Below are 55,671 nucleotides of genomic sequence, written 5' to 3'. Positions count from 1 at the left end.
CCTATGGCTACACCGTCTGGCTGCGCCCGCTGGACGCCTACCTGGGCGGCGGCGTGGCCGCCAGCGGTTCGGTGGCGACACGGCTGGGCCTGTCCGGCGTGCCGGTCAGCGCCGAGACGGTGGCGCTGCACACCATCTTCGAGCTGGTCCGCGCCACCGGTGCGCGCGTGCACATCTGCCGCCTCAGCAGCGCCGCCGGCGTCGAGCTGGTGCGCGCCGCCAAGCGCGAGGGCCTGCCCGTCACGGCCGATGTGTCCATCAACTCGCTGCACCTGAGCGATGTGGACATCGGCTACTTCGACTCCGCCATGCGCCTGACGCCGCCGCTGCGCCAGGGCCGCGACCGCGACGCGCTGCGCGCCGGCCTGGCCGACGGCAGCATCGACGCGCTGGTGTCCGACCACATGCCCGTGACGACTGACGAGAAGGCCGTGCCTTTCGCCGAGGCGACGCCGGGTGCGACGGGGCTGGAGCTGCTGCTGTCCCTGAGCCTGCGTTGGGCCCAGGACTCGGGCCTGCCGCTGCAACGCGCGCTGGCCGTCGTCACGAATGAGCCGGTGCGCGTGCTGGGCAGCGCCTTGGGTTCGCTGGCCGCCAGCGCCGGTCGCCTGGTGGAAGGCGGCGTCGCCGACGTCTGCGTCTTCGACGCCGGCGCCAGCTGGGCCGTCACGCCGGAGCTGCTGGCCAGCCAGGGCAAGCACACGCCGTTCGCGTTCGCATCCAGCGGCTTCGAGCTGCCGGCGCGCGTGCGCACCACGCTGGTGGCGGGCCACATCGCCTACAACGCGGAATGAGAGCCGAAATGAGGGGCATTGGGCGCCTGGCGCGCCTGACGCCGCATGTGCTGCACGGCCTGTGGATCGTGCGCACCGCCTTCGACCGCATGACGCCCGCGCAGCGCCAGGAGCGCATCCAGTGGTGGTCGCGCAAGACGCTGCGCATCCTCGGCATTGAGTTGAAGTCGTCGGGAGCAACGCTGTCGGCGGGTCATCTCGTGGTGGCCAACCACGTCTCCTGGCTGGACATCGCCGGCGTGCACGCCGTGCTGCCGCAGGCTCGCTTCGTGTCCAAGGCCGACGTGAAGCACTGGCCGGTCGTCGGCGCCCTGGTCACGGGCGCCGGCACGCTCTACATCGAACGCACCAGCAAGCGTGACGCGCTGCGCGTCGTGCACCAGACGGCCGAGGCGCTGCAGGCGGGCGACTGCGTCGCTGTCTTCCCCGAAGGCACGACCGGCGCCGGTCCCGAGCTCTTGCCCTTCCACGCCAACCTGCTGCAGGCGGCCGTTGCCACGCAGTCGCCGGTGCTGCCCGTCGTGCTGCGCTGGTACGAGCCGGGCGAGCGTTTCAGCACTTCGGCGCGTTTCATTGGCGACATGACGCTGGTGCAGAGCCTGTGGGCCATCGCGTCGGCGCGCGGGTTGGGCATCGATGTGCAGATCCTGCCGCCCGTGCCGACGGCCGGGCTGGACCGGCGCGGGCTGGGCGAGACGCTGCGCGAGCTGATCAGCGCGAGGCTGTAAGCCAGCGCAACCCGGCCGAGGTCTCGCCACGCGGCCGGTATTCGAGGCCGATGGCGCCCGGCCAGCCACGCGCTTTCAGCAGCGCGAAATCGGCGGCATATTCATCGGCTTCGGGTTCCTGGCGGCCGGCCACGCCTGCTACCTGCACATGGCCGACAACGCCGAGGTCCAGCGCCCGTGCCAGATGCGTCAGCGATTCGCCCTCGGCGATGCGACAGTGGTAGAGGTCCAGCTGCAGCTGCACGCGCGGCGAGTTCAGCGCCGCCAGCAGTTCCAGCGCCTGCGCCTGACGGTGCAGGAAATAGCCGGGCATGTCGCGCCGGTTGATGGGCTCGACGACCAGCGGCAGCGGCGATTGCTCTGCGGCCCAGCCGAGATTGGCAAGCCATGTCGCCCGCGTCTGGGGCGTGTCCGCCGTGAGTCCGGACAGCAGGTGCATGCGCTCGGCGCCCAGGCGGGTGGCCAGTTCCAGGCCACGCAGCGTCGCATCGCGGAACTCGGCCTCGCGGCCGGGCAGGGCCGCAAAGCCGCGCTCGCCGGCCGCCCAGTCGCCGGCCGGCGCGTTGATGAGCACGACGCGCAAGCCGCCCAGGCTGGCAGCAAGCGCGTCGATGTCGTGCAGATGCGGCTGTTGCAGTTCGACGGCGGCGAAACCATCGGCCCGCGCGGCGGCCATGCGGTCGAGGTAGGCGTGCTCCGCGTACAGCCAATCGAGGTTGGCGGCGAAGCCCGCAGGGATCACTTGGACTCCGCCACCAGGGCCGGGTTCAGCCGCGGGTCGTTGTACATCTTGAACTGCCGGTAGACCTTGAAGTAGGCTCGGCCGGCGCGCGAGTCGGCCAGCAGTTCGTCGAAGCATTGGCCGAGGTCGGCGCGTTGCTGGATGAGCCGCTGCAGACGCTCGCCACAGGCCTGGCGATGGGCGTCATCCACGTCGGCGCGCACGGTCTGCTCGCGCATCGCGGCGATCTTCAGGCCCAGGATGGAGATGCGGTCCAGCATGGAGCCGGCCGTCTCGCTGTTCAGCCGCGCGCCTGCTGCTACGGTGGAGCGGGGCAGGGCGCTGGCCAGCGTCGCGGGGTCGACGAGGCCCAGCGCACTCAGCAGGAACTCGTCGACGCGCTCGATGGCGTCGTTGCGGGCCTGGTTGTGGCGGTCGATGGCGCGCTTGTTGGCGACGATCTCGGCGTCCGGCGCCTGGGTGCGGCGGGCCAGGTCTTCCTGGGCCCACAGGCTGCGGTTGTGGAAGTGGTTGACGGCGATCCAGCCGCGCACATCGTTGGCGTCGACAGGCGAAGGTGCCACAGCCAATGCCGCATCGTGCGCAGCGATCACTTCGGTCGAGGAGGGCAGGGCGGCGGTCATAGGCTGGGGCGGGGCGCTGTCAGAATTCCGCGCCACTGTGATTGAACTGCAAATGATAGAAGCCCGTCCCACACCGAAGCCGCTGATCGTGCGCCTGCGCAACTTTGTCGGCGACACGGTGCTGAGCTTGCCGGCGCTGCGCCTGCTGGAGCAGCATGGCTACCGGCTGGAACTGGTGGGCAAGGGCTGGGCGCGCGGGCTGCTTGAGGCCGAGGGCTGGGCGGTGCATGTGCGGCCCAACGATCTGCGCGACCGCATCGTGCAACTGCGCGAGCTGAGGCGGCGCTTCAGGGCCGAGGATCCAGGCTTTGACCAGCGCGCCAACACGCTGCTCTTTCCGTACGCCTTCTCGGCCGCACTGGACGCGCGCCTGGCCGGGCTCAAGGCCGAGGGCCATGCCGGCGACGGCCGCACCTGGCTGATGCGTCGCGGCCACCCTAAGCGCGAGGGGCGGCACACGCTGGTCGAGTACTGGGAGCTGGCCTGCGACTTCCTGGGCATCCAGGCCGAGCCGCCGGCCGACATCCACATGAAGGTCTCCGACGCGCAGCGCGATCAGGCGCGGGCGCTGCTGGCGTCGCACGGCCTGGAGGCAGGCCGCCTGGTGCTGATCTGCCCGTTTGCCAACGGGCGCGTGGAGTTCCTGGACCGCAGCTGGCCGGCCTTCCCGGACTTCGTGCGGCGKCTGCACGCGGCGGGCCGGCAAGTGGTGATCGTGCCGGGGCCGGCCGAGGTGGAGGGCGCGAAGGCGCTGTACCCGGACGCGACCCGCCTCGACGGCGTCGCGCTGGGTGTCTACAACGCGCTGCTACAGCTGGCCGGCGTCGTCGTCGCCAACGACACGGGCCCGGCCCACATGGCCGCCGGCGTGGGCGCGAGGCTGCTCAGCATCTGGGGGCCTGTGGACGCCGCGCGTTGGGCGCCCTGGGGCTCGACGGTGACCTTGATGCGACGCGGACCGGGTGAGTGGTCCAGCGTCGATGAGGTCATCTCAAAGGTCGATCAAGCTTTACCTTGATTGGCCACGGCCGCCGCCGCCTTGGCCGCCGCTTCCGCGTCGCCGAGGTAGTAGCTCTTGATGGGCTTGAGGTTCTCGTCCAGCTCGTAGACCAGCGGGATGCCGTTGGGGATGTTGACGCCCACGATGGCGTCGTCCGCGATGTTGTCGAGGTACTTCACCAGCGCGCGAATGCTGTTGCCGTGGGCGGCAATCAGAATGCGCTCACCGCCCTTGATGGCCGGCGCGATGGTCTCGTTCCAGAACGGCAGCACGCGGGCGACCGTGTCCTTCAGGCATTCGGTCAGCGGAATGTCCTCGGCGTCCAGGCCGCGGTAGCGCTTGTCGCTGCGTTCGCTGCGCGGGTCGGTCGCTTCCAGCGCCGGCGGCGGCGTGTCGTAGCTGCGGCGCCAGACCAGCACCTGCTCGTCGCCGTACTGCTTGGCCGTCTCGGCCTTGTTCAGGCCCTGCAGGCTGCCGTAGTGGCGCTCGTTTAGGCGCCAGGCGTGGCGCACGGGCAGCCAGGTGCGGTCCATCTGGTCCAGCGCGTGCCACAGCGTCCACACGGCGCGCTTGAGCACCGAGGTGTAGGCGATGTCGAAGTCGTAGCCGGCTTCCTTCAGCAGGCGGCCGGCGCTCTTGGCCTGCTCCACGCCCGTCGGCGTCAGGTCCACGTCGGTCCAGCCGGTGAAGCGGTTTTCCAGGTTCCAGGTCGATTCGCCGTGGCGGATGAGGACGAGCTTGTACATGGGCAGAAGACGCACAGGGGTGGTGGAAGCGGCGGATTATCGGACGCGGCGATAATCGCCGGCTTCGTTGAATCTCACGGGATGCTTGCTTGAACTTCCTGCTCCAGAACTGGTACTTGATCGTCGTCGCCCTCGTCTCGGGTGGCCTGCTGCTGTGGCCCCTGGTGGTGTCCAGCTCACAGGGCGCCGCCGTCAGCCCCGCCCAGGCGGTGCAGCTGATCAACCGCGAGAAGGGCGTCCTCATCGACGTCAGCGAGCCCGAGGAGTTCGCCAAGGGCCACGCGGTGGGTGCGCGCAACGTGCCCCTAGCCCAACTCGAAGGCCACAAGGCCCTGCCGTCCAACAAGGCCCTGCCGCTGGTGCTGGTGTGCGCGACCGGCGCACGCGCCGGCCGCGCCGCGGGCATGCTGCGCAAGCTGGGCTACGAGAAGGCCCAGGTGCTGGCCGGCGGCCTGAAGGGCTGGCGGGAGGCGAATTTGCCGGTAGAGAAGACCGCGTAAACAGGAGTCCGGTCATGGCCCAAGTGAAGATGTACACGACGCTGATCTGCCCCTTCTGCATCCGCGCCAAGATGCTGCTGAAGCGGCGCGGCGTGGAGGAGATCCAGGAGATCCGCGTCGATCTCAACCCCGCTGAGCGAGACGCGATGATCCAGATGACCGGCCGCCGCACGGTGCCGCAGATCTTCATTGGCGACACCCATGTCGGGGGGTGCGACGACCTCGTCGCGCTGGATCAGCAGGGCCGGCTCGAGCCCTTGCTCCAGGCTGCCTGATTTCAAGCCCGGGCAAGCCCCCACATCCCCGTGTAAGGCCTGTCATAAGGCCTCACCCATAATTGAGTCACCGCCCGCAGCATGCCGCTTGCGGGCTTTTGTTTGACGTTCCGCTCGAAAGAAGAGTTCCATGGCCGACGAGATCCAAGCTGCCGCCGAAGGCACCCCCGTGTTCCAGATCCAGCGCATGTATCTGAAGGATCTGTCGCTTGAGCAACCCAACGCGCCGCACATCCTGCTGGAGCAATCGCAGCCCCAGGTCGACATCAACCTGACGTTGTCGGCCGAGAACGTCACCGACGGCATCTTCGAAGTCACCGTGACGGCCACCGTCAACACCAAGGTTGGCGACAAGACGCTGTTCCTGGTGGAAGCCAAGCAGGCCGGCATCTTCGAGATCCGCAACGTGCCGCAGGACCAGGTCGAAGGCATCCTGGGCATCGTCTGCCCACAGATGGTCTACCCCTATCTGCGCGCCATCGTCTCGGACGTCTGTACCCGCGCCGGCTTCCCGCCCGTGCTGCTGACGGAAGTGAACTTCCAGGCCATGTTCGAAGCCCAGCAGGCGCAACGCGCCGCGCAAGGCGGCCAAGCGGTCAACTGATCAGGCCTCTTCGCTGATAGCGCCCCGCCGAGTGCGGGGCGTTTTACTTGGTGGACACTTCCGCGCATGACGACGATGAAGATCAGCGTTCTCGGTGCCGGCGCCTGGGGCACGGCCCTGGCCATCCAGGCCGCGCGGGCCGGCCATGACGTCAGCCTGTGGGGCCGCGACGCTGGCGCCATAGCGCAGATGAGTGCCAGTCGCCGCAACGCCGCCTACCTGCCGGACAGCGAACTGCCCACCGCGCTCGGGCTGACGGCCGACCGGGGCGGGGCAATAGCTCACGCAGCCCAGGGCCTGACCATCGTCGCGACGCCCATGTCCGGCCTGCGCGAGACGCTGGCGGCGTTGCCGTCCACCCAGCGCGTGCTGTGGCTGTGCAAGGGCTTCGAGGCAGGCACCGGGCGGCTGGGCCACGAGATCGCCCGCGAACTGCAACCGGCCATGCGCGTGGGTGTGCTGTCCGGCCCCAGCTTTGCGCAGGAGGTGGCTGCCGGCCGGCCGACGGCGCTGGTGGCGGCCAGCGAGAACGCCGAACTGGCGCAGGCCGCCGTCGATGCCTTCCACGGCGAGCGGTTGCGTGTCTACACCTCCAGCGACCCGGTGGGTGTGGAAGTGGGCGGCGCGGTCAAGAACGTCATGGCGATCGCCGTGGGCATCTGCGACGGGCTGTCCGCCTCGGCGCCCGACGGCCCCGGCTTGAATGCGCGCGCCGCGCTGATCACGCGCGGGCTTGCCGAGATGCTCCGGCTGGGCGTGGCGCTGGGCGCCAGGGTCGAGACCTTCATGGGCCTCTCGGGTCTGGGCGACCTGGTGCTGACGGCGACGGGCGACCTGTCGCGCAACCGGCGCGTCGGCCTGATGCTGGCCGAGGGCCTGGCGCTGCCGGAGATCCTGGCCCGGCTGGGCCATGTTGCCGAGGGCGTCTACAGCGCGCCGACGGTGCTGGCGCGGGCGCGCGAGGCGGGCGTCGAGATGCCGATTACCGAAGGTATGGTGGCGCTGCTGGAAGGCCGGCTGCACGTGGGCGAAGCGGTCGAGCGCCTGATGGGCCGCGAGGCCCGGCCCGAGTAGGTTCAGCCGCCGCCTGCGTAGCCGTTCTGCCGCCAGGCTTCAAACACAGCGACCGCGACGCTGTTGCTCAGGTTCAAGCTGCGCTGCCCCTCGCGCATCGGCAGCCGAATGCGCTGTTCGAGCGCAAAGCCGTCGCGCAGCTCGGGCGGCAGGCCGGCCGTCTCGCTGCCGAACACAAGCCAGTCGCCCGGCTGCCAGGCCACTTCGCTGAAGGGTCGACTGCCCCGCGTCGTGAAAGCGAACATGCGCGCCGGTTCGGGTGACTCGGCGGCCAGGAAGGCGGCCCAGTCGGCGTGGCGCTGCACGCGGGCGTACTCGTGATAGTCCAGGCCGGCGCGCTGCAGCAGCTTGTCTTCCATCGAAAAGCCCAGCGGCTCGATGAGGTGCAGCGTGCAACCGGTGTTGGCCGCAAGCCGGATCACGTTGCCGGTATTGGGCGGGATTTCCGGGTGGACGAGGACGATGTGGAACATCGCCGCAGTATCCCTGCGGTGCTACTCGTCCCCAGGCTCCGGGGTGCGCGAAATGACCCAGGCCTGCACGCTCATCGCGCCCGCCTGCAGCAGCACGCGGGCCAGCTCGAACAGCGTGGCGCCGCTGGTCATCACGTCGTCCAGCACGGCGATGCTGGCACCTTGCAGCCGGATCGCCTTCAGCGGCTCGACGGCGAAGACGCCGCGCACATTGGCCGCGCGGGCCTCCAGCTTGAGGCTGGCCTGGGCGGCGTTGTGGCGTACCCGTAGCAGCATGTCGGGCTCGCAGCGCAGGCCGCGCCGCCGCGCGAGCGCCTTGGCCAGTTCGTGCGCCTGGTTGTAGCCGCGCTCGCGCAGGCGCTCGACGGACAGTGGTACCGGCAGCAGCCAGTCCGGCGTGGCGACCTCGGCAGCGCTGAGTGCGGAGTTGAGGCGCTCCAGCAGGCTCTCGCGCAGCTCCAGCGCCTGGTGGTACTTGAAATGCTGCAGCAGGCCGTCCCAGGGGAAGCGGTAGTCCAGCGCGGCCACCGTGCGGTCCAGCGGCGGGGCGTCGACGAGGCAGCGCCCGCATTGCGGCTGCGGCCTGCCCGTCAGTTCCAGTGGCAGCTTGGCCGCGCAAGTCCAGCAGCGCGGCTGGGGGCGGGCGTAGAGGGCCAGGCAGTGCTCGCAGATGGTCTGGTGGCTCCAGGCGCGGCAGACGGCGCACTGGCCAGCGCAGCGCATCAGGACCTTCTCGACGAGTGCCGGTTTGGGCGCTGGCAGCATCGGCTCAATATACTGACCGGCCCATGAGTGATTCAGTCCCGGCCCCTACTTCAAACAAGGGGCCGCGCCCTCAGGATCTCGATGTGGCCGCGCTGTGCCATCAGGCCCGCCGCTTGGGCGTTGCCGCCGAGCCGCCCTGGCTGCATGCCGAGGCCGCACGCCGCATGGCCGAGCGCCTGCCCTTCATCAAGCTGCGGCCCGCACGCCTGCTGGATGCTTCGCCCGCGCTGGGTGCGAGCGCCGAGTTGCTGCGGCTGGCTTATCCCAAGGCCGAGATGCTCTGGCACGAGGCCGAGCCGGCGTTGGCCGAGCGCGCGGCTGGTGCGCGATCCCTGAGCTGGTGGCAGAAGCTGCGTGGCACGGGCTCCGGCCAGGTTGACGCAATGCCGGTGAAGCCCGAGGTCGAGCTGCTGTGGTCCAACATGGCCTTGCATGCCAGTGCCGACCTACCCGGTTTGTTGAGCGCATGGCAGGCCAGCCTGGCGGTCGGTGGCTTCGTCATGTTCTCGTGCCTGGGGCCGGACAGCTTCGTCGAACTGCGCCCTCTCTACACCCGCGCCGGCTGGGGCCGCCCGGCGCCGGACTGGTGGGACATGCACGACATCGGCGACCTGGTGCTGAAGGCCGGTTTTGCCGACCCGGTGATGGACCAGGAGCGGCTGCGCCTGACCTGGGCCAGCCCCGAAGCCCTGCTGGCCGACCTGCGTGCGCTGGGCGGCAACCTTGCCCCGGCGCGTTTTCAGGGTCTGCGTGGCCGCAAGTGGCGGGCCGAACTGGTCGCGCAACTGGAAAGTCTGCGTGGCACCGATGGGCGGCTGGGGCTGACGCTGGAGCTGGTGTTCGGCCACGCCTTCAAGGCGGCGCCGAGGCTGACGATGGCGGCCGAAACCCATGTCTCGGTCGACGCCATGCGCGCCACGCTGCGCAAAGGGCGCTCCGAGGGCTGATTGGCAGGTTCGCTAGGTGATTCCCAGGGGCCGGCCTGCGGCGGGCACCCAAGGAGCTCGGGCTAAAATCCCGGGCCGCTAAGAGGGTCAAGGGCAAAGCCCGACCCAATCCGCGGATCTTGCAGTGCCAAGTCCGGCCCATTCCTCCGTATGGGGCGGACCAGCAAGTCCTGCTCTTCAAAGAACCAAGTGACAACCATGACGATGATGAACGCACGAGTGCATAGCGCCTCACGCGGCTGGGCCTACCGGGCCGCTGCGGCGGCGACGGCCGCCCTGGCCACGGGTTCGGCCCTCGCGGTGAATGACCTCAAAGGCGGCCCGGGCGTCAATCAGCTCAACCTGCACGAACCGGTCACGCGCATCGCGCATGACCAGATGTGGCTGCACAACTTCGTGCTGATCGTCTGCGTGGTCATCTTTGTTGCCGTGTTCGGCGTGATGTTCTATTCGATCTTCAAGCACCGCAAATCCAAGGGTGCGGTGTCGGCCAACTTCCACGAAAGCGTGGCCGTCGAGATCGCCTGGACCGTGGTGCCCCTGCTGATCGTCATCGGCATGGCCCTGCCGGCCACCAAGGTCGTCGTCGCCATGAAGGACACCACCAACGCCGACGTGACCATCAAGGCCACGGGCTACCAGTGGAAGTGGGGCTATGACTACCTGAAGGGCGAGGGCGAGGGCATTGGCTTCCTGGCCACGCTCGACACCGCCCAGCGCGAGCAGTCCGACTCCGGTAAGCCCGCGCCGGTCGATGACTACCTGCTCAAGGTCGACAACCCGCTGGTCGTGCCGGTGGACAAGAAGATCCGCATCATCACGACGGCCAACGACGTCATCCACGCCTGGATGGTGCCGGCCTTCGGCGTCAAGCAGGATGCCATCCCCGGCTTCGTGCGCGACACCTGGTTCAAGGCCGAGAAGACCGGTGACTTCTACGGCCAGTGTGCCGAGCTGTGCGGCAAGGAACACGCCTACATGCCCATCCATGTGAAGGTCGTGTCCGCCGAGGACTACACCGCCTGGGTTGCTGCCAAGCAGAAGGAAATCGCCGCCAAGGCCGACGACCCGAGCAAGGTCTGGGAGCAGGCAGCGTTGATCGCCCGCGGCGAGAAGGTGTACGCCGCCAATTGCGCGGCCTGCCACAAGGCGGACGGCAGCGGCGCCGGCCCCATCAAGCCGCTGGACCACTCGCCGGTCGTGCTGGATGCCGACAAGCTCAAGCAGGTCGAGGTCGTGCTGAACGGCCGCCTGGACAAGGGCATGCCGTCCTGGAAACAGCTCAGCGACACCGACATCGCTGCGGTCATCACGTACACGAAGAACAGCTGGTCCAACAAGACGGGCCAGACCGTGCAGCCGTCCGAAATCGTGGCCGCCCGCAAGTAATTCCGAACGCCGAATCAGAGGAAATCACATGAGTGCAGTGCTCCCCCCCCACGGCGCAGTCGGAGGCCATGACGGCCACGCCCACGACCACGACCATCACGACGACCACCATGCACCCCACGGCTGGCGCCGCTGGGTGTTCGCGACCAACCACAAGGACATCGGCACGCTCTACCTGCTGTTCTCGTTCACGATGCTGATGGTCGGCGGCATCCTTGCGCTGTGCATCCGCGCAGAACTCTTCCAGCCGGGCCTGCAGTTCTTCAACCCCGAGCTCTTCAACCAGTTCACGACCATGCACGGTCTGATCATGGTGTTCGGCGCCATCATGCCGGCCTTCGTCGGCTTCGCGAACTGGATGATTCCGCTGCAGATCGGCGCGGCCGACATGGCCTTTGCGCGGATGAACAACTTCAGCTTCTGGCTGCTGATCCCTGCGGCCATCATGCTGGTGGGCAGCTTCTTCATGCCTGGCGGCGCACCCGCCGCCGGCTGGACGCTGTATGCACCGCTGACGCTGCAGATGGGCCCGTCCATGGACGCCGGCATCTTCGCGATGCACATCATGGGCGCCTCGTCCATCATGGGCTCCATCAACATCATCGTCACCATCCTCAACATGCGCGCCCCCGGCATGACGCTGATGAAGATGCCGATGTTTTGCTGGACCTGGCTGATCACCGCCTACCTGTTGATCGCCGTCATGCCTGTGCTGGCTGGCGCCATCACGATGACGCTGACCGACCGCCACTTCGGCACCGCCTTCTTCAACCCCGCTGGCGGCGGCGACCCGGTCATGTACCAGCACATCTTCTGGTTCTTCGGCCACCCCGAGGTCTACATCATGATCTTGCCGGCCTTCGGTATCGTCAGCCAGATCGTGCCGGCCTTCGCCCGCAAGCGCCTGTTCGGCTATGCGTCCATGGTGTATGCCACGGCGTCGATTGCCATCCTGTCCTTCATCGTCTGGGCCCACCACATGTTCTCCACCGGCATGCCGGTGACGGGCCAGTTGTTCTTCATGTACGCGACCATGCTGATCGCGGTGCCCACSGGCGTGAAGATCTTCAACTGGCTGGCGACGATGTGGCGCGGCTCGATGACCTTCGAGACGCCGATGCTGTTCGCCGTCGGCTTCATCTTCGTGTTCACGATGGGCGGCTTTACCGGCCTCATCCTCGCGATGGCGCCAGTCGACATCCAGCTGCAGGACACCTACTACGTCGTGGCCCACTTCCACTACGTGCTGGTGGCCGGCTCGCTGTACGCGCTGTTCGCCGGCGTCTACTACTGGGGCCCGAAGTGGACCGGTGTCATGTACTCCGAGACCCGCGGCAAGATCCACTTCTGGGGCTCGCTGATCGCGTTCAACGTGACCTTCTTCCCGATGCACTTCCTGGGTCTGGCCGGCATGCCGCGTCGCTATGCCGACTACCCCATGCAGTTCACCGACTTCAACGCCATCGCATCGGTCGGCGCCTTCTGGTTCGGCCTGATGCAGGTCTACTTCTTCCTGTTCGTCGTCGTGCCGATGATGCGCGGCAAGGGTGAGAAGGCGTCGCAGAAGCCTTGGGAAGCCGCTGAAGGCCTGGAGTGGGAAGTGCCGTCGCCGGCGCCCTTCCACACCTTCGAAGAGCCGCCCAAGCTGGACGCCTCGGCGACCCGGATCATTGGCTGATGAGCATGACGCCTGAACAGCGCAAGGCCAATCGCCGGCTAGGGTTGATCCTGCTGACGATTGCGCTGACCTTCGGCATCGGCTTCGTCACGAAGATGGTGCTGCTGGCGCACTGACATGAAGTTTCTGGCCGCCCTGCATCGCGACAACCGCCAGCTTCTGAAGAAGCTGACGGTCATCGTTGTGTTGATGTTCGGCTTCAGCTACTCGCTCGTGTATTTCTACGACGCGATCTGCAAGGCGCTGGGCATCAACGTGCTGTCGCTGGCCGAACGCCAGACGCAACTGGGCGACAAGGGCCTCGCCAACGGCAACGGCCAGGTCGACTACAGCCGCGAGATCACGGTCGAGTTCGACACCAATGCGCGCGGCCCCTGGGATTTCAAGCCGGCAGTGCGGCACATGACGGTGCACCCGGGCGAGCTGAGCCAGGTCATGTACGAGTTCCGCAACAAGCAGGAACGCACCATGGCCGCGCAGGCAATCCCGAGCTATGCGCCCAAGCAGGCGATGGCGCATTTCAACAAGCTGGAATGCTTCTGCTTCAATGAGTACACGTTGAAGCCGGGCGAGAGCAAGCAGTGGCCGGTCGTGTTCGTCATCGACCCCAAGCTGCCCAAGGATGTGAAGACCATCACCCTGTCCTATACCTTCTTCGAGGTGGCGGGCAAGGGCGGGGTCAAGCTCGGTGAGGCGCCCAAGGGTGCCGGAGCTGCGCTGTGAAAAAGCCGGGCCAGGATTTCAAGGACGCCGTGGGCCGCAAGGCCTCGCTGCGCCAGACGATCTCGGCCGTGGCCTGGAGTTTTTTCGGCGTGCGCCGGGGCAGGGACCATGAGCAAGACATGGCCAAGCTGAATCCGGTGCATGTGGTGATTGCGGGCGTGCTGGGCGCGGCCCTGTTTGTATTGGTGCTGGTGCTGCTGGTCCGTTGGGTCATCAGCAGTGGCGTGGCTGGCGCCTGACGGGCCCGGTCGCAACAGAGTTCAGAACGAGCGAGTACTAGGAGAACAACATGTCGGCAGCGACTACCCCGGGCAAGACCCCGTACTACTTCGTCCCGGCGCCTTCACGGCACCCGGTGATGGCCGCCATCGGCCTGTTCTTCGTCATCCTGGGCGCCGGCCAATGGGTCAACGGCCACGAGTGGGGCATGTACTCGCTGTACGGCGGCTTGGCGCTGTGGGCCTTCGTGCTGCAGCAGTGGTTCCGCCAGGCCATCAGCGAGAGCGAGGGCGGCCTGTACAGCGACCGCATCGACATCTCCTTCCGCTGGAGCATGGGCTGGTTCATCTTCTCGGAGGTGATGTTCTTCGCCGCCTTCTTCGGCGCGCTGTTCTGGATCCGCGTCTACTCCGTGCCGACGCTGGGCAGCCTGGAGAACGGCCTGCTGTGGCCAGATTTCAAGGCCATCTGGCCGACTGCTGCTGCCGGCTTCACCGCCGCACCGGGCGGCATGGTCGAAGCTTTCAGCACGATGGGCCCTTGGCCCATCCCGACGATCAACACCGCGCTGCTGCTGACCTCGGGTGTCACGCTGACCATCGCCCACCACGCGCTGATCGCTGGCAACCGCGGCAAGACCATCCTGTGGATGTGGATCACCGTGCTGCTGGGTGCGACCTTCCTCGGCTTCCAGGCCTATGAATACCACCACGCCTACGCCGAGCTGAACCTCAAGTTGACCTCGGGCGTGTTTGGTTCCACCTTCTTCCTGTTGACCGGTTTTCACGGCTTCCACGTCTGCGTAGGCGCGCTGATGCTGCTGTTCATCACCATCCGCCTGATGAAGGGCCACTTCACCCCTGAGCGCCACTTCGGCTTCGAGGGCGCGGCCTGGTACTGGCACTTTGTCGACGTCGTCTGGCTGGGCCTGTACGTCGTCGTCTACTGGATGTAGGGCGCCCCGGCGCTGAAAGACAAAGCGCCGCGAATGCGGCGCTTTTTCATTGAACTTCAACGACTCAAGGGCACGCCCGTCGGCTGTATCCAGCCCATCCACCAGCAGAACAGGATGATGAGGAAGAGCGTCACCGACACCGCAACGCGAACCGCCAGAGCGCGCGCCATGTTGGGACCACGCTTGTCGCGGCGTCCATTGCGCAGCATGAAGAAGCCGGCTGCGGCCAGCGCACCGAGGATGCCGATGAAGGCGATCAGGAACACGAATTTCATGGCTGCGGATTATCCGCCCGGGGCCCTGCCATGCTGACGCGGCGCGGCTGGCTGGTGCTGGTTGCAGCGCTGCTCGGTGCCGCGCTGACGGCTCGCCTGGGCGTCTGGCAGCTTGACCGGGCTGCGCAGAAGGTCAGCATCCAGAGGGCCCTCGACGCCGAAACGCAGCGGCCCGCCCTCGGCAATGCCGAACTGGCCGGCACCGATCAGCTGCATCGCCGCGTGGTGCTGCGTGGCAACTGGGTGGCCGAGCGCACCGTCTGGCTGGACAACCGCCCCATGGACGGCCGTGTCGGTTTTTTCGTCGTGACGCCGCTGCGCCTGGCCGGTCGCGCCGACGCCGTCCTGGTGCAGCGCGGCTGGGCGCCGCGCCACTCGGCCGAGCGAAACCGGCTGCCACCGCTGGCGACGCCGGCAGGCGAGGTCGAGGTGGTCGGCCGTCTGGCCGCCTCGCCCTCGCGGCTTTATGAGCTGGGCGAAGGTTCGGCCGGGGCGATCCGGCAGAATCTGGACCCTGCGGCCTTCGGCATCGAAGCGGGCCTGACGCTGCTGCCGCTGACCGTGGTCCAGACTGACGGCGCCGCCGGAACCGACGATGGCCTGCTGCGTCACTGGCCGGCACCGGAACTCGGCCTTCACAAACACTACGGCTACGCCTTTCAATGGTTCTCGCTCTGCGCGCTGATCCTCGTCCTCTATGTCTGGTTCCAACTTGTCCGCCCCCGGCTCCGCCGCCAGCCCGCCTGAACCCGTGAGCTTTGCGGTGCACAGCCTGCCCGATCCGCGGGCCGTTCCGCAGCAGCGTGCCGGGCGCTGGAAGATGCTGCTGGTGCTGGCCATGTGCGCGGCACCGGTCGTGGCGTCCTACTTCACCTTCTACGTCGTCCAGCCCAGCGGCTCTGCCTATGGCGAGCTGATTGCGCCGGCCGTCGACATGCCCACCGACCTGCCGCTGACCGACCTGCAAGGCCAGCCGGTCTCGCCGGCCGCGTTGCGCGGCCAGTGGCTGCTGGCCGTCGTGCACGGCTCGGACTGCCCGGCCGCCTGCGAGCGCCAGCTCTTCGTGCAGCGCCAGCTGCGCGAGATGCTGGGCAAGGAGCGCCCGCGCGTCGACAAGCTCTGGCTGATCCCCGACACGGGCATGCCCCGCCCCGAGGTGCTGGCCGCCGTGAAGCAGAAGGGCGCCGAGGTCACCGTGCTGCGAGTGCCGGCCGACCGCCTGGCCGCCTGGCTGAAGCCGGCTGCCGGTCGCAGCCTCGCCGATCACTTCTTCATCATCGACCCGATGAACCGCTGGATGGAGCGCGCCCCCGCCGAGCCCGAACCCAAGAAGCTGCAGGCCGACCTCAACAAGCTGCTGAAGGCCAGCGCCAGCTGGGACACCGCAGGCCGATGAACGAACTTCTGCTCCCACTCGGCCAGGTCGCCGCCATCGGCGGTGCCGTGGCGCTCGGCCCGCTGTTGTGGTGGCGGCAGCGCTCGCGCTCCAGCACGCCGGCCGGCCGCCTGCGCGCGTTGACGGCGCTGACGCTGTTCCTGACCTTCGACCTCATCGTCTTCGGCGCCTTCACGCGCCTAACCGACTCCGGCCTGGGCTGCCCCGACTGGCCTGGCTGCTACAGCTCGGCCAGCCCGGTCGGTGCGCGCGAACACATCGAGGCCGCGCAGACGGCCATGCCCACCGGCCCGGTGACGCATGGCAAGGCCTGGATCGAGATGACGCACCGCTACCTCGCCAGCGGTGTGGGCCTGCTCATCCTGGTCATGGCCGCACTCAGTTGGCGCCTCAAGCGCCACGGGGGCGAGCGCGCGCCGTCGCCCTGGCTGCCCACGCTGACGCTGGTCTGGGTCTGCGTGCAGGGTGCCTTCGGCGCGTTGACCGTGACGATGAAGCTCTTCCCGGCCATCGTCACGCTCCACCTGCTGTTCGGCATCGGCCTGTTGATGCTGCTCGCCTGGCAGCACGAAGCCTACGAGCCGCGACCGCTCGCCGTGCCCGCGGCGCTGCGGCGTGCCGTGTTGGCCGTGCTGGTGCTGGCGATCGTTCAGGTCGGGCTGGGCGGCTGGGTCAGCACCAACTACGCCGTGCTCGCCTGCAACGAATTCCCCACATGCCACAGCGGCCAATGGTGGCCGGCGCTGGACTTCGCCCAGGGCTTCCAGCTTTGGCGCGAGCTCGGCCTGCGTGCCGGCGGCGGCTTCCTCAGCTTTGAAGCGCTGGCAGCCATCCACATGGCCCACCGCATCGGCGCGGCCGTCGTCTTCGCGGCCATCCTCGGCCTGGCCTGGCTGCTGCGCCGGCACGCGCCGAACTGGTCGCGCTGGCTGCTTGCCGCCGCCGGCTGGCAGCTCGCTTCGGGCCTGTCCAACGTCGTGCTCGACTGGCCCATCGTTGCGGCCCTCGCCCACACCGCCGGCGCCGCCGTGCTGCTGGCCCTGCTCACTACCTTGCTCGCGCGCCTGAAGGCGCAAACTTGACCATGGCTTCCACGTCCACCGCCAGTGCCCTCATGCACAGCCCGCGCTGGCAGCAGTTCTATCAGCTGACCAAGCCGCGCGTCGTCCAGCTCATCGTCTTCTGCGCCGCCATCGGCATGGCCCTGGCCGTGCCCGGCCTGCCCGACCTGTCTCAGGCGCTGACGATGCTGGCCGCCGTCGCCGGCATCTGGCTCGTGGCCGGTGCCGCCGCCGCGTTCAACTGCCTCATCGAGGACGGCATCGACGCGCGTATGAAGCGCACCGCCTGGCGCGCCACCGCCAAGGGTGAGCTGAGCCGCACGCAGACGCTGGCGTTTTCGGGCCTGCTGTGCGCCGCAGGCATGGTCTTGTTAGGCGTGTACGTCAACGTGCTGACGATGTGGCTSACSTTCGCSACCTTCRTCGGCTACGCSGTSATCTACACCGTSRTSCTSAAGCCGMTGACGCCGCAGAACATCGTSATCGGCGGCGCCTCGGGCGCCATGCCGCCGGTGCTGGGCTGGGCCGCATTGCGCGGCGACCTGGGCCCCGAGCCTTGGCTGCTCTGCCTCATCATCTTCCTGTGGACGCCGCCGCACTTCTGGGCGCTGGCCCTCTACCGCGCCGAGGACTACGCCCGCGCCGGCCTGCCGATGCTGCCCGTCACGCATGGCAACGACTACACCCGCCTGCAGATCCTGCTCTACACCTGGGTGCTGTTCGCTGCCACGCTGCTGCCCTTCCTGACCGGCATGAGCGGCTGGTTCTACCTCGTCAGCGCGGTGCTGCTGGGCCTGGGCTTCTGCGGCTATGCCTTCCGGCTCTGGCGCTCGTATTCGGAGATGCTCGCGCGGCGGACCTTCTGGTTCTCCATCTGGCATCTGTCGCTGCTGTTTGCGGCCCTCTTGATCGACCACTACATCGCATGAGCACCCGCCGCCTCGCCCTTTCCCTGCTGGTCGCCCTGACCCTGGCCGGCTGCCAGAAGGCTGCCTCCGACCAACCCGCCTTCAAAGGTATCGACCTGACCGGCGCCGAGTACGCCAGGCAGCTCAACCTGACCGACCAGGACGGCCGCGCCCGCTCGCTGGCCGACTTCAAGGGCAAGGTGCTGGTGATCTTCTTTGGCTACACGCAATGCCCCGACGTCTGCCCGACGACGATGATGGAAGTCGCCGAGGTCAAGAAGTCCCTGGGTGCCGACGGCGACAAGGTGCAGGGCATCTTCGTCACCGTCGATCCGGAGCGCGACACGGCGGCGCTGCTGAAGGCCTACCTCGGCAGTTTCGATCCCAGCTTCGTTGGCCTGCGCGGCAGCGAGGAGCAGACCAAGGCGGCCGCCAAGGAGTTCAAGGTCTTCTACGCCAAGGTGCCGGGCAAGACGCCGGAGACCTACACGATGGACCACACTGCGGCGAGCTTCATCCTCGACACCGAGGGCCGCGTGCGCGTCTATGTCCGCTACGGTGCCGGCGCCCAGCCGCTGGCTGACGACATCAAGCTGCTGCTGGCCGAAGCCCAGGCCAGGAAATGACTAAGGCCCCGAAAGGGGCCTTTGCTTGTCAGGCGCAGAAGAAGCTCAGGCCGCTTCGGTCAGCGCCTTCTTCATCTTCTTCATCGCCGCCACCTCGATCTGGCGGATGCGCTCGGCGGACACGCCGTATTCGGCGGCCAGCTCGTGCAGCGTCATGCCGCCGGACGAATCGTCGTTCACCTTCAGCCAGCGCTCCTCGACGATGCGACGGCTGCGCGGGTCCAGCACGTCCAGCGCGCGGTGGATGCCGTTGCCGGCCAGCTCGTCACGCGAGCGGGCCTCGATGACGCGGGTGGGCTCATGGCTGTCGTCGGCCAGGTAGGCGATGGGCGCGAAGCTCTCGCCTTCGTCGTCGGTCAGCGGCTCCAGCGCCACGTCGCCGCCGGACATGCGCGTCTGCATCTCCAGCACTTCCTCGCGCTTGACGTTCAGCGTGCTGGCGACGTGCGCAATCTCGGCCTCGCTCAGCGTGTTGCGGTGGGTCTGGCCATCGGCCTGATCCGCCTTCATCGAGTGCTTCATCGAGCGCAGGTTGAAGAACAGCTTGCGCTGGGCCTTGGTCGTGGCGACCTTGACCATGCGCCAGTTCTTCAGGATGTACTCATGCATCTCGGCCTTGATCCAGTGCATGGCGTAGCTCACCAGGCGCACGCCCTGGTCGGGGTCAAAGCGCTTGACGGCCTTCATCAGGCCGACGTTGCCTTCCTGGATCAGGTCGCCCTGGGGCAGGCCGTAGCCGACGTACTGGCGCGAGATGGACACGACCAGGCGCAGATGCGACAGCACCATGCGGCCGGCGGCTTCCACATCGCCCTTGTCGCGCAGGCTGCGCGCGGCGGAGGATTCTTCCTCCGCGGTCAGCAGCGGCAGGCGGTTGACGGCGGAGATGTACGCGTCCAGATTGCCCAGCGAGGGCACCATGGCCCAGGGGCTGCGAACGGCAATGGCGGAAGAAGCAGACATCGTCTTGATTCCTAGCTAAACCGCCGCGTGGGATGCGGCGGTGAAGTGGATATTAGCACTCCACCTTGGAGAGTGCTAAGACCGGCGCACCTGGTTATGCAACGCAGTATTTCTGCGGATGAAACAGTTGGCGAACGCTAACTTGCCGGCGGCTGAATTCAATCCACCAGGCCCAGATCCGGGCTTTTGATCATGGCGTCGATGTCCAGCAGGATGAGCATGCGCTCGCCGAGCTTGCCCAGGCCGGTGATGAAACGGGCGTCCAGCGCGGCTGGCACCTCGGGGCGGGGCTTGATCTCGTCGGCGGTCAGCGCCAGCACGTCCGAGACCGAGTCGACGACGATGCCGACGACGCGGCCGCCCACGTTCAGCACGATGACGACGGTGAAGGCGTTGTATTCGCTGGCTTGGCCGAGGCGGATGCGCAGGTCCAGGATGGGCACGATGACGCCGCGCAGGTTGACGACGCCCTTGATGAAGGCCGGCGCGTTGGCCACGCGAGTGGGCGCTTCATAGGAGCGGATCTCCTGCACGCGCAGGATGTCGATGCCGTATTYCTCCTCGCTGATGCGGAAGGTCAGGAACTGGCGGCCGTCGCTGCGGGACTGAGCCTGCAAGGCCTGAGCGCCGGTACTGGGGACGAGGTCGGTGGAGCTCATTGTTGACTGCGCGTAGGGAGTGACCAGCGCCTCATTCTGCACGCTCCGGGGGAGTGACCGGTGCCAACAATTCATCGACGAGGGCCAGCAGCTCGCGCACGTCCAGCGGCTTGGTGAGGTAGTGCCCGGCGCCGGCGGCCTGCGCCAGCGCGATCTGCTCGGGCTGGGCATTGGCCGACACGACGACGACGGGCGGCGGCGTGCTGCCCAGCTCGCGCAGCCGCTTCAGCAGCGTCAGGCCGTCGCCGTCGGGGAGCTGCCAGTCCAGCAGCAGCAGGGCCGGCGGGCGCTCGTGCAGGGCGCGCAGGCCGGCCTCAACCGTCGGCGCCACCTCCAGTTCCAGGCCAGGGCGCTGCTCCAGGATGCCGCGCATGACCTCGGCGTTCAGCGGGTTGTCCTCGACGTAGAGCACACGCCGGTGCGGGCCGGCCTGGGGGGGCGCGGGTTCGGCCTGAGTGGCTTCCGCGATGGCCGGCGTCTGCGCGCTCGCGGCGGGCAGCCTCAGAACGAAGCAGGCGCCGGGGCCCTCAGCGCGATCCAGGGCTTCGGCGCGCAGGCTGCCGCCCATCATCTCGGCCAGGCGCTGGCTGATGACCAGGCCGATGCCGGTCCCGGGCAGGCCGCTGCGCTCGCGGCCCAGGCGGTTGAAGGGCTGGAAGAGCGCGGCGCGCTGCTCGTCGCTCAGGCCCAGGCCCGTGTCGCGCACCGCCACCTCCACCCAGCCCGGCGCAGGGCTGGAGGACTCGATGCTGACGCTGCCGCCGACGCGRTTGTACTTGACGGCATTGCTGAGCAGGTTCGTCAGCACCTGGGTCACGCGGGTCGGGTCGCCCATCACGCGCAGGGCGGCCGGGTCCAGCCGCTGGCTGATGGCCAGGCCGCGCTCGGCGGCGTTCTGCTGCACCAGGGCCAGCGCGCTGGCCAGCAGCGGCGCCAGCTCCAGCACGGCGGGTTCCAGGCGCAGCGAACCGGCCTCGATGCGCGACAGGTCCAGCGTGTCGTTGATCATCTCCAGCAGATGCCAGCCTGCCTGGGCGATCTGCTGCGCCCGCCCGCGCTGGGCCGGCGACAGGGGCTCCCCTGCATCCATCTGCATCAGCTGCGTGAAGCCGAGGATGGCGTTCATCGGCGTGCGCAGCTCATGGCTCATGCGCGACAGGAACTCGTTCTTGGCCTGGTTGGCGGCCACGGCGGCCTCGCGGGCGCGGTCCAGCTCCTCGATGCGCAGCTGGTCGGTGATGTCTTCGACGATGCCCACCAGCCGGTGCGGCCGACCGTCGGCGCCGCGCAGCAGGCTGACCAGCACGCGCGCATGGACGATGCGGCCGTCCGGCCGCACATAGCGCTTCAGGCGCCGGTAGAACGGGATCTCGCCACGCATCAGCTGGCGCCCCAGGCGGATGTCCTCGCGGCGGTCATCGGCATGGGTCACGTCGATGGCGCGCCGGCCGGCCAAGCTCTCGGCGGTGGCGCCGACCAGGTTGCAGAAGTAGGCGTTGACCTCCTGGAAGCCGCCGTTCAGGTCGGTGAAGACGATGCCGATGGGCGCCGTCTCGAAGATGCTGTGAAAGCGCTGCTCGCTCTGGCTCAGCGCGTGTTCGCCCTCGGCGCGGCCGGCAATCTCGCGCTCCAGCGCTGCGGTCCTTTCCCTGACCAGTGCCTCGACGTGCTGGGTGCGGCCCGACATCAGCAGCAGCAGCGCGCCCACCATGGCCGTCGCCAGCAGGCCCACCAGCGCGAAGGCCCAGCTGCGGCCGGGCGCCTGGGCCATGCCGGGCAGGTCATAGATGCGCACCTCCCAGTGCCGGCTACCGAACTCCAACGGCATCGTCACCAGCGGCAGGGCGGCATCGTCGCCACGCTGCACGGCCTCGCAACCGGGCCGGCCGCCCAGGCGTGGGTGAACGGCGCCCGGCTCCAGGTCGACCAGGCAGGCGCCGAGATGCTCGGGCCAGCCTGCGGCCAGGCGCGACAGCAGCAGGTCCGGCCGCAGCGTGGCGAAGACGACGCCGTCCAGCGACGGCTCGCCCGGTGCGACACGGCGCAGGTACAGCGGCTGATAGACGACGACGCCGACGGCGCCTTCACCGTCCTGCGACAGCTGGAAGCCCGCCGACGCGACTGCGCGGCCACGGTTCACGGCCTTGTCGATGGCCGCGCGCGCGCTGGGGATGGTGCGCACATTGACGCCCAGCGCGCCGGCATTGCGCGACAGCGGCTCGATGAGGCGGATGACCATCATGTCTTCATCGGGCGGCGGGGTCAGGTCACCGGCGCGCTTGCGGTCGCGGGCCTGGAAGCGGGCAGAGAAGTTGTCGGCCGCTGCCGCCGCGTTGAAGCGCTCGACGTCGGCGCGCGGCACGCGCAGCGACAGGCCCAGCGCGAGCAGCGGGCTGTCCTCGGTCAGCAGGCCGCTGGTGGCCCGGGCGAACTCCTCGCGTGTCGGTCGCGGCTTCACCTTGACGAGGCCGTGCACGCCTTCCAGCGTCAGCAGCGGCTCGCGCAGCCGGCCGGCCAGCGCCTGGGCCGCGTTGGTCGCGTCGCGCGTGAAGTCGGCGCGGTTGCGCTGGCGGTCCCATGCCATCGTGGCCGCCACGCCCAGGCCGACGAGCAGCGTCGTCAGCAGCATGGGCAGGCCGACGCTGAGGCGCCGCGTGGCCCAGGCCGAGCGCGGCTTGCCGATAAGGGCCAGCGTGATGGGCGTGGCGATGAGCACACCCATCAGGTCGCCCGTCCACCAGATCGTCCAGACCTGGCCCATCTGCGGCGCGGCGATGATGCCGGCGGCCTTCAGCAGCAGCGTGGCGCAGCTCGGGCTGACGCAGCCGGCCAGTGTGGCCGCCGCGAGATAGCCCGCCACCTCGCGCGGCGAGGCCAGCACCAGCGGCCGGCCGCACCAGCGCCGCATCAGCAGCGTGCCCGCGGCAGCCTGCGCCGCCGCGCCGCAGCCGATGCCCACGGCCAGCGGCAGGGACTCGAAGCCAAGCATCGTCAGCTGCACGACGAAGGAGCCCAGCGCAACGGCTGGCAGGTAGCGCAGCCCCAGCACCAGCAGCACCGCCAGCCCCCAGCCGGCGGCCGGGTACATGGGCGACAGCTGGTAGGGCGGCAGCACCATCAGCAGGCCTAGGCGGCCCAGCAGGTAGTAGACGGCGGTGATGCCTGCCGACAGCGCCAGGTAGCGGCCGATGTCCCGGGCACCCAATGATTTCATTCGGCTTGAGCTTCCCGTAATGTCTGCATCACAGGCCGCTGCAGCACGCCGCGCAGGCTCCACCAGCCCGCGCTCCAGGCCAGCAGCGCGCCGCAGACGGCGCTCACCAGCGGCACCCAGGGTTTGATCTGCCAGTCGAACTCGAAGACGAAGCGCGCCAGCAGGGCTGCCAGCACCAGGGCCACGCTGCCGGCCAGGAAGCCCGCCAGCGCGCCCACGCCGAGCAGCTCGGCGCGCTGCACCTGTGCCAGCAGCGACGAGGGCGCGCCCAGGGCCCGCATCAGCCCGAACTCGCGCGTGCGCGCCTCCCGCGTGCTGCCCACCGCCGCCAGCAGCACGACCAGGCCGGTCGCCAGCGTGAAGCCGAACAGGAACTGCACGGCCTGGATGACCTGGTCCAGCACGCCCTGCACCTGGTTGAGCTGGGCCGACACGTCGATGACGGTCAGGTTGGGGAACTGCCGCGCCAGTTGGCGGTCCAGCTTGCTTGCCGCCGGCATGCGGTAGGCCGCGATCTGCGTGGCGGGCAACTCGGGCAACTCGGCCTTTTCGAACAGCACGAAGAAGTTCACCCGCATCGACGACCAGTCCACCTTGCGCAGGCTGGTGACGCGGCCCTGCGCCGGCTGGCCGGCGATGTCGAAGGCGAGGGTGTCGCCCAGCTTCAGGTTCAGCGTTTTGGCCAGACCTTCCTCCACGCTCAAGCCCATCTCGCCGGGCGCGGCGGCGCCCCAGCGGCCCGCCACGATCAGGTTGTGCTCGGGCAGTTCGGCCGTGTGGCTGAGGTTGAACTCGCGCTCGGCCAGGCGTTGGGCACGGTCCTCGGTGAAGTGCTTGCCCTGCACGGTCTCGCTGTTGATCGTCGTCAAGCGCCCGCGGATCATGGGATACCAGTCGAACTTGGYGATGCCGGCGTCGGTCAGCATGTTGCGGAAGGCCTCGCCCTGGTCGGGCTGGATGTTGATGACGAAGCGGTCCGGTGCCGCGGCCGGCGTGGCGCGGCGCCAGCTGTCGATGAGGTCGGTGCGCAGCAGCACCAGCAGCGCCAGCGCCAGCAGGCCCACGGCCAGCGACGACACCTGCATGACGGCGAACCCCGGCCGCGCCGCCACCTGGCGCGTGGCCAGCAGCAGCCAGCGCGGCACGCTCGCGCCGCTGACGTTGGCAGGCACCACGCGGCGCAGCAGCTTCACCGCCAGCCAGGCCAGCAGCGCGAACACCAGCACCGCTGCGGCAAAGCCCGCTGCCGCGATGGCGCCGAGCACGAGGTCGCCCGCCAGCACGACGAGGATGGCCGCCAGCCCCGCCACACCCGCGCCCAGCACCAGCAGCGAGCTGGCCTTGGGCGCACCCAGGTCGCGGCGGATGACGCGCAGCGGCGGCACCGCGGCCAGCTGCAGCACCGGCGGCAGGCCGAAGCCCAGCAGCAGCGACAGGCCCAGGCCCAGGCCGAGCAGCGCCGGCCAGATGCTGGGCGCCGGCAGCGCCACATCGATGAGGCCGGCCAGTAGCGACACGAAGACCTGGTGCAGCGCCAGGCCGATCAGCACGCCTGCCACGCTGGCGGCGAGGCCGGCGAGCAGGAACTCCAGCCCATAGGCCCAGGCGATGCGCCGCTGCGGCTGGCCCAGCACGCGCAGCATGGCGCAGGCGTCCAGGTGGCGGGCGGCAAAGTCACGCGCCGCCAGCGCCACGGCCACGGCGGCGAGCAGGGCCGACAGCATCGCCACCAGCCGCAGGAAGCGCGCCGCGCGGTCCAGCGTCTGGCGCATCTCGGGCCGGCCGGACTCCAGCGACTCCAGGCGCAGGCCGCGCAGCTTCTGCGTCGCTATGAGCTTCTCGGCGTCGGTCACGAAGCGCTTCACGGCGTCCGGCGCCGCACCCGGCGCGGGCACCAGGGCCAGGCGGTAGGTGATGCGGCTGGCCGGTTGCACCAGATGCGTGGCGGCCAGGTCCACCTCGCCCAGCATGACGCGCGGCGCGAAGTTGATGAAGCCGGCGCCACGGTCCGGCTCGGTCTCGATGAGGGCGCTCACCTTGAGCCGGCTGTCGCCCAGCAGCAGCGTGTCGCCGAGCTTGAGCCCGAGGCCATCGACCACGGCCGGGTCCACCCAGACCTCGCCGGCTGCGGGCGCCAGGCCCTGGGCCGGCAGGCTGTCGCGCAGCTTGATGCGGCCCCGCAGCGGGTAGCCGCTGCCGACCGCCTTGACCGACACGAGCCGGCTCTCGCCGCCCTGGGCCTCGTCGGCCCGCGCCATGCTCGGGAAGGCCGCGCTGCGCACGGTCGTCAGCTTGAGTTCGGCGGCCAGGTCGACGATGGCTTGCGGCGTGGGCTGGTCGCTGGCGACGACGGCATCGCCGCCGAGCAACTGGGCCGCGTCACGGCGCAGGCCCGCGTCGAGCCGGTCCGACAGGAAGGCCACCGCGCACAGGGCCGCGACGGCCAGCGCCACCGCCAGCATCAACAGGCGCAGTTCGCCGGCTCGCCAGTCCCGCAGCAATTGGCGCCAGGCGAGCAGCAGCGTGGCGGGCGGACGCGATACAGCGGGAGACGTCATGCGCGCGACTTTAGCCGCGCAGGCCCTCAGCGCCGTTCGTCAGTGGCCGTGAGTGTGGCGAGTGCCGCATCGCGCCACGCGGGCTCGGCGGCGTTGGCGCGCTGCAGGCCTTGTTGCGCAGCCGTGCGGGCGCCGCTGCGGTCGCCGGCGTCCAGGCGCAAGCGGGCGAGATTGATCCAGGCCACGGCGCTGTCGTGCTGCGCCACGACGGCCTCGAAAGCGGCGCGGGCACCGGCCGCGTCGCCCGCTGCATTGAGCGTGTTGCCCAGGCCGATGCCCGCCAGCAGATTGCCCGGCCAGCGTGCCAGCAGCGTGCGATAGGCCAGCGCCGCGCGGGCCGGTGGCGCGGCGCGCTCGAAGCCGACGGCGGCGTCCAGTGCGTCGGTCTCCGTCGCTGTGGCCGGCAGCCGGTCCGGCGGCAGCACGGCGATGGCCCAGCGGCCGCCGCGTGCCCAGGTGTACTCGAAGGTGCGCAGCGGCAGCGTGGCGCGCTCCGTCGTGCCGCTGCGCAGGATGAGCTCGCGCTCGGTCAGGTCGTAGCCGACGACGACGGCGTAATGCCAGCGTGGGATGAAGTCCAGGCCCAGGTTCTGCAGCACGACGACGGCGTGACCGGCAGCCACCTCGCGCAGCAAGGCCTCCAGCTCGCGAGGCAGCCGGGTGGCCACCGCGCCCTGGCGGCGCGCGCCGCCCAGCATCTCCAGCTGCAGGCTGCCGGCGCGCGAGGGCAGGAAGACGGCGTCGGCCAGGCGGTCGGGGTCGGCGGGCAGGCCGATGTCGGCCAGCACGGTAGCCAACGCGGCCGGGCCGCAGTGGTCGCGCGTCTGCGCGAAGAACGGCACCGCGGTGCGCTCCACGCGCGGGGCCAGGTCTTGCGGCGGCTGGGCGAGCAGCGCGGCGGTCTGCGGCGGCGTGAAGAAGCTTGCGCAGCCGCTCAGCAGCAGCGCCGCGATGGCCGCTGCGGTTCGGCCGATCAACGCACCGAGCGTGTGAACGGGAAGACCTTGGTCAGGCCCAGGATGTCGGTCACCAGCAGGATGATGAAGACCGTGAAGATGATGCCGAGGATATCGCTGCTGCCCGCAGGGGCCTGGTCGATCTGCGTCACCATCTGCTGGGCTTCGGCGTCGGTCAGCGCATCGACGCGGGCACGCATCTCGTCGGCTTGCACGCCGCGGGCCTGCAGCATGGCGGCCAGGTCGGCGCGGTCCAGCGCTGCGTGCAGCCTGGCGTGGGCATCGCTGCGCGGGGCGGCCTGCATGGCTGCGGCGGCCTGCTCGGTGCTGATCAGCGCGGTGGGCGCCGCCTGAGCCATGCCGCTGAAGACGAGGGAAGCGATCAGGAGGGAGGTGAGGGTGCGCCGTGCTGTCATGGTGTTCTCCTGCTTGGGGAGGTGGTTGTTGAATGCCGCAGGATGCTAGGGCTCACGCCCGTCGCCGCGTCCGTGCCGCCGACATGTTGCGGCCTTGTCCTACATGCCGGCGCCACCCGCGCGATCACGTAAACTCGCGCCCCGATGCGGGTGTAGTTCAATGGTAGAACTCCAGCTTCCCAAGCTGATTACGTGGGTTCGATTCCCATCACCCGCTCCAAACAACAACGGCCCCTTGAGGGCCGTTGTTGTTTGGATAGGGGTCTTGGGATGAGAACCCACCGGGGTTCGCTCAAGGACAGCCGGTGGCTGTCCTTGGACGTGCCGCAGGCACGGGCCGAGCGAAGAGCGAGGCCGAGGAATCGGTCCGACCGATTCCGAGCATTCCCATCTTCCACATCTCTCACGCGCCCCAAACACTCGCCCCCAACGCCACGTCCAGGACCCGGCACTGAAAGCCCGCCCCCACCGGGCTGCACGCATACACCCCCACGTCGATCTCTTCAGGGCAGTCATGCAGATGCGTGATGCGCAGCTGCTGCCACACCGCCCCATCCCTCGACGACTCCACGCAAAAGTCCGCGCCCCGTCGACTCAGCCGGTACCAGAGCTTGTCCAGCGTCGAATCCACGTCCTGCGTGGCCCAATCGGAGTAGCCCAGATTCGTCACGACCGAGCCGAGTCGGCTTGGCCCGTGAGGCTCATATTCCACCGACGCCTTGATCCAGGAGCCAGCGCTCGCCCGGCACATCACCCCGCATTGGTCGTACTGCGCGTTGGGCGTAAATGCAAGGTGGGCGGTCAGGCTGAAGTCACCCGCCACCGGCACGAAGAAGAAGTGGCCGTTGTCGCGCTGGAAGCCGTAGTGGGTGCGCTGCCAGTAGTCGGTGTCCGGGCGCGTCGTGAGTTCCAGCGCGTCGGCCACATGCCAGGCGGCGGGTTCGTTCGACCATTGGAACGGGGCGAGCGTGTCGCGAAGCAGGGCTTGAGTCATGCGCGAAATTGTCAGCCGTCCACCCAGCTCACCCGCCCCCGCCCCGCCGCCTTGGCCAGATACAGCGCCTTGTCCGCCGCCTCGACCAGCCCCTGTGCCTGCGTGCCGGCGGACACCCCCAGGCTGATCGTCACGCAGCCCTCGACCCCCGGATGCGGCAGGGCCAGCGCCCGGACCGTGTCCTCCATCAACTGGGCCACGCCGATGGCGCCGGCCAGGTCGGTGTCCGGCAGCAGGCAGACGAACTCCTCGCCGCCATAGCGAGCCAGCAGATCGGTAGGCCGCCGCAGGCAGGCGCGCAGCGCAACGGCCACCCGGCGCAGGCAGTCGTCCCCGGCCAGATGCCCCAGTGCATCGTTGTAGCGCTTGAAGTGGTCGACATCCGCCAGGGCCACCGCCAGCGGCGTGCGTGTTCGCTGCGCCCGGCGGGCTTCGGCCAGGAAGCGTTCGTCGAAATGCCGCCGGTTGTGCACGCCGGTCAGGCCGTCCACAAAGGCCAGTTCGCGCAGCAGGTCGGCCTGCGCCTTCAGCGTCAGCTGCGTGCGCACGCGGGCCCGGACGACCGTGGGATTGAAGGGCTTGGTGATGAAGTCCGCCGCGCCCGCATCCAGCCCGCGCGTCTCGTCGTCCGGGTGGTCCTGCGAGGTGACGAAGATGACGGCGATGCCGCGCAGCAGCGGGTCGGCCTTCAGCTCCGCGCACAGCTCGTGGCCGTCCATGCCGGGCATCTGCACGTCCAGCAGCACGAGGTCGGGCTGGCGTTCGCGGCAGAGCTTGAGGGCCTGGGCGCCGTCGGTGGCCATCAGCACCTGGCAGTCGGCCGCGAAGACGCGGTGCAGGGCCTGGATGTTGACGGGCTGGTCGTCGACGATGAGCAGGCGCGGGCGGCGGCCGGTGGGCGGGTGACCGGGCATCTGGCCGGGCATCAGCGGGGTGCGGTCGGGCAGGGCGAGTTGCATCATGGCTGGAGCTCCAGCGTCGCGCGCAGTTCGCGGCACAGCGTCAGCGCGGTGCCGAAGTCGAGCGAGCTCATGGCCTCGTGCAGCGGGGCGTCGGCCTGCGGCGGCAGCTGGGCGCGCAGGGCCTCGTGGGCGTCCAGGGCTTCGAGGTCGGAGCCGGCCAGCAGCTCGGCCAGCGCGTCCAGGCGCTCGCCGAGGCTGCCCGGTGGGGCGGGTGTAGCAGGCAGTGGCGGGTGGGCGGACAGGTCGGCAGCCAGGCGGTCCAGCGCGGCAAGGTCGGCCGTGCGCCGCTCCAGAAAGCGGCGCTGCCAATCTGCATCAAGCATGGCATCGGGCCTGTCTTCGTGCGTGGCGGCGCGCTCGCCCTCGGCGGCCAGCGCGGCGAGCTGCGGGGCGCCCAACATGGCGGCCAGGCCCCGATAGCCATGCAGGCCGCGCGCGGCGGCCGGGCCGCCCGCAGCGAGGTCCTGGGCGAGCTTGCGGTCCTGCTCATGCAGGGCATGCAGCGTGCGCTCGAAGAGCTCGATGCGGCCCGACATGCGTGCCAGCGCCTCGGCCAGCGCGATGCCGGCGCGGCCGGCGTCGTCGAGCAGGCCGGCTGGCAGTTGCACAGGCGCGTCGCGGTCCGGCACGGGCGCGGCACCGCAGCGGCGCCGCAGCACGGCGACGACGGTGTCGGGGTCGAAGGGCTTGCCGATGTGCTCGTCCATGCCGGCGTCCAGGCAGGCCTGGCGTTCGGTCTCCAGCGCGCCGGCGGTCATGGCGATGACGGGCAGCGTCAGGCCCAGCTGGCGGCGGATGAGGCGGGTGGCGGTGGTGCCGTCCATCACGGGCATCTGCACGTCCATCAGCACGGCGTCGAAGCCGGTGCGGCCGCGGGTCTGCGCCAGCAGCGTCAGCGCCTGCTGGCCGTCGCCCGCCAGCGTGACGGCGGCACCTTCGAACTCCAGCAGCTCCTGCGTGATCTGCTGGTTGCCGGGGTTGTCTTCCACGACCAGCAGGCGCAAGCCGGCCAGGCGCTGCGGCGCGGGCTCGGGTGGGGTGGCGCCGTGGCGGCGCAGCTGCAGGGCGCTGGCCACGGCCTGGCTGAGCAGGGCGGCCGTGACGGGCTTGACGAGGAAGCCGTCCAGCAGCGCCTGCTCGGCCGCGCTGCGCTCGGCCAGGCGGTCGCGGTCGTGGCTGGTGACCATCAGCAGCAGCGGTTCGGGGCCGAGCTGCTGGCGCAGGCGCCAGGCGGTCTGCCAGCCGTCCACGCCGGGCATGACCCAGTCGAGCAGCACGACGTCGGGCGCGGCGGCTTGCGCCAGCGCCAGCGCCTCGGTGCCCCCAGCGGCCAGGTCGACCTGCCAGCCCAGCGACGCGGCCAGCGAACCCATGATGCGCCGCGCCTCGGCGTGGTCGTCCACCACCAGCGCACGCAGCTCCTGGCGCGGCACGGGCGCTGGCACATCGGTGGGCAGGGGGAAATCCAGCGTGAAGCTGAAGCGGCTGCCGGCGCCGGGCGTGCTGTCGACGTGGATGTCGCCGCCCATCAGGCGCACCAGGCGGCGGCTGATGGCCAGGCCCAGGCCGGTGCCACCGAAGCGCCGCGTCGTCGAGACCTCGGCCTGTGTGAAGCCTGAGAAGATGCGCTCCAGCTGCTCGGGCGGGATGCCGATGCCGGTGTCGCGCACCGAAAAGGCCAGGGTGACGCTGCCTCCGCCCTGCGTGACGCGGTCAATGGCGAGCACGACCTCGCCCTTCGCAGTGAATTTGATGGCATTGCCGGCCAGGTTGACCAGCACCTGCTGAAGGCGCAGTGCGTCGGCGATGACGACGGGCGGCAGGGCGGGGTCGAGGTCGAAGAGCAGCTCGATGTCGCGCTGCTCGACCTGGGCGGCGAGGATGACGGAGAGGTCGCGCAGCAGCTCTTCAAGCCGCGTGGGGTGGGGGTCCAGGCCGAGGTGGCCGGCCTCGATCTTGGAGAAGTCGAGCACGTCGTTGAGCAGGCCGAGCAGGCCGCGCGCGGCGCCCTCGCTCTTGAGGGCGTAGTCGCGCTGGCGAGCGTCCAGTGGCGTCTTCTGCAGCAGGCGCAGCATGCCGAGCACGGCGTTCATCGGCGTGCGGATCTCGTGGCTCATGTTGGCCAGGAAGCGCGTCTTGGCGTGCGAGGCACGTTCCGCGGCCAGGCGGGCCTGGGTCTGGGAGGTCAGATCCAGGCAGGTCACGACCAGGCCGCCATCGGGCAGCGGCGCGGTGCGCGCCTCGATGACGCGGTCGCCGGAGCGGTAGGTCTCAAGCCGGCGCGGCTGGGTGTCACGGCCCAGGGCGAGGGCGGCCTCGACGGTGGCGCGGGCCTTCTCGCCCTCGCCGTAGTCGCCGCGGGCGGCGAAGAAGCTGACGAGATCGTCGAAGCGCAGCGACGGCTCCTCGAACAGCGAGGCCGGGACGTTGAGCAGGCGCTCGAACTCGGCGTTGTGCACCAGCAGGCGGCGTTCGGCGTCGAAGACGGCCAGACCGCAGGGCAGGTGGGCAATGACCTCGCGGACCAGCGGGCTTGGCGCGGGCTTGTGCCGGTGCTGGGCACCCGCGCCTCCTTGCATGTCCCACGCCGCCATCGTGCTCCCCCGAACCGCTGGCGCCCGGCGAGGAGTGCCGGACGTCATGAGTCTATGACCGGGCCGTGGGGCTACCTGGTTGGGGTAGCCGCAACAAGTGACAGGTTTGCCCTAACCTTTTGTTACCTTAGATCCGGCAGTTGGGCGCGCCCGGGGGGCTGGCGAGGCGGGTTGCTGGTAAGGCGCTGCGACGCAGTGGGCCCCTGCCCACAAGGAGAAGCAACGCGGCCAGCGCCCCGAAGCGCCAGACCAGCGGGCGTGCAGCGCTGGTGACCAACAGTGGCGACCGTTGCGCAATACGTCAGGTGTTGACGCATCGAGACTTTCGCTGAATAGCAAGCGGTCAACTGCCGGGTCTAAGGTCATTCCCTGACGATGCGGCCCGGCGCCGTCCGCTCGACCGCCTGGGGCTGGCTGCGCAGCAGCTCGACCAGGGCGTCGATGTCGGTGCCCAGCACGGCGCGGTCGCGGCCGTGGCGGAAGCCCGCCTGTTCGTCGCCACCTTCGGACAGGAAGTTGTTGACGACGATGCGGTAGTCGCGAGCGCGCTCCAGCGGCTTGCCGTCGATGAGGATCTCGCCCAGCTGAGGCGTGCCGTCGGCACCCGGGCGCCAGCGGTAGTGCAGCGTCCAGGAGGGTTGCAGCATGCGCGGCGCGGCGCCGCCCTTGGGCAACTGGCGCTGCAGCACGTCCCAGAGCTGCTGGCCGGTCAGCGTCAACGCGACGAGTTCGTTGCCGAAGGGCTGGATGGCGAGCAGGTCGCTCATCGTCGTCGGCTTGCCGGCCTCCACCACCAGGTCGGCGCGGATGCCGCCCGGGTTCATGAAGGCGATGTCGGCCGGCGTGCCCTGCTTGCGGGCGAAGGCGAGCTGGCTGTCGGCGATGAGGTTGCCTAGAGCCGCGTCGCCGTTGGGCTCTTTGGCGCTGCGCACGGCGCCGCGCGGCAGTGTCGACACCGGCTTGGTGCGGGCGGCCTCGGTCAGCGCGGCGGCGCGGGCCACCAGCTCGGCCAGCGCCGGGTTGGGCGCGTAGACCGACTGCAGCACCGGGTGGTTGACGGCCTGGGCGTCCAGCACGCGGCCGGATGCGTCCAGCTTGAGGCGGCTTTCGGTGACCCAGCCGCCGTAGCTGCCCGCCTGCACGACGAGGCGGCCGTTGATCTTGCAGGTGTAGGCCTGGTGGCTGTGGCCGCCGATGATGATGGCGTAGGCCGGGTCCAGGCGCTTGGCGATGTCGTGTACGCGGCCGGTCAGCGTCGGGCAGGCGTAGGTCGGGTCATTGGCGGAGCCATCTTTGCCCTGCACGCCGCCTTCGTGCATGACGGCCACCAGCACCTGGGCGCCCTCAGCCTTCAACTGGGGCACGAGGGCGTTTAGCGTGTCGGCCTCGTCGGCAAAGCGTATGCCCTGAATGGCCTTGGCGACGATGACCTGCGGCGTGTCCCGCGTCGCCACACCGGCGATGGCCACCTTCAGGCTGCCGGCCTGCTTGATGACGTGGGTGGGCAGCAGGGGCTTGCCCGTCTTGGCGTCCAGCACGTTGGCGCCGAGGTAGGGGAAGCCGGGGCCCTGGAAGCCCGGCCACAGGCAGCCGTTTGCGCCGCATTCGCCGCGCGCCTGGCGCAGCAGCTCGGGCAGGCCGGCGTCCAGCTCGTGGTTGCCCAGGGCGCTGGCCGCGATGCCGAGCTGGGACATGGCTGCCAGCGTGGGCTCATCGCGCAGCAGGTTGGAAATGAGGGGTGAGGCACCGATCAGGTCGCCGCCCGCCACGAGGAGAGCGTCAGGGTGCTTCGCCTTCAATTCGGCCAGTGCGGTGGCCAGGTGGGCCACGCCGCCGGCAGCTTGGGGCTTGACTTCCCCGGTGGTGGCATCGGGCAGCCGGGGCATCAGCGGCGTGGGGCGCGCGGGCTGGATGTTGCCGTGGAAGTCGTTGATGGACAGCAGCGTCAGCTCGGTGGAGGTGGCGGGCGGCTGGGTGGCGCAGCCACCGAGCAGGGCGCAGGCGAGCGCTGTGGCGAGAAGGCGAAAGTGCATGGCGGGGCAGGGGATGCGGGGCAATCGGCCATCTTAGGAGTGGCTGCGTCGCAGCCGTTTGTAGCGGTTTCGCGACAGTTACAACAAACTAGGGGCACGGAGTTGAAGCACCCCGGCGACCCAATTTGGTGCCTCGGAAAGCGGCTAGGCAGGCCGACTGCTCTGGGAAAAATTCACAAGCGACCGAACGCCGCGCACCCGACGCCGCTGCTTGTCGGGCGCACTTTTTTGGTGCCGCCGTGAGGGTCGGTGCTCTAAAAATCGCCACTTCTGACTTACCCGTAAAGTTCTGTCACGGAAAGTCATGACAATTCGAGGACGGTCGCAAGTCGGCCATCAGCCGCTGGTCATTTGACGCGCGGCGCCCTACCGAATCTGTCAACGCCACGCGCGCCTTGCCGCGCCCACTAGGAGTCTAGGAATGAAGAGCAGACTGTTCTGCAAGACGGCCACCGCCCTGGCTGTTTCCGTACTGGCCACCGGCATCGTCTACGCGCAGGAAGCAGCAAAGGAAGAAGCCGCACCGCKCGCCAAGGACGACATGGTTCGTCTGGGCACGATCACGGTCGTCGGCTCGGGCGCCAAGCTGGGCACCGGCATGATGCTGAACGATGACTCGGTCAAGGGCCGCAGTACGATCACCAAGGCGGCGATGGAGAAGGAACTGGGCACCGGCAACGTGCTGCAGAGCATCGCGCAACTGCCTGGCGTGAACACCTACAACTACGACGCGACCGGCCTGTTCGGTGGCGACGTGACCATCCGCGGCTTCAGCTCCGACCAGATCGGCTTCACGGTCAACGGCGTGCCGGTCAACGATTCGGGCGGCTATGCCTTCTACGCCCAGGAAATGATCGACAAGGAGAACGTCTGTACCGCTTCGGTGGCCCAGGGCTCTCCCGAACTGGAATCGCCGCACAGCGGCGCCACGGGCGGCAGCGTGAGCATGATCACCTGCGACCCGACGGACCAGTTCCGTATCCGCGCTACCCAGACCCTTGGCGGCCTGAACCTGAATCGCAGCTTCGTGCGCGTCGACTCGGGCCGGTTCATGAACAACATGGCGAAGGTGTTCCTGAGCTACTCGCACGCCGAAGCCGACAAGTGGAAGGGCGCGGGCAAGGCCAAGAAGGACCACATCGACGCCGGCTTCTCGCTGGACCTGAGCGAGGACAACAAGATCCTCGGCTCGGTGCTGTACAACCGGATGGTCAACCAGAACATCTGGAGCGTCAGCAACGCGCAGGTCGCCGCGAACGGCTACAACTTCGACTACGCAACGACCTTCACGCCTCTGAAGACGCCGGGTCCCGGTGCTCAGGTAGACGTGGTTCAGAACCCGCTCTACTACGGCATGGCGCTGAATCCGTTCAAGAACGTGATCGCGTCGGTGTCGGGCTCGTTCAAGATCGCGCCGGAGACCTACCTGAAGGTTCAGCCCTACATGTGGTACGGCTTCGGCAACGGTGGCTGGTCCCAACTCATCCTTGACGAAACGGGTACCGCTCAGAAGTCCTCCAGCTCGGGCAGCAGCCTGATCGGCGGTGCTGTCGACATCAATGGCGACGGCGACATGCTGGACAAGGTGGCCGTGGGCCGCGCCAGCGTGACCAAGACGAGCCGCCCCGGCATCACCGGCGAACTCAGCACCACGATGGGCAGCCACTACCTGAAGGTGGGCCTGTGGTACGAGCGTGCGCAGCATACTCAGACCCAGCCGGCCGTGCGTATCGGTACCGATGGCGTGCCGATGGACATCTGGTTGCAGGAAGGCTGCATCCAGCGCGCCGACAAGAGCTGCTACGAAGGCCGCAACACCAAGACGATCAGCACGGCCTACCAGGTCTACCTGAACGACCAGATCACGCTGCTGAACGACCGTGCGTTCCTGAACCTGGGTCTGCGTCTGCCCCACGTCACGCGTGACGTGTACAACTACGCCAACGAAAGCGGCAACCTGCCCTTCACGGTGAACAGCACCACCGGCGCCTACACGCCCGGAGCTGCCAACACCCGCGTGTTCCAGGACTACCAGATCAAGCGCTCGTTCTACAAGATGCTGCCGCAACTTGGCGTCCGCTACAACCTGAACAGCCAGCAGCACGTCTTCCTGAACGTCGCGAAGAACTTCCGCGCACCGCCGAACTTCGCCTACTTCGGCACCTACGTCGGCCTGGTGACCCACGGGACCGCCAACATCGCTATGGAGCCCCTGGTCGAAGTCAAGCCGGAAACCTCCGTGATGGTCGATGGCGGCTGGCGCTTCCAGTCGAAGGACGTGTCGATCTCGGCCACCGTCTATAACAAGAACTTCAAGAATCGCCAGGTCCAGGCGACGGACCCGAACACGCTGCAAAGCACCTACATCAATGCCGGCGGCACCAAGGGCCAGGGCCTTGAGCTGGAAATCGGCAGCGGTGTCGTCAACGGCTTCTCGGCCTACGGTTCGCTGACGCTGCAGAAGGAAACGATGAACGAAGACCTGCGCGTCAGCTCCACCGGCTATCTGCCGACGGCGGGCAAGCAGTTCGGCAAGGTGCCCGACAAGATGGCCTCGCTGTCCCTGCAATATGACCAAGGCCCGATCTATGCGCGCCTGAAGGGCAAGTTCACCGCCGCGCAGTACGTTGACCTGATGAACCAGGAACAAGCGCCGAGCTACAGCACGTTCGACCTGGACGCTGGCTACAAGTTCTCCAACTGGGGCATGCTCAAGAGCCCGCAACTGCGCCTGAACATCTCCAATATCGGCAGCAAGCAGTACCGCAACCCGTCGTCGATCATCACCAACGCCGCGAACACGACGTTGAAGGGTTCGGGCGCCAACTTCACGCCGAGCACCGAGTTCTACTACCTCGGCGCCCCGCGCATGACCTCGCTGACCTTCAGCGTGGATTTCGAGTAAGCCGTAAGTACCACGTCGGCCGGGTGCACAAGGCCCGGTCAGTCGTTTCGGCAACCGCGAGCGCAGCCAAAAGCTGCCTCGCGGTTTTTTCGTTTTTGAGACTGACTACTTATGGATATCGCCGAGGCAGATGTACTTCACCTCGACATAGTCCTCGATGCCTTGCCGCGCGCCTTCACGGCCCAGGCCTGACTGCTTGACGCCGCCAAACGGCACTTCCGCCGTCGAGATCAGCCCCGTGTTGACGCCCACCATGCCGTACTCCAACGCCTCGCTGACGCGGAAGATGCGGCCGATGTCGCGGCTGTAGAAATAGCTGGCCAGGCCGAACTCGGTGGCGTTGGCGAGCGCAATGGCGTCGGCCTCGGTCTGGAACTTGAACACCGGCGCCACCGGGCCGAAGGTTTCCTCGCGCGAGCACAGCATCTGCGGCGTCGCGTCGGCCAGCAGCGTGGGCTCAAAGAAGTTGCCGGCCGCCGTCTCCAGGCGCTTGCCGCCGGCCAGCACCTTGGCGCCCAACGCGATGGCGTCGGCGACGTGGGTCTCGACCTTCTGCAACGCCGCCGCATCGATCAGCGGGCCGACGTTGATGCCGCTCTCGAAGCCGTTGCCCGTCTTCAACTGGCCCAGCTTGGCCGCAAACTTCTCCAGGAAGGCGTCGTACACGCCGGCCTGAACGTAAATGCGGTTGGCGCTCACGCAGGTCTGGCCGGCGTTGCGGTACTTGCTGGCCAGGGCGCCGTCCACGGCGGAGTCCAGGTCGGCATCGTCGAAGACGAGGAAGGGCGCGTTGCCGCCCAGCTCCAGGCTGAGCTTCTTGATCGTCGGCGCGCATTGCTTCATCAAGATGCGGCCGACTTCGGTGGAGCCGGTGAAGGACAGATGGCGTACGACGTCGCTCTCGCACAGCACCTGGCCGATCTCGATGGACTGGGTCGAATCCGCCGTCAGCACGTTCAGCACACCGGCCGGCATGCCGGCCTGCTGGGCCAGTTCAGCGGCGGCCAGGGCCGTCAGCGGCGTGGCCTCGGCCGGCTTGATGATGACGGTGCAACCGGCGGCCAGCGCCGGCGCGACCTTGCGCGTGATCATGGCCAGCGGGAAGTTCCACGGCGTGATGGCCGCGCAGACTCCCACGGCCTGCTTGATGACGAGGTAGCGCTTGGTCGGGTCGGTGGTCGGGATGGTCTCGCCGTAGACGCGCTTGCCCTCTTCGGCAAACCAGTCCAGGAAGCTGGCGCCGTAGACGACCTCGCCGCGCGCCTCGGCCAGCGGCTTGCCCTGCTCGGCCGTCATCAGCCGGGCGAGGTCGTCGGCGTGCTTGACGAGCAGTTGTTGCCAGCGCACCAGCACGGCGGCGCGTTCCTTGGCGGGCTTGGCGCGCCAGGCGGCGAGCGCGTTGGCGGCGGCGGCGATGGCCTCCTGCGCTTCGGCGCGACCGAGGTTGGGCACTTGGGCCAGTTCGCGGCCGGTGGCGGGGTCGGTCACGGCAAAGGTGGCGGCGCCGCCCACCCACTCGCCATTGATCAGGGCCTGGGTGCGCAGCAGGCCGGGGTTCTCGAGCGCGTCCAGCGGGGAATTCGCATCCATCGGGGGTCTCTCCTGTCGTATTGAGAGTCACTCTACCCGGGCGACGTAAAGCCCCCTCCCTACAATCCGCCTTCTTTGTCACCGCCCATTTCCACAGGAAGCCGCTGAATGAAAGCCGCCGAGATCCGCCAGACCTTTCTGAAGTTCTTCGAGTCGAAAGGCCACCAGATCGTCGCGTCCAGCCCCGTCGTGCCGGGTGACGACCCGACGCTGCTGTTCACGAACGCGGGCATGAACCAGTTCAAGGACGTGTTCCTGGGCTTCGACAAGCGCAGCTACTCGCGTGCCACCACCAGCCAGAAGTGCATCCGCGCCGGCGGCAAGCACAACGACCTGGACAACGTCGGCTACACCGCGCGCCACCACACCTTCTTCGAGATGCTGGGCAACTTCAGCTTCGGCGACTACTTCAAGAAGGACGCGATCAGCTATGCGTGGGAGCTGCTGACGGTCAACTTTGGTCTGCCGAAGGAAAAGCTCTGGGTCACCGTCTACAGCGAGGACGACGAGGCCTACGACATCTGGAACAAGACCGTGGGCGTGCCCGCCGAGCGCATCGTGCGCATCGGCGACAACAAGGGCGCGCGCTACATGTCCGACAACTTCTGGATGATGGGCGACACGGGCCCCTGCGGCCCCTGCACCGAGATCTTCTACGACCACGGCCCCGACGTGGCCGGCGGCCCCCCGGGCTCGGCCGAGCAGGACGGCGACCGCTACATCGAGATCTGGAACAACGTCTTCATGCAGTTCAACCGGACTGAGGACGGCGTGATGCACCCGCTGCCCAAACCGTCGGTGGACACCGGCATGGGCCTGGAGCGCCTGGCCGCAGTGCTGCAGCATGTGCACAGCAACTACGAGATTGACACTTTCGTGAACCTGCTCGCGGCCGCCAAGTCGGCCGTGGACGCGGCCGGTGGTGGCGACTGCGATGCCACGAGCCCGTCGCTGAAGGTCATCGCCGACCACATCCGCGCCTGCTCGTTCACCGTCGTCGACGGCGTGATTCCCGGCAATGCCGGGCGGGGCTACGTGCTGCGCCGCATCGCCCGCCGCGCCATCCGCCACGGCTACAAGCTGGGCGCGCGTACGCCGTTCTTCCACAAGCTCGTCACTGCACTCAGTGCCGAGATGGGCGAGGCCTACCCCGAGCTGCGCCAGGCCCAGGCCCGCGTGACCGAGGTGCTGAAGGTTGAGGAAGAGCGCTTCTTCCAGACCATCGCCACCGGCATGGAAATCCTCGAGACGGCCTTGGCCAAGGGCGGCAACGTCGATGGCGACACCGCCTTCAAGCTGCACGACACCTACGGCTTCCCGGTCGACCTGACCGCCGACGTCTGCCGCGAGCGCGGCGTGACGGTGGACGAGGCGCGCTTCAACGAGCTGCTCGAAGAGCAGAAGAACCGCGCCCGCGCCGCCGGCAAGTTCAAGATGGCGCAAGGCCTGGCCTACAGCGGCGTTGCGACCGAGTTCCACGGCTATGACGACCTCGCCGTCGAGGCCGCCAAGGTCACGGCCATCTACGTCGATGGCGCCCAGGTCAACGAGGCCCAGGCCGGCGACGACGCCGTCATCGTGCTGGACCACACACCCTTCTACGCCGAGAGCGGCGGTCAGGCTGGCGACTCCGGCGAGCTGCGCAACGGCACCACGCGCGTCGCCGTCGCCGACACCATCAAGATCCAGGCCGACGTGTTCGGCCACCATGGCCAGGTGACCGAGGGCTCGGTCAAGGTCGGCGACCAGTTCGCGGCCCGCGTGGACGCCGAGCGCCGTGCCAGGACCGTGCGCAACCACAGCGCCACCCATCTGATGCACAAGGCCTTGCGCGAGGTGCTGGGCGCCCATGTGCAGCAGAAGGGCTCGCTGGTGAATGCCGAGCGCACGCGCTTCGACTTCGCGCACAACGCACCGATGACGACGGAGCAGATCCGCGAGATCGAGGCCATCGTCAACGCCGAGATCCTGTCCAATGCCGCTGCCACCGCCAAGGTCATGGCGCTGGACGACGCGCAGAAAACCGGCGCCATGATGCTGTTCGGCGAGAAGTACGGCGACACCGTGCGCGTGCTGAGCATCGGCTCGTCCAAGGAACTCTGCGGCGGCACGCATGTGAAGGCCACCGGCGATATCGGCCTGTTCAAGATCGTGGCCGAAGGCGGTGTGGCCGCTGGCATCCGTCGTGTCGAGGCGGTGACCGGCGACAACGCGCTGGCCTATCTGCAGTCGCTGGAAGCAACGGTGCATGCCGCCGCGCAAACGCTGAAGACGGCGCCGGCCGAACTCGATGCCCGCCTGCACGCGGTGCTCGACCAGATCAAGTCGCTGGAGAAGGAACTGACCGCAGCCAAGAGCAAGCTGGCGTCTGCCCAGGGCGACGAGTTGATGGCGCAGGCGGTCGACGTCAAGGGCATCAAGGTGCTGGCCGCCAGGCTCGAAGGCGCCGACGCCAAAACGCTGCGCGAGACCATGGACAAGCTCAAGGACAAGCTGAAGACGGCGGCCATCGTGCTGGCGGCGGTGGACGGCGACAAAGTGCAGATCGCCGCTGGCGTGACGGCCGACAGCGTGGGCAAGGTCAAGGCCGGCGAGCTGGTCAACTTCGTCGCCCAGCAGGTCGGCGGCAAGGGCGGCGGCAAGCCCGACCTGGCCATGGCCGGTGGCACGCAGCCGGCGGGCGTGGCAGCGGCGCTGGCGAGCGTGGCGGGCTGGGTCGCCGAGCGCGTCTGATTCCGGATTCGGAATAAAAAACGGGCGGCCTGCGGGCCGCCCGTTTTGTTTGGAAGCTACCGGATCAGGCGGCGATGGCCGCTTCCATCAGGCCCATTTCGGCGCTGCTCATCAGGCCTTCGATGTCCATCAGGATCAGCATGCGGTCGGCCACCGAGCCGATGCCGGTGATGAAGCTGGTGTCCACGGTGGCGGAGCTCAGTTCTGGCGCCGGCTTGATCGCGTCGCGGCTCAGTTCCAGCACGTCGGAGACCGAATCGACAACGGCGCCGACCACGCGGTTCTTGACGTTCAACACGATGACGACGGTGAAGCTGTTGTACTCCGCCGTCGGGCAGTTCAGCTTCAGGCGCAGGTCGACGATGGGGACGATGACGCCGCGCAGGTTGACGACGCCCTTGATGAAGTCCGGCGCATTGGCGATGCGCGTGGGCGCCTCGTAGGAACGGATCTCCTGCACCTTCAGGATGTCGATGCCGTACTCCTCCGAACCCAGGCGGAAAGTCAGGTACTCGCCGCTCTTGGGGCCGTGGGCCTTGGTGGTGACGGCGCCGGCTTGGCGCAGGGCGGGGACGTTGCTGGCTTCCATGCGAACCTCTCTGTCGATCTTGGTTGTTGGTTAGTGGCGCGAGCGGCGCACGAGGCTGCCGACGTCCAGGATCAGCGCCACGCGACCGTCACCCATGATGGTGGCGCCGGACACGTCGTTGACCTTGCGGTAGTTGGCTTCGAGGTTCTTGACGACGACCTGCTGCTGGCCGAGCAGCTCGTCCACCAGCAGCGCGACGCGGCCGCCTTCGGCCTCGACGACGACCATGATGGAGCTGACGTGCTCGAAGTCGAAGCGCGGCACGTCGAAGACTTTTTCAAGCTCGATGACTGGCATGTATTCGTCACGCACCTCGACGACGCGGCCGGAGCCGGCGACGGTCTTGATGGTGTCGGACTGCACCTGGAAGGACTCGACCACCGAGGACAGCGGCAGGATGTAGCACTCGTCGCCGACGCCCACGCTCATGCCGTCCATGATGGCCAGCGTCAGCGGCAGCCGCACGGACACCTTCATGCCGTAGCCTTCCGCCGAGTCGATCTCGACGGTGCCGCCGAGTGACGTGATGTTCTTCTTGACCACGTCCATGCCGACACCGCGGCCGGACACGTCGGTGACCACATCGGCCGTCGAGAAGCCGGGCGCGAAGATCAGGCTCCAGCATTCGGCGTCGGTCATGGTGTCCGGCGCGTCTATGCCCTTCTCGCGGGCCTTCCTGATCAGCTTCTCGCGGTTCAGGCCGCGGCCGTCGTCGCGCACTTCGATGACGATGCTGCCGCCCTGATGGGACGCGACCAGCGTGATCGTGCCCTGCTCGGGCTTGCCGCGCGCTTCGCGGTCGGCGGGCATCTCGATGCCGTGGTCGCAGCTGTTGCGCACCAGGTGGGTCAGCGGGTCGGTGATCTTCTCGACCAGGCTCTTGTCCAGCTCGGTGGCTTCACCCTGCGTGACCAGTTCGACCTTCTTGCCCAGCTTGGCCGCCAGGTCGCGCAGCATGCGCGGGAAGCGGTTGAACACGGTCGACATCGGAATCATCCGGATCGACATGACCGACTCTTGCAGGTCGCGCGTGTTGCGCTCCAGGTCGGCAAGACCTGAGGTCAGCTGCTGGTAGAGGCCGGGGTCGAGCTCGCGGCTGTTCTGGGCCAGCATGGCCTGGGTGATGACGAGTTCGCCCACCAGGTTGATGAGCTGGTCGACCTTTTCGATGGAGACGCGCAGCGTCGTCTGGTCCATCGCGGCCGGCTTGGCCTCGGCCTTGGCCGGCGTGGCCACGCGGGTCGGCACGATGGCGGCGGTGGGTGCGGCCTCGGCGGCCGGCGCAGCCGCAGCGGCGCCGCCAGCGGGCATGCCAGGGGCGTCGTCGAAGAAGCCATAGCCGGGGTCGGCAGACGGGGCCTCGGCCGGCGGTGCGCCGGGCGAGCCGTCGTAGAAGCCAAAGCCCGGGCCAAGGGGGATGAGCTTGACCTGTTCACGCGCGACGTGAAAGGTGAAGAGGTCCAGCAGGTCGTTATCGGTCGAGCTGGTCAGCACCTTGAAGCGGCGCATGCCGTCGGAACTCTGGCCGGCGTCCAGCGGCTCGATGTTGCCGAGGTCGGTGATTTCCTTGAACAGCTCGACGAGGTTGTCGGCCAGGCTCAGGTCGGTCAGCGGTCCGACCTGCAGCTCCAGCAAGCGGGCGCCGGGCTTGCCGGGGGCAGCCGGTGCCGAAGCGGCGGGAGCAGGCGCGGCAGCGGCCTTGGGTGCGGATGCAGCAGCTGCGGCCGCCACAGTACCGCCACCGCCTTCGACGAAGCTCTTGATGTTGACGAGCAGGTCGGTCGTGTCGAACACGTCGCCGCCCGAGCCCTGGTGGCGGGCCAGTTGGGTGCGCAGCGCGTCGCCGGACTGCAGCAGCACGTCGACCATGGCCGAGTTGGGCTGCAGCTCGTGGCGGCGCAGCTTGTCCAGCAGCGTCTCCATCTGGTGGGTCAGTTCGGCGACATCGCTGAAGCCGAAGGTCGCCGCGCCACCCTTGATGGAGTGGGCGCAGCGGAAGATGGCGTTCAGTTCTTCGTCGTCGGCGGCCTCGACGTTCACATTGAGCAGCAGTCGCTCCATGTTGTCGAGGTTCTCGCCGGCTTCCTCGAAGAAGACCTGATAGAACTGGCTGAGGTCGATGCCAGCACTGATGCTGGCGCCTTCGGTGGTCATGTCACCCATGGCTGTACTCCCTGTGGAACGGACTTCAGCGGATGACCTTGCCGATCACTTCGATCAGCTTGGCGGGGTCGAAAGGCTTGACCAACCAGCCGGTGGCGCCTGCGGCGCGGCCAGCTTGCTTCATCGTGTCGCTGGACTCGGTGGTCAGGATCAGGATGGGCGTGGTCTTGAACTTCGGGTTCTCGCGCAGCTTCTTGGTCAGGCTGATGCCATCCATGCGCGGCATGTTCTGGTCGGTCAGCACCAGGTCGAAATCACGCGTGCCGGATTTTTCCCAGGCGTCCTGCCCGTCGACTGCTTCCACCACGTTGAAGCCGGCGTTCTTGAGCGTGAAGGCCACCATCTGACGCATCGAGGCCGAGTCGTCGACAGCAAGGATTGAGTGCATTTGAGTTTTCTCCGAGAGACGTTTTGCCTGGGGGCCGAATTGAACTGCGGGATTCAGAAAAGTTCGATGGAGCCGGCGTCCATCTCGTCCTGCGTGACCGGGTTGGGTCGCAGCGGCGCGATCTCGACGACGGCGGCACCGTCCTCGTCATCCATGCCGAAGGTGTCGCGGGCCAGTTGGTCGGCGCAGTTGCGCAGGCGCTGGCTGGTGTGGGCGATCAACTGCGTCGCCATGTCCTGGAACTGCAGGGCGGTGATGGCCCCGGCGATGTCTTGCATGATCTGCTTCAGCCCGGCGGCGGCGGGCGTGCCGTCGCTGCTGCCGAGCAGCGACATGGCCTCGTTGGAGGCGCTGAAGAAATGGGTGGACAAGGCCTCGCCGGCGTCGTCGAGCAGGCGCTGCAGACGCTCAAGGTCGTTGGTCACCGTCATCAGGTGATCCTGCAGTTCCGCAGCCGCCAGCAGAGGCATGGCGGTCAAGGCCCCGTCTAGTTCTGTTGCGTTGGAGGTTTCTATCTGCATCGTGTCTCCGCGAGGGGATGCCGCTTCTTTTCCCGATGGCCCTGGGTATTCGATCAGGGCGAATGCATCATGGCATGTTCACCTGATTTTCGACCGCTGTCGACCTGGAGATGGTGTGAGAACGAGCGGTATTACCGGTCTGAACGGCGTTCGGCGCGGCGCCGGGCCGGCAGGCGTCGGCGCGGCATACTGCGGCCCCATGACGATTTCTGGTGTCGAGCAGGCTGACCGGATCCTGCGTGTGCTGCATGTCGAGGACTCCGACCTCGACCATCAACTCATCCTCGCGCAACTGTCCCGCGCCGGGCTGCGCATCGAGATGCAGCGGCAGGACGCGCTGCCGGCCGTGCTGGCGGCGCTTGAGCGCCCCTGGGACGCCATCATCTCGGACTTCAACCTGCCGGGCTACACGGGCCTGGAGGTGCTGGAGGCCGTCAAGGAGAGGCAGTTGCTGACGCCCTTCCTGCTCGTCTCCGGCGAGATCGGCGAGGACGCGGCCGTGGCGGCGATGCGCAACGGCGCCTCCGACTACCTGCTCAAGAACAACCTGGCCCGGCTGGTGCCCGCGCTGCTGCATGCCATCGACGCGGTGGACAGCGAGCGCGCCCGGCGCGCGGCCGACGACGAGCTGCTGCGGTCCAAGCAGCGCCTGCATCAGCTGGCCGGCCATCTGCAGACCAGCGTCGAGCTGGAGCGGGCGGCCATCGCGCGCGAGATCCATGACGACGTCGGCGGGTCGCTCACGGCGCTGAAGTTCGACCTCGCCTGGATAGACCGCCACGCCCAGGAGCCCGAGGTGCGCCAGCGCGTTGCGGCGGCGCTGGAGACGGTCAGTTCGGCCATAGACGCCAGCCAGCGCATCATGCACAACCTACGCCCGGCCATCCTGGAGCAGGGCCTGGTGGCCGCGCTGCAGTGGATGACGGCACGCTTCGAGCGCCGCACCGGCATCGAGGCCGGCCTGCGCATCGGCGAGGAGCGCCTGGCCTTGCCGCCGGGCGTGCCGCTGGTGGCCTATCGCACGGCGCAGGAGGCGCTGACCAATGTGTCCAAGCATTCAGGTGCAACGCGCGTCGACATCGAACTCAGCCTGGACTCCGGCGTGCTGACGCTGGAGATCTGCGACAACGGCCGGGGCGTCGCGGCGGGCGACCTGGCCAAGGAGCGCTCCTTCGGCATCCGCGGCCTGCACGAGCGCGCGGCGACGGTGGGTGGCTGGGTGGACCTCTCCAGCACGCCGGGCAAGGGCACCAGCCTCATCCTGACCGTGCCGCTGGCGCCCGACGCCATCGACGCGCTGGACGACGCCACCGACTTCGGCAAGGACCTCGGCAACTCCATCTGGGGCCGCGTGTGATCAAGGTCATCCTCTGCGACGACCACGGCCTCATCCGTCGCGGCATCCGTGACACGCTGGCCGATGCCGACGACATCGAGGTCATCGGTGAGGCCGGCGACTACACGGAGCTGCGCGGCCTGCTGCACAAGCTGGGCAAGGACAACCCCTGCGACGTGCTGGTGCTGGACATCAACATGCCCGGCCGCTCCGGCCTGGACGTGCTGCATGTGCTGAAGGACGAGGGCGCGGCCGTGCGCACGCTGATCGTCTCGATGTACCCGGAGGACCAATACGCCATCCGCGCGCTGAAGGCCGGCGCCTATGGCTACGTCAACAAGGGCGGCGACCCGGCCACGCTGGTGCTGGCCGTGCGCACCGTGGCCCAGGGCCGCAAGTACGTGACGCCCGAGATCGCGCAGATGCTGGTCGAGAGCTTGACCGCGCCCGTCACCGAGCAGGCCCACCACAAGCTGTCGGACCGCGAGCTGCAGACGCTGGTGATGATCGCGTCCGGAAAGCGCCTGTCGGACATCGCCGAGGAGCTGATGCTCAGCCCCAAGACCGTCAGCGTCTACCGCGCCCGCATGCTCGAGAAGCTGGGGCTGACGAACAACTCCGAGCTGACGGTCTACGCCATTCGCAACGGACTGGTCGCCAGCTAGCCCTGCGTCAGTTGGCGCCCTGGGTGATCAACGTCACCCACCGATCCGCCTTGAGCAAGCGGCGCATGGCCAGCAGGACACGCTCGGGCGTGACGGCGGCCAGGCCCTCTTCCTCCTCGGCGAGCATCTGCGCGAAGGTGATCTCGCGGTCCAGCTGAATCATCAGCGCGCCGGCCAGGCCCAGCTCGCTGCCCAGGCGCTGCCGCCGGTCCGCACGCAGGCGGGATTGCGCCTGCTCCACCTCCGCTGCGCTGACGCCTTCTGCCAGCAGGCGCTGCAGCTCCTCATGCATCGCCGCCTCCACTTGCGCGGCGCGGGCGGACGCGCCGCTGGCCTGCAGGCGCAGGCCGGCGCGGTCACCGTCGTTGGGCACGCGCAGCTGGACGGTGACGCTGTAGCTCATCGCATCCTGCGCACGCAGGCGCTCCGTCAGGCGGCCGCCGCCGATGGGGCCGCCGCTGAGGATGCGCGTGCCGACGAGCAGGGGGAAATAGTCCTGGTCGCCGCGGTTCAGCGGCAGCTCCTGCATCAGCGTGATCACGGCGGCGCGCTGCGCGACGGCATCGCGGCTGGCCGCGCCCGACGACGGCGGGCCGAAGTGCCCTGCCGCCACCGGCTTGTGCGCCGGCGCCGCGCGCACGAAAGCCGGCGCGTCCGGCTTCTTCCAGCCGGCGAAGAGGTGCTCAACCAGCGCCAACAACCCATCCGGCACCTGGCCCGCGACGGTGACCATCAGGTCATTGGCCGACCAATGCCTGCGCTGGAACTCGCGCACCTCGTCCACCGTCAGCGCCCGCCACTGCGCGGACAGCTCGGCGCCCGAGGGCTGGTAGCCCGCGTCGCCCGGCTGCAGGCCCATCTGCGCCATGCGGTGCTGGCGCTCGCGCTCCGTGGCACTGGCGCGGCCTTCGCTGCTGTTGCGCTCCGCGGCTGCCAGGCGGGCGAGTGCGGTGTTGCGCTCCTGCTCAAAGGCGGCCTGGGGCAGCTCGGGCTCGCTGAGCATCTCCTTGACCAGCTGCAGCGCCGGCGCGAGGTGCTGCCGCCTTGTCACCAGCTGCACCGTCAGCGACTGCGGGCCGCTGGTGACCCGCACCTCCGCCTGGAGCACCTTCTTGAGCTGGCGGATCGCGGCGCCCGTGCGGCCGGCGGCCCCGGCCTCCAGCATGTCGCCGCTCAGCGCGCGCCAACCGTTGAGCCGAGTCATGTCCTCTGCACGGCCCCAGCGCAAGCTCAGCAGCACGGCCACGCGTTCGTCCGCGGACTTGCGTGGCAACACGCCCAGCTTGATGCCGCTTGGCAGCAGGTAGCGCTTGGCGGCCCGCTCCAGCGCGGCGGGATCGGTCTCGAAGGCATCGCCCGCGCCGAGCGCCTGCTGCGGCTTGAGGTCGCCGATCTCGCTGGCCGGATCGCTGACGTGGGCGACCTCCGCCGGCCGCTCGAACCAGCTGGCGATGCCGGTCAGAGGCTGCTCCTCGAACTGCATCGCCTGCCGCGGCACGGCGGCATCGGTGACGCCGCGGGCATTGACGCGGTTCAGGCTGCGCAGGTAGAGGTCGGCAGCCTTGTAGACGTCCGTTGGCTTCAGCGCGGCCAGGCGCTCCTGCAGCTTGAAGGCCAGGCGCCAGTCGCCCGCGCCGACGGCGTCGCTGATCAGCACCGGCGCACGCATGGGGTCGCGAAGCGCTTCAGCGAGCTCGCGGGCGCGGGTGTCGGTCACCTGGCGCACGAGATCCGGGGCAATGATGTGCTTCAGGTCCTGCAGGCGGTCGACCCACTGCGACTCCAGCGACGTCAGGGCCGTGCGCGCCTCGGCGTCTGCACTGGGCGTGTTGGGCAGCTGCACGATCAGGCCCAGGATGGTGGGATCGCGCGTGCGGTTCGCCTCAAGAACGGCCAGCGAAAAGGGCCGCTCGGGATTGCGCTCGGTCACGCGGGCGGGCACCCGTCCCAGCAACCGCCCCAGTACCCCGACGGCCGCCGCGTGCTCGTGGGCCATGCCGGGCACGCGCCAGCCCACGGCCAGGGCGGTGCTGCTGGTGCGCATCGTCATCACTCGCGGTGCCTGCTGCTGGGGCTCGGGCTGTTCGGGCAGGGGCGGCAGCAGCTCCGGCGAGGGCGGCTCGGGGTTCTTCAGCGGCCCGAAGATCTCGACCACGGCCGCCAGCGCCTGCGCCGGCTCGAAGCCACCGGCCAGCATCAGCACGGCGTTGTCGGGTCGGTAGTGGCGGCGGTAGAAGGCCTRCAGCGTCGGCAGGGACAGCTGCTCGATATCCGCCACGTAGCCGATCACCGGTCGGCCATAGGGATGCTGGCGGAAGGCAGCCGCGAGCAGGCTTTGATGCATGCGCCTCTCGGGGGACATGCCCTCGCGCAGGCCCATCTCGTTGAGCACGATGGGCTTTTCCTTGGCGAAGTCGACCTCGGCCAGGCGAGCTTCGCTCATGCGCGATGCCTCCAGGCGCAGCATCCGCGGCAGCGTGGGCGTGGCGTCGCTGCTGGGAAAGCTGCTGAGGTAGTTGGTGCGGTCGGTGATGGTCGTGCCGTTGAAGCTCACGCCCAGACGCTGCATCTCGGCGCCCAGGTCGGCGATGGACGCCGTGCCGCGGAAGGTCACATGCTCCAGCAGGTGCGCCATGCCAGCCTGGCCCGGCCCTTCATGCCGACTGCCGACGCGATAGGTCACCGTCAAGCTGATGCGCGGCGCACCGGCCTGCGGCATCAACAACAGCTGCAGGCCGTTGTCCAGGCGGTACTCGGTGATGCCGCCCAGCGTTCTCTGTTCGGGGGGAAGGGAAACGGAAGTTTCAGCAAAGGCCGGCGTTGACAGCGCCAGCAGCAGGGCCATGGCGGCCCGCATCAATCGGTGTTTCGTGCTCATGGGCTCCGAGTCTTGTTTTCTCCCGGGCGGGGAATCTATCAGACGGCTGGAGCGCAGCTTTGCACCCGAAACACAGCCCCAGCCGCCGTTCGTCCGCGCCGATGTCGTTTCAACCTCACCGGCCGCCGTTCGTCGAAAGCCCTGATCGCATGACAGCCTTGTCTGTGCAAAATCCGATCCGTCCCGAACCCGGGGCATCAACTCATCGGGAGCGCGTCATCGACACCGGACTGCTGAAGGAGCTGCGCATCGAAGGCGCGCATCGCGAGGACCATGGCGGCGGGCCGCCGAAGTGGGTCTGGGGCGTGTTGGCCGGCCTGGTCGTCGTCGCCTTGGGCGGCGGTGCGGCCTGGTGGTTTTTTGCCGCTGGCAAGCCCGTCGCCGTGCAGACGGCCACCGCACGCGCCAATGGCCAGGGCGCCCGCAGCGACGCGGTGCTGCAGGCCACCGGCTATGTGACGGCGCGGCGCATGGCCACCGTGTCGGCGCAGATGACCGGCACGCTGACCGAGGTGCTGATCGATGAGGGCTTCAAGGTCAAAAAGGGCCAGGTGCTGGCCCGGCTGGACGACACCGGCCTGAAGGCGGGCATGGCCGCCGCCCGGGCGCAGGTGCGCACGGCCGAGGCCAACCTGGGCCAGTTGCAGGCCCAGCTTGAACAGGCCCAGGCCAATGAGCGCCGCCAGATCGAACTTGCCGCCAGCGGCATGACGACGCACCAGTCGCGCGAGCAGGCGACCACATCCGTCAAGTCCTACGTCGCGCAACTGGAGGCCGCCCGGCGCCAGATCGAGGCCGCCCAGGCCCAGGTGCGCCAGTCCCAGGTCAACTTCGACTACGCCACCGTGCGTGCGCCCTTCGACGGYGTCGTCACGGCACGTGCGGCGCAGGTCGGCGAGATCATCTCGCCGCTGTCCGCCGGTGGCGGCTTCACGCGGACCGGCGTCGGGACCATCGTCGACATGGACTCGCTGGAAGTGAACGTGGACGTCAACGAGGCCTACATCGCCCAGGTGAAGGCCGACATGCCCTGCGAGGCCGTGCTCGACGCGTACCCTGAATGGAAGATCCCGGCCCACGTCGTCGCCRTCATCCCGAGTGCCGACCGCGGCAAGGCGACCGTCAAGGTGCGCGTGGCGCTGGARCAGAAGGACGAGCGCGTCGTGCCCGACATGGGCGTGCGCGTGAGCTTCCTGGCGGCCAAGGCCAAGGCAGATGCCAAGCCGGTGCCCGGCACGCTGCTGCCGCCTGAGGCCGTCGTCGAGCGTGACGGCGCGCAGGTCGTGTTTGTCGTCCATGAGAACCGCGCCGAGCAGCGCGCGGTCAAGCTGGGCGGCGATGTCGGCAAGTTCCGGCTCGCCACCGAAGGTGTGAAGGCAGGGGAGACGGTTGTCGTGTCGCCGCCCGCCGAGCTGAAGCAGGGTTCAACCGTCTCCAACAAGGAATGAGCATGAGCGCATTGATCGAAGTCCGCGACCTGTCCAAGGTCTACACGCGCGGCAAGCAAAAGCTCGAGGTGCTGCACCACATCGACCTGGACGTGCAGCAAGGCGACTTCCTCGCACTGATGGGCCCGTCGGGCTCGGGCAAGACCACGCTGCTCAACCTGATTGGCGGCCTGGACACGCCCAGCGGCGGTTCGATCAGCGTGGGCGGCGAGCGCATCGACAAGCTCGGCAGCGCGGCGCTGGCCAAATGGCGGGCGTCGCGCGTCGGTTTCATCTTCCAGTTCTACAACCTGATGCCCACGCTGTCGGCGCAGAAGAACGTGGAGCTGCCGCTGCTGCTGACCAAGCTGTCGGCGGCCGAGCGCAAGAAGCGTGCGGCCATCGCGCTGCAGCTGGTCGGCCTGGCGGACCGCGCCTCGCACAAGCCCRCCGAACTGTCGGGCGGSCAGCAGCAGCGCGTGTCCATYGCGCGGGCCATCGTCTCSGACCCCACGCTGCTGGTCTGCGACGAACCCACCGGCGACCTGGACCGCCAGTCCGCCGAGGACGTGCTGACGCTGCTGCAGGCGCTCAACCGCGAGCATGGCAAGACCATCGTCATGGTCACGCACGACCCGCGCGCCGCCGCCCGCGCCAGCCACACGCTGCACCTCGACAAGGGCACGCTGGTCACTGCCGCTGAAGCTCTGGCCTGATCTACAGGAGGCCAACATGAAATACCTCCACCTCATCTGGGCGGCGCTGTTCCGGCGCAAGCTGCGGACCTTCCTGACCCTGGTGTCCATCGTCACGGCCTTCCTGCTGTTCGGGCTGCTGGACGCGGTGCGCATCGGCTTTGACCAGGCGGGCAAGAGCGCCAATGGCGCGCAGCGGTTGCAGACCGGCGCCAAGCTCAGCTTCATCCAGCTGCTGCCGATGTCGCTGAGCGCGCGCATCTCGCAGATCGACGGCGTCAAGGACGTGGCCTTTGCCAATTGGTTCGGCGGTGCCTATCAAAAGCCGGAGAACCAGGTCTTCAGCTTTGCCGTCTCGCCCAATTACCTGGACGTCTATCCGGAAATGCAGGTCTCGGCCGAGCACCGCAAGGCTTTCGCCGAGACCAAGGACGGCGTCCTCGTCGGCGAAGGGCTGGCGAAGAAGTTCGGCTGGAAGGTGGGCGACCAGATTCCCATGCAGTCCACCATCTTCCCGGACAAGAACGGCAGCCAGAACTGGCCCTTCAAGATCGCCGGCATCATCGTTGTGGCCGACAAGAAGGCAGGCGCCTTCTACGACCAGATGGTGTTGCTGAACTGGAAGTACTTCGACGACACGACGCCCTGGAACCAGGGCCAGGTGGGCTGGTACGTGACGCGCGTGAAGGACGTCAACCAGGCCGACCGCGTGCTCAAGGCCATCGACGAGATCTCGGCCAATTCTGACCACGAGACCCGCACGCAGACCGAAGCCGCGGCGATGTCCGCGTGGATGAGGCAACTGGCCGACATCAACCTCATCGTCACGTCCATCATGGGCGCCGTGTTCTTCACGCTGCTGCTGCTCGCTGGCAACACCATGATGCAGGCCGTGCGTGAGCGCACCGGCGAGATCGCGGTGCTGAAGACGCTGGGCTTCTCGGGTGAGAGCGTGCTGTCCATGGTGCTGGCCGAGTCGGTGCTGCTGCTGCTGCTCGGCGGCGTTATCGGCCTGGGGCTGGCCAGCGTCATCGGGCCTGCCGCGAGCGCGGGCAGCGGTGGCGCGCTGAACCTGCCGGCCGCGGGCCTCAGCAGCTGGGCAATCGGCGTCGGCCTGGCCCTGCTGTTCGGTCTGGTCGTCGGCGCGTTGCCCGCCTTGAGAGCAATGCGCATCAACATCACCGATGCACTGGCCGGAAGGGCATGAGCATGAAATTCCTGAAGAACTTCGGACTCGTCCTGCTCATGGTCGCCCTGCTTGCGGGCTGGGTGGTCATGCCCTGGTACGGCGCGCTGGCTGCGGCCGCGCTGCTGGCGCTGTGGATGTTCCTGTTCCGCAGCGGCGCGCAGGCCCGCTCGGTGACGGCGGTGGGCATCAGCACGCTGACGCAGCGGCTGGGCTCGTCGGCCGTCATCGTCGTCGGCATCGCCGGCGTGGTGGGCGTGCTGGTGGCCTTGCTGGCCATGGCCGAGGGCTATGCGCAGACGCTGCGCAACTCCGGCAGCGAGGACACGGCCATCGTCATGCGCGGCGCCTCGGCCAACGAGGTCTCGTCCTCGCTGAGCCGCGAGGACATCGTGCAGATCGAGCAGGCGCCCGGCGTGGCCAAGAACGCCAAGGGCGAGCCCATCATCTCGGCCGAGACCGTGGTGGCGGCCAACCTGGCCGTCAAGGGCAGCAAGACCGGCGACACGGGCAGCGCCCAGGTGCGCGGCATCAGCGAGGCCGCCTTCGCCGTGCGACCCAAGGCCAAGATCATTGAGGGCAAGACCTTCCAGCCCGGGCTGCGCGAGCTCATCGTCGGCAAGGGCGCGGTGCGGCAGTTCGAGGGGCTCACGGTGGGGTCCAGCCTGAAGCTGGGCAATCAACCCTGGACCATCGTCGGCATCTTCTCGTCGGGCGACTCGATGGAGTCCGAACTCTGGGCCGATGCCAACGTCGTCAACGACGCCTACAAGCGCGGCAGCGGCCGCAACTCGGCGACGGTGAAGCTGGAGAACCCGGCGGCCATCACGGCCTTCAGCGCCGCGCTGGAGGGCAACCCCCAGCTCAAGGTCAAGGCGACGACGACGCTGGCGTTCTTCTCCAAGCAGGGTGAGCAGATGACCAAGGTGCTGCGCATCATCGGCATCACGGTGGGCTCCATCATGGCCGTGGGCGCGGTGTTCGGCGCGCTGAACACCATGTTCGCCGCCGTCGCCACGCGGGCCCGCGAGATCGCCACGCTGCGCGCCATCGGCTTTCGCGGCCTGCCGGTCGTCGTCGCCGTGATGCTGGAGACGACGCTGCTGGCGCTGATCGGCGGGCTGATCGGTGGCTTCGTGGCCTGGCTGCTGTTCAACGGCTACGAGGCCTCGACGATGTCGGCCGGTTCGGTCGGCAAGCTGAGCTTCAACCTGGCCGTGTCGCCGGGCCTGCTGTGGGAGGGCATCAAGTGGGCCCTGGCCATCGGCTTCATCGGCGGATTGTTCCCGGCCGTGCGGGCGGCGTCGCTGCCGGTGACGACGGCGTTGCGGGAGGCGTGAGGACGGTAAGTTAGGGGGAGGGCGCCGGAACCTGCATCCGGCGCCGGCCACCTGGCCGTAGGCAGTGGGTCTTTGTCCCACCACCCACGTCAGGAGCCCCCGATGACTTCTTCCCTACGCACCGCGCTAGCCGCCGCTGCCTTCCTTGTCTGCGCCTCGTCGCAGGCCGTCACGCTGATCGGCCTGAACAGCCAGAGCCAGCTCAGCCGCATTGACACCACGAACATCGCTGGCGCGATGAACGTGGACATCACGGGCCTGATGACCGGCGACCGCCTCGTCGGCATCGACACCCGGCCCAAGGACGGCAAGATCTACGGCGTCAGCCTCGCCAACCAGCTCTACACGGTCAATGAAATGACCGGCGCGGCCAGCTGGGTCGCGGCGCTGAGCGCGCCTGTCATCCAGGCCAATCTCGGCTATGGCATCGACTTCAACCCGGTGGCCGACTTCGGCACCGGCGCGTCGCTGCGCCTGGTCAGCTCGGCCGGCGACAACTTCGCGATCAATGCGGCCACCGGCGTGGTCGGCAATGCCGCCAACAAGATCGCCGCCGGCTTCACCGGCGTGGCCTACACCAACGCGATGCTGATGCCCGCCACCGCGCCGGCCAGCACGGCCTTGTATTACATCGACGCCAGCAACGACACACTGGCCATGGCGCCGTCGGCCTTCAACACCCCGACGATCACGACGGTGGGCGCGCTGGGCGTGGACGTGCTGAAGGCCAACGGCTTCGAGATCCTGGGCAATGGCCAGGCCTATGCGGCGCTGAACGTGGACGCCGGCACCTCGCTGGCGACGGGCATCTACAGCATCAACTTGGGCACCGGTGCGGCAACGCTGATCGGTACCTACAACGGCACGCTGTCGGGCCTGACGGTCAGTGCTGTGCCGGAGCCTTCGACCTACGCGCTGATGGGCCTGGGCCTTGTTGGCCTCGGCTTCCTGCGCCGCCGGCGGTCCTGAGTTTTTTGCAAGCTCGGCGCGGCCGTCGTGCCTTCATGCGGGGCCGAGCGCCGGGCCGCTCCCAAGCCGGCCCGTCTGGCGATGTGCTCGCGGCTCGATGCCGCGAGCATCGCCGTCCCCTTGTATCTTTCCAATCAAGCATTTAGCGGCACGCGCTGAATGCCTTCCGTGTCGCGGTAGCTGCGCYAAACCTGTTGTCCCCCGGAGCTTGAAGTTCGTCCCCGAGCCTATGGTCAACGCAGCCACCCGTCTTGTCCAACCGTGTAGCCCGAACAGTTGCCAATCATGAGCATGCATCCGCAAGGTGGGGTAGCGAACCCGGTTCGTCGCATCAACGTCGGCATCGACGTGGCCAAGCAGCATCTGGATGTCTGCCTGGGCACCGAGGTGCGACGTGTGAGCAACGAGGCCGCGGGACACGACGAGTTGATCGCGA

General features: G+C 68.4%; 50 protein-coding genes, 1 tRNA gene and 1 pseudogene (1 of these 52 only partly in view). 30 read left to right on the top strand and 22 right to left on the bottom strand.

The features are described 5' to 3' along the window. Both ACXRVZ_RS14320 and ACXRVZ_RS14315 read left to right on the top strand, forming a co-directional pair. A protein-coding gene (locus ACXRVZ_RS14320) for a dihydroorotase (RefSeq protein WP_458232509.1) crosses the window boundary here: on the top strand, positions 1 to 794 show its 3' portion. The gene continues 511 nt to the left of window position 1, outside the view; only the last 794 of its 1,305 coding nucleotides appear in the window; the start codon falls outside the window, past its left edge; it ends in the stop codon at positions 792 to 794. An 8-nt stretch (positions 795 to 802) separates the two neighbouring features. Continuing rightward, complete coding sequence (locus ACXRVZ_RS14315; RefSeq protein WP_457422415.1) at positions 803 to 1,522, top strand: lysophospholipid acyltransferase family protein; 720 nt, start codon at positions 803 to 805, stop codon at positions 1,520 to 1,522. On the opposite strand, the gene ACXRVZ_RS14310 is transcribed toward ACXRVZ_RS14315, so the two are convergent. Continuing rightward, positions 1,506 to 2,264 (bottom strand): hydroxypyruvate isomerase family protein, encoded by a 759-nt coding sequence (locus ACXRVZ_RS14310; RefSeq protein ID WP_457422417.1) that lies wholly within the window; start codon positions 2,262 to 2,264, stop codon positions 1,506 to 1,508. The two genes, ACXRVZ_RS14315 and ACXRVZ_RS14310, sit on opposite strands and share 17 nt — an antisense overlap. Further along, a complete protein-coding gene (locus tag ACXRVZ_RS14305; protein ID WP_458232508.1) occupies positions 2,261 to 2,887 on the bottom strand; it encodes a DUF4254 domain-containing protein in 627 nt (208 codons plus the stop codon). Before ACXRVZ_RS14305 ends, ACXRVZ_RS14310 begins: the two co-directional genes overlap by 4 nt. Before the next feature lie 52 nt (positions 2,888 to 2,939). On the opposite strand from ACXRVZ_RS14305, the gene ACXRVZ_RS14300 reads away from it, so the two are divergent. Continuing rightward, complete coding sequence (locus ACXRVZ_RS14300; protein ID WP_457422421.1) at positions 2,940 to 3,905, top strand: glycosyltransferase family 9 protein; 966 nt, start codon at positions 2,940 to 2,942, stop codon at positions 3,903 to 3,905. On the opposite strand, the gene gpmA is transcribed toward ACXRVZ_RS14300, so the two are convergent. Next, complete coding sequence (gene gpmA, locus ACXRVZ_RS14295) at positions 3,890 to 4,633, bottom strand: 2,3-diphosphoglycerate-dependent phosphoglycerate mutase (RefSeq protein WP_458232507.1); 744 nt, start codon at positions 4,631 to 4,633, stop codon at positions 3,890 to 3,892. The two genes, ACXRVZ_RS14300 and gpmA, sit on opposite strands and share 16 nt — an antisense overlap. 89 nt (positions 4,634 to 4,722) lie before the next feature. Between gpmA and ACXRVZ_RS14290 the strand changes: the two genes are divergently transcribed. The 4 genes from ACXRVZ_RS14290 (at position 4,723) to ACXRVZ_RS14275 (ending at position 7,086) form a co-directional block, all read left to right on the top strand. After that, the gene (locus tag ACXRVZ_RS14290; RefSeq protein ID WP_457422425.1) at positions 4,723 to 5,133 is read left to right on the top strand and encodes a rhodanese-like domain-containing protein; all 411 of its coding nucleotides are present in this window, start codon (positions 4,723 to 4,725) and stop codon (positions 5,131 to 5,133) included. Positions 5,134 to 5,147: 14 nt separating this feature from the next. After that, complete coding sequence (grxC, locus tag ACXRVZ_RS14285; protein ID WP_457422427.1) at positions 5,148 to 5,408, top strand: glutaredoxin 3; 261 nt, start codon at positions 5,148 to 5,150, stop codon at positions 5,406 to 5,408. A 130-nt stretch (positions 5,409 to 5,538) separates the two neighbouring features. Continuing rightward, positions 5,539 to 6,012, top strand: a complete 474-nt coding sequence (gene secB / locus ACXRVZ_RS14280) for a protein-export chaperone SecB (RefSeq protein WP_457422429.1) — start codon at positions 5,539 to 5,541, stop codon at positions 6,010 to 6,012. Between the two features lie 75 nt (positions 6,013 to 6,087). Beyond that, on the top strand, positions 6,088 to 7,086 hold the full coding sequence (locus tag ACXRVZ_RS14275; RefSeq protein WP_457422509.1) for an NAD(P)H-dependent glycerol-3-phosphate dehydrogenase: 999 nt from the start codon (positions 6,088 to 6,090) through the stop codon (positions 7,084 to 7,086). Positions 7,087 to 7,088: 2 nt separating this feature from the next. On the opposite strand, the gene trmL is transcribed toward ACXRVZ_RS14275, so the two are convergent. Further along, positions 7,089 to 7,559: a tRNA (uridine(34)/cytosine(34)/5-carboxymethylaminomethyluridine(34)-2'-O)-methyltransferase TrmL gene (gene trmL / locus ACXRVZ_RS14270; protein ID WP_457422431.1), complete on the bottom strand. Its 471-nt coding sequence runs from the start codon at positions 7,557 to 7,559 to the stop codon at positions 7,089 to 7,091. A gap of 21 nt (positions 7,560 to 7,580) precedes the next feature. Beyond that, a complete protein-coding gene (locus ACXRVZ_RS14265; RefSeq protein WP_457422433.1) occupies positions 7,581 to 8,324 on the bottom strand; it encodes a ComF family protein in 744 nt (247 codons plus the stop codon). 23 nt (positions 8,325 to 8,347) lie between these two features. Between ACXRVZ_RS14265 and ACXRVZ_RS14260 the strand changes: the two genes are divergently transcribed. The 7 genes from ACXRVZ_RS14260 (at position 8,348) to ACXRVZ_RS14230 (ending at position 14,235) form a co-directional block, all read left to right on the top strand. After that, positions 8,348 to 9,271: a biotin synthase gene (locus ACXRVZ_RS14260; protein WP_457422435.1), complete on the top strand. Its 924-nt coding sequence runs from the start codon at positions 8,348 to 8,350 to the stop codon at positions 9,269 to 9,271. Positions 9,272 to 9,478: 207 nt separating this feature from the next. After that, positions 9,479 to 10,660 carry a cytochrome c oxidase subunit II gene (gene coxB / locus ACXRVZ_RS14255; RefSeq protein ID WP_457422511.1) on the top strand — a complete coding sequence of 394 codons (1,182 nt, stop codon included), beginning with the start codon at positions 9,479 to 9,481 and terminating at the stop codon, positions 10,658 to 10,660. Between the two features lie 28 nt (positions 10,661 to 10,688). Further along, positions 10,689 to 12,338, top strand: a complete 1,650-nt coding sequence (ctaD, locus tag ACXRVZ_RS14250; protein ID WP_458232506.1) for a cytochrome c oxidase subunit I — start codon at positions 10,689 to 10,691, stop codon at positions 12,336 to 12,338. After that, positions 12,338 to 12,454, top strand: coding sequence for a cytochrome oxidase small assembly protein (locus ACXRVZ_RS14245; protein WP_457422439.1), 117 nt, complete (start codon positions 12,338 to 12,340; stop codon positions 12,452 to 12,454). Before ctaD ends, ACXRVZ_RS14245 begins: the two co-directional genes overlap by 1 nt. Before the next feature lies 1 nt (position 12,455). Further along, entirely contained in the window at positions 12,456 to 13,061 is a 606-nt protein-coding gene (locus ACXRVZ_RS14240) for a cytochrome c oxidase assembly protein (RefSeq protein ID WP_457422441.1), read from the top strand. Beyond that, positions 13,058 to 13,300: a DUF2970 domain-containing protein gene (locus tag ACXRVZ_RS14235; protein ID WP_457422443.1), complete on the top strand. Its 243-nt coding sequence runs from the start codon at positions 13,058 to 13,060 to the stop codon at positions 13,298 to 13,300. Before ACXRVZ_RS14240 ends, ACXRVZ_RS14235 begins: the two co-directional genes overlap by 4 nt. A 50-nt stretch (positions 13,301 to 13,350) precedes the next feature. Beyond that, a complete protein-coding gene (locus ACXRVZ_RS14230; RefSeq protein WP_458232505.1) occupies positions 13,351 to 14,235 on the top strand; it encodes a cytochrome c oxidase subunit 3 in 885 nt (294 codons plus the stop codon). A 56-nt stretch (positions 14,236 to 14,291) separates the two neighbouring features. On the opposite strand, the gene ACXRVZ_RS14225 is transcribed toward ACXRVZ_RS14230, so the two are convergent. Further along, positions 14,292 to 14,510 carry a DUF2909 domain-containing protein gene (locus ACXRVZ_RS14225; RefSeq protein WP_457422447.1) on the bottom strand — a complete coding sequence of 73 codons (219 nt, stop codon included), beginning with the start codon at positions 14,508 to 14,510 and terminating at the stop codon, positions 14,292 to 14,294. Positions 14,511 to 14,540: 30 nt separating this feature from the next. Between ACXRVZ_RS14225 and ACXRVZ_RS14220 the strand changes: the two genes are divergently transcribed. Genes ACXRVZ_RS14220 through ACXRVZ_RS14200 form a run of 5 tightly spaced genes read left to right on the top strand, consistent with a single transcriptional unit; the run spans position 14,541 to position 18,501 of the window. Next, positions 14,541 to 15,257 (top strand): SURF1 family protein, encoded by a 717-nt coding sequence (locus tag ACXRVZ_RS14220; RefSeq protein WP_457422449.1) that lies wholly within the window; start codon positions 14,541 to 14,543, stop codon positions 15,255 to 15,257. A gap of 4 nt (positions 15,258 to 15,261) precedes the next feature. Continuing rightward, positions 15,262 to 15,906, top strand: a complete 645-nt coding sequence (locus ACXRVZ_RS14215) for an SCO family protein (RefSeq protein WP_458232504.1) — start codon at positions 15,262 to 15,264, stop codon at positions 15,904 to 15,906. Then, positions 15,903 to 16,988: a COX15/CtaA family protein gene (locus tag ACXRVZ_RS14210; RefSeq protein ID WP_457422453.1), complete on the top strand. Its 1,086-nt coding sequence runs from the start codon at positions 15,903 to 15,905 to the stop codon at positions 16,986 to 16,988. Before ACXRVZ_RS14215 ends, ACXRVZ_RS14210 begins: the two co-directional genes overlap by 4 nt. A 2-nt stretch (positions 16,989 to 16,990) precedes the next feature. Next, a complete protein-coding gene (cyoE, locus tag ACXRVZ_RS14205; protein ID WP_458232503.1) occupies positions 16,991 to 17,896 on the top strand; it encodes a heme o synthase in 906 nt (301 codons plus the stop codon). Then, on the top strand, positions 17,893 to 18,501 hold the full coding sequence (locus tag ACXRVZ_RS14200; protein WP_457422457.1) for an SCO family protein: 609 nt from the start codon (positions 17,893 to 17,895) through the stop codon (positions 18,499 to 18,501). Before cyoE ends, ACXRVZ_RS14200 begins: the two co-directional genes overlap by 4 nt. Positions 18,502 to 18,546: 45 nt before the next feature. On the opposite strand, the gene rpoH is transcribed toward ACXRVZ_RS14200, so the two are convergent. The 6 genes from rpoH to ACXRVZ_RS14170 form a co-directional block, all read right to left on the bottom strand. Continuing rightward, a complete protein-coding gene (gene rpoH / locus ACXRVZ_RS14195) occupies positions 18,547 to 19,464 on the bottom strand; it encodes an RNA polymerase sigma factor RpoH (RefSeq protein WP_457422459.1) in 918 nt (305 codons plus the stop codon). A 158-nt stretch (positions 19,465 to 19,622) separates the two neighbouring features. Next, positions 19,623 to 20,123 carry a chemotaxis protein CheW gene (locus ACXRVZ_RS14190; protein WP_458232502.1) on the bottom strand — a complete coding sequence of 167 codons (501 nt, stop codon included), beginning with the start codon at positions 20,121 to 20,123 and terminating at the stop codon, positions 19,623 to 19,625. A gap of 31 nt (positions 20,124 to 20,154) precedes the next feature. After that, entirely contained in the window at positions 20,155 to 23,337 is a 3,183-nt protein-coding gene (locus tag ACXRVZ_RS14185) for a CHASE domain-containing protein (RefSeq protein WP_457422463.1), read from the bottom strand. Further along, on the bottom strand, positions 23,334 to 25,895 hold the full coding sequence (locus ACXRVZ_RS14180; RefSeq protein WP_458232501.1) for an ABC transporter permease: 2,562 nt from the start codon (positions 25,893 to 25,895) through the stop codon (positions 23,334 to 23,336). Before ACXRVZ_RS14180 ends, ACXRVZ_RS14185 begins: the two co-directional genes overlap by 4 nt. 26 nt (positions 25,896 to 25,921) lie before the next feature. Further along, on the bottom strand, positions 25,922 to 26,872 hold the full coding sequence (locus ACXRVZ_RS14175; RefSeq protein WP_457422467.1) for a PA2778 family cysteine peptidase: 951 nt from the start codon (positions 26,870 to 26,872) through the stop codon (positions 25,922 to 25,924). Further along, positions 26,869 to 27,267, bottom strand: coding sequence for a PA2779 family protein (locus tag ACXRVZ_RS14170; RefSeq protein WP_457422469.1), 399 nt, complete (start codon positions 27,265 to 27,267; stop codon positions 26,869 to 26,871). The genes ACXRVZ_RS14175 and ACXRVZ_RS14170 overlap by 4 nt, the downstream gene beginning before the upstream one ends. A gap of 146 nt (positions 27,268 to 27,413) precedes the next feature. Here ACXRVZ_RS14170 and ACXRVZ_RS14165 point away from each other — a divergent pair. Then, a tRNA-Gly gene (locus ACXRVZ_RS14165) sits at positions 27,414 to 27,487 on the top strand. Between the two features lie 183 nt (positions 27,488 to 27,670). Here the strand turns inward: ACXRVZ_RS14165 and ACXRVZ_RS14160 are convergent. The 4 genes from ACXRVZ_RS14160 to ACXRVZ_RS14145 form a co-directional block, all read right to left on the bottom strand. After that, complete coding sequence (locus tag ACXRVZ_RS14160; RefSeq protein WP_457422471.1) at positions 27,671 to 28,261, bottom strand: DUF1349 domain-containing protein; 591 nt, start codon at positions 28,259 to 28,261, stop codon at positions 27,671 to 27,673. 11 nt (positions 28,262 to 28,272) lie between these two features. Next, positions 28,273 to 29,223 (bottom strand): diguanylate cyclase, encoded by a 951-nt coding sequence (locus tag ACXRVZ_RS14155; protein ID WP_457422473.1) that lies wholly within the window; start codon positions 29,221 to 29,223, stop codon positions 28,273 to 28,275. Continuing rightward, entirely contained in the window at positions 29,220 to 31,802 is a 2,583-nt protein-coding gene (locus ACXRVZ_RS14150; RefSeq protein WP_457422475.1) for a response regulator, read from the bottom strand. Before ACXRVZ_RS14150 ends, ACXRVZ_RS14155 begins: the two co-directional genes overlap by 4 nt. Positions 31,803 to 32,179: 377 nt before the next feature. Beyond that, complete coding sequence (locus ACXRVZ_RS14145) at positions 32,180 to 33,850, bottom strand: bifunctional metallophosphatase/5'-nucleotidase (RefSeq protein ID WP_457422477.1); 1,671 nt, start codon at positions 33,848 to 33,850, stop codon at positions 32,180 to 32,182. A gap of 421 nt (positions 33,851 to 34,271) precedes the next feature. Here ACXRVZ_RS14145 and ACXRVZ_RS14140 point away from each other — a divergent pair, with 421 nt between their 5' ends. Continuing rightward, a complete protein-coding gene (locus ACXRVZ_RS14140) occupies positions 34,272 to 36,755 on the top strand; it encodes a TonB-dependent receptor (protein WP_458232500.1) in 2,484 nt (827 codons plus the stop codon). A 105-nt stretch (positions 36,756 to 36,860) separates the two neighbouring features. On the opposite strand, the gene ACXRVZ_RS14135 is transcribed toward ACXRVZ_RS14140, so the two are convergent. Continuing rightward, on the bottom strand, positions 36,861 to 38,345 hold the full coding sequence (locus ACXRVZ_RS14135) for an NAD-dependent succinate-semialdehyde dehydrogenase (RefSeq protein WP_457422481.1): 1,485 nt from the start codon (positions 38,343 to 38,345) through the stop codon (positions 36,861 to 36,863). Between the two features lie 108 nt (positions 38,346 to 38,453). On the opposite strand from ACXRVZ_RS14135, the gene alaS reads away from it, so the two are divergent. Beyond that, positions 38,454 to 41,078, top strand: a complete 2,625-nt coding sequence (gene alaS / locus ACXRVZ_RS14130) for an alanine--tRNA ligase (RefSeq protein ID WP_458232499.1) — start codon at positions 38,454 to 38,456, stop codon at positions 41,076 to 41,078. Between the two features lie 64 nt (positions 41,079 to 41,142). Here alaS and ACXRVZ_RS14125 read toward each other — a convergent pair whose 3' ends face one another. The 4 genes from ACXRVZ_RS14125 to ACXRVZ_RS14110 are packed head-to-tail and all read right to left on the bottom strand — an operon-like array spanning position 41,143 to position 44,688. Then, the gene (locus ACXRVZ_RS14125; protein ID WP_458232498.1) at positions 41,143 to 41,667 is read right to left on the bottom strand and encodes a chemotaxis protein CheW; all 525 of its coding nucleotides are present in this window, start codon (positions 41,665 to 41,667) and stop codon (positions 41,143 to 41,145) included. A gap of 30 nt (positions 41,668 to 41,697) precedes the next feature. After that, a complete protein-coding gene (locus ACXRVZ_RS14120; RefSeq protein WP_457422487.1) occupies positions 41,698 to 43,830 on the bottom strand; it encodes a chemotaxis protein CheA in 2,133 nt (710 codons plus the stop codon). Between the two features lie 25 nt (positions 43,831 to 43,855). Beyond that, positions 43,856 to 44,218, bottom strand: coding sequence for a response regulator (locus tag ACXRVZ_RS14115; protein ID WP_394410235.1), 363 nt, complete (start codon positions 44,216 to 44,218; stop codon positions 43,856 to 43,858). 53 nt (positions 44,219 to 44,271) lie between these two features. Continuing rightward, a complete protein-coding gene (locus ACXRVZ_RS14110) occupies positions 44,272 to 44,688 on the bottom strand; it encodes a hypothetical protein (RefSeq protein ID WP_457422513.1) in 417 nt (138 codons plus the stop codon). Positions 44,689 to 44,938: 250 nt separating this feature from the next. Here ACXRVZ_RS14110 and ACXRVZ_RS14105 point away from each other — a divergent pair, with 250 nt between their 5' ends. After that, entirely contained in the window at positions 44,939 to 46,096 is a 1,158-nt protein-coding gene (locus ACXRVZ_RS14105; protein WP_457422491.1) for a response regulator, read from the top strand. Next, complete coding sequence (locus ACXRVZ_RS14100) at positions 46,093 to 46,740, top strand: response regulator (RefSeq protein ID WP_457422493.1); 648 nt, start codon at positions 46,093 to 46,095, stop codon at positions 46,738 to 46,740. The genes ACXRVZ_RS14105 and ACXRVZ_RS14100 overlap by 4 nt, the downstream gene beginning before the upstream one ends. Positions 46,741 to 46,747: 7 nt before the next feature. Here ACXRVZ_RS14100 and ACXRVZ_RS14095 read toward each other — a convergent pair whose 3' ends face one another. Then, complete coding sequence (locus tag ACXRVZ_RS14095; protein ID WP_458232497.1) at positions 46,748 to 49,618, bottom strand: M16 family metallopeptidase; 2,871 nt, start codon at positions 49,616 to 49,618, stop codon at positions 46,748 to 46,750. A gap of 149 nt (positions 49,619 to 49,767) precedes the next feature. Between ACXRVZ_RS14095 and ACXRVZ_RS14090 the strand changes: the two genes are divergently transcribed. The 6 genes and pseudogenes from ACXRVZ_RS14090 to ACXRVZ_RS14065 all read left to right on the top strand — a co-directional run. After that, positions 49,768 to 51,066 carry an efflux RND transporter periplasmic adaptor subunit gene (locus ACXRVZ_RS14090; protein WP_458232496.1) on the top strand — a complete coding sequence of 433 codons (1,299 nt, stop codon included), beginning with the start codon at positions 49,768 to 49,770 and terminating at the stop codon, positions 51,064 to 51,066. Beyond that, positions 51,063 to 51,761 carry an ABC transporter ATP-binding protein gene (locus ACXRVZ_RS14085; RefSeq protein WP_458232495.1) on the top strand — a complete coding sequence of 233 codons (699 nt, stop codon included), beginning with the start codon at positions 51,063 to 51,065 and terminating at the stop codon, positions 51,759 to 51,761. The genes ACXRVZ_RS14090 and ACXRVZ_RS14085 overlap by 4 nt, the downstream gene beginning before the upstream one ends. A gap of 16 nt (positions 51,762 to 51,777) precedes the next feature. Beyond that, on the top strand, positions 51,778 to 52,947 hold the full coding sequence (locus tag ACXRVZ_RS14080; RefSeq protein WP_457422501.1) for an ABC transporter permease: 1,170 nt from the start codon (positions 51,778 to 51,780) through the stop codon (positions 52,945 to 52,947). Between the two features lie 2 nt (positions 52,948 to 52,949). Then, the gene (locus ACXRVZ_RS14075) at positions 52,950 to 54,266 is read left to right on the top strand and encodes an ABC transporter permease (RefSeq protein WP_458232494.1); all 1,317 of its coding nucleotides are present in this window, start codon (positions 52,950 to 52,952) and stop codon (positions 54,264 to 54,266) included. A gap of 102 nt (positions 54,267 to 54,368) precedes the next feature. Continuing rightward, complete coding sequence (locus tag ACXRVZ_RS14070; protein ID WP_457422505.1) at positions 54,369 to 55,235, top strand: DUF4394 domain-containing protein; 867 nt, start codon at positions 54,369 to 54,371, stop codon at positions 55,233 to 55,235. Positions 55,236 to 55,526: 291 nt separating this feature from the next. Next, a pseudogene (locus ACXRVZ_RS14065) lies at positions 55,527 to 55,671 on the top strand (IS110 family transposase); the annotation flags it as partial.

This window comes from Roseateles sp. P5_E8, from assembly GCF_054177665.1.
Note: the sequence above shows the minus strand (reverse complement) of the source record. Positions and strands in the feature narration are given on the sequence as shown.

Bases quoted from the DNA above. Each gene is read 5' to 3' on its own strand.
- ACXRVZ_RS14315 (WP_457422415.1), top strand. From the start codon at position 803: ATGAGGGGCATTGGGCGCCTGGCGCGCCTGACGCCGCATGTGCTGCAC.
- ACXRVZ_RS14305 (WP_458232508.1), bottom strand. From the start codon at position 2,887: ATGACCGCCGCCCTGCCCTCCTCGACCGAAGTGATCGCTGCGCACGAT.
- gpmA (WP_458232507.1), bottom strand. From the start codon at position 4,633: ATGTACAAGCTCGTCCTCATCCGCCACGGCGAATCGACCTGGAACCTG.
- grxC (WP_457422427.1), top strand. From the start codon at position 5,148: ATGGCCCAAGTGAAGATGTACACGACGCTGATCTGCCCCTTCTGCATC.
- secB (WP_457422429.1), top strand. From the start codon at position 5,539: ATGGCCGACGAGATCCAAGCTGCCGCCGAAGGCACCCCCGTGTTCCAG.
- ACXRVZ_RS14275 (WP_457422509.1), top strand. From the start codon at position 6,088: ATGAAGATCAGCGTTCTCGGTGCCGGCGCCTGGGGCACGGCCCTGGCC.
- trmL (WP_457422431.1), bottom strand. From the start codon at position 7,559: ATGTTCCACATCGTCCTCGTCCACCCGGAAATCCCGCCCAATACCGGC.
- ACXRVZ_RS14265 (WP_457422433.1), bottom strand. From the start codon at position 8,324: ATGCTGCCAGCGCCCAAACCGGCACTCGTCGAGAAGGTCCTGATGCGC.
- ACXRVZ_RS14260 (WP_457422435.1), top strand. From the start codon at position 8,348: ATGAGTGATTCAGTCCCGGCCCCTACTTCAAACAAGGGGCCGCGCCCT.
- coxB (WP_457422511.1), top strand. From the start codon at position 9,479: ATGAACGCACGAGTGCATAGCGCCTCACGCGGCTGGGCCTACCGGGCC.
- ACXRVZ_RS14245 (WP_457422439.1), top strand. From the start codon at position 12,338: ATGAGCATGACGCCTGAACAGCGCAAGGCCAATCGCCGGCTAGGGTTG.
- ACXRVZ_RS14240 (WP_457422441.1), top strand. From the start codon at position 12,456: ATGAAGTTTCTGGCCGCCCTGCATCGCGACAACCGCCAGCTTCTGAAG.
- ACXRVZ_RS14230 (WP_458232505.1), top strand. From the start codon at position 13,351: ATGTCGGCAGCGACTACCCCGGGCAAGACCCCGTACTACTTCGTCCCG.
- ACXRVZ_RS14225 (WP_457422447.1), bottom strand. From the start codon at position 14,510: ATGAAATTCGTGTTCCTGATCGCCTTCATCGGCATCCTCGGTGCGCTG.
- ACXRVZ_RS14220 (WP_457422449.1), top strand. From the start codon at position 14,541: ATGCTGACGCGGCGCGGCTGGCTGGTGCTGGTTGCAGCGCTGCTCGGT.
- ACXRVZ_RS14210 (WP_457422453.1), top strand. From the start codon at position 15,903: ATGAACGAACTTCTGCTCCCACTCGGCCAGGTCGCCGCCATCGGCGGT.
- ACXRVZ_RS14200 (WP_457422457.1), top strand. From the start codon at position 17,893: ATGAGCACCCGCCGCCTCGCCCTTTCCCTGCTGGTCGCCCTGACCCTG.
- rpoH (WP_457422459.1), bottom strand. From the start codon at position 19,464: ATGTCTGCTTCTTCCGCCATTGCCGTTCGCAGCCCCTGGGCCATGGTG.
- ACXRVZ_RS14170 (WP_457422469.1), bottom strand. From the start codon at position 27,267: ATGACAGCACGGCGCACCCTCACCTCCCTCCTGATCGCTTCCCTCGTC.
- ACXRVZ_RS14160 (WP_457422471.1), bottom strand. From the start codon at position 28,261: ATGACTCAAGCCCTGCTTCGCGACACGCTCGCCCCGTTCCAATGGTCG.
- ACXRVZ_RS14155 (WP_457422473.1), bottom strand. From the start codon at position 29,223: ATGATGCAACTCGCCCTGCCCGACCGCACCCCGCTGATGCCCGGCCAG.
- ACXRVZ_RS14150 (WP_457422475.1), bottom strand. From the start codon at position 31,802: ATGCAAGGAGGCGCGGGTGCCCAGCACCGGCACAAGCCCGCGCCAAGC.
- ACXRVZ_RS14145 (WP_457422477.1), bottom strand. From the start codon at position 33,850: ATGCACTTTCGCCTTCTCGCCACAGCGCTCGCCTGCGCCCTGCTCGGT.
- ACXRVZ_RS14135 (WP_457422481.1), bottom strand. From the start codon at position 38,345: ATGGATGCGAATTCCCCGCTGGACGCGCTCGAGAACCCCGGCCTGCTG.
- alaS (WP_458232499.1), top strand. From the start codon at position 38,454: ATGAAAGCCGCCGAGATCCGCCAGACCTTTCTGAAGTTCTTCGAGTCG.
- ACXRVZ_RS14125 (WP_458232498.1), bottom strand. From the start codon at position 41,667: ATGGAAGCCAGCAACGTCCCCGCCCTGCGCCAAGCCGGCGCCGTCACC.
- ACXRVZ_RS14120 (WP_457422487.1), bottom strand. From the start codon at position 43,830: ATGGGTGACATGACCACCGAAGGCGCCAGCATCAGTGCTGGCATCGAC.
- ACXRVZ_RS14115 (WP_394410235.1), bottom strand. From the start codon at position 44,218: ATGCACTCAATCCTTGCTGTCGACGACTCGGCCTCGATGCGTCAGATG.
- ACXRVZ_RS14110 (WP_457422513.1), bottom strand. From the start codon at position 44,688: ATGCCTCTGCTGGCGGCTGCGGAACTGCAGGATCACCTGATGACGGTG.
- ACXRVZ_RS14105 (WP_457422491.1), top strand. From the start codon at position 44,939: ATGACGATTTCTGGTGTCGAGCAGGCTGACCGGATCCTGCGTGTGCTG.
- ACXRVZ_RS14080 (WP_457422501.1), top strand. From the start codon at position 51,778: ATGAAATACCTCCACCTCATCTGGGCGGCGCTGTTCCGGCGCAAGCTG.
- ACXRVZ_RS14075 (WP_458232494.1), top strand. From the start codon at position 52,950: ATGAAATTCCTGAAGAACTTCGGACTCGTCCTGCTCATGGTCGCCCTG.
- ACXRVZ_RS14070 (WP_457422505.1), top strand. From the start codon at position 54,369: ATGACTTCTTCCCTACGCACCGCGCTAGCCGCCGCTGCCTTCCTTGTC.